Source organism: Pseudomonas sp. PLMAX (assembly GCF_046042685.1).
Classification (GTDB): domain Bacteria; phylum Pseudomonadota; class Gammaproteobacteria; order Pseudomonadales; family Pseudomonadaceae; genus Aquipseudomonas; species Aquipseudomonas putida_AE.
The window spans coordinates 6,581,423-6,625,000 of sequence record NZ_CP064949.1; the positions used below are offsets into that span (position 1 = coordinate 6,581,423).

General features: G+C 56.2%; 50 protein-coding genes, 4 tRNA genes and 2 rRNA genes (2 of these 56 only partly in view). 2 read left to right on the plus strand and 54 right to left on the minus strand.

What is annotated here, in order from left to right:
* Positions 1 to 307, minus strand: partial view of a GlxA family transcriptional regulator gene (locus tag DKB71_RS30005; RefSeq protein WP_274074394.1) — the 5' end (the start) only. The gene continues 686 nt to the left of window position 1, outside the view; the window shows 307 of its 993 coding nt (coding positions 1-307); it begins with the start codon at positions 305 to 307; the stop codon falls past the left edge of the window.
* A gap of 102 nt (positions 308 to 409) precedes the next feature.
* Between DKB71_RS30005 and DKB71_RS30010 the strand changes: the two genes are divergently transcribed.
* Positions 410 to 958 carry a cysteine hydrolase family protein gene (locus DKB71_RS30010; RefSeq protein WP_274074393.1) on the plus strand — a complete coding sequence of 183 codons (549 nt, stop codon included), beginning with the start codon at positions 410 to 412 and terminating at the stop codon, positions 956 to 958.
* Positions 959 to 1,062: 104 nt separating this feature from the next.
* On the opposite strand, the gene DKB71_RS30015 is transcribed toward DKB71_RS30010, so the two are convergent.
* Both DKB71_RS30015 and DKB71_RS30020 read right to left on the minus strand, forming a co-directional pair.
* Positions 1,063 to 1,584, minus strand: coding sequence for a single-stranded DNA-binding protein (locus DKB71_RS30015; RefSeq protein WP_020799826.1), 522 nt, complete (start codon positions 1,582 to 1,584; stop codon positions 1,063 to 1,065).
* A 9-nt stretch (positions 1,585 to 1,593) separates the two neighbouring features.
* Positions 1,594 to 2,991: an MFS transporter gene (locus DKB71_RS30020; RefSeq protein WP_323607759.1), complete on the minus strand. Its 1,398-nt coding sequence runs from the start codon at positions 2,989 to 2,991 to the stop codon at positions 1,594 to 1,596.
* Between the two features lie 191 nt (positions 2,992 to 3,182).
* Between DKB71_RS30020 and uvrA the strand changes: the two genes are divergently transcribed.
* On the plus strand, positions 3,183 to 6,017 hold the full coding sequence (gene uvrA, locus DKB71_RS30025) for an excinuclease ABC subunit UvrA (protein WP_323607757.1): 2,835 nt from the start codon (positions 3,183 to 3,185) through the stop codon (positions 6,015 to 6,017).
* 65 nt (positions 6,018 to 6,082) lie between these two features.
* On the opposite strand, the gene bfr is transcribed toward uvrA, so the two are convergent.
* The 51 genes from bfr to DKB71_RS30280 all read right to left on the minus strand — a co-directional run.
* On the minus strand, positions 6,083 to 6,547 hold the full coding sequence (gene bfr, locus DKB71_RS30030; protein WP_008053867.1) for a bacterioferritin: 465 nt from the start codon (positions 6,545 to 6,547) through the stop codon (positions 6,083 to 6,085).
* Positions 6,548 to 6,696: 149 nt separating this feature from the next.
* Positions 6,697 to 8,151, minus strand: coding sequence for a catalase (locus DKB71_RS30035; protein ID WP_408599132.1), 1,455 nt, complete (start codon positions 8,149 to 8,151; stop codon positions 6,697 to 6,699).
* A gap of 184 nt (positions 8,152 to 8,335) precedes the next feature.
* A complete protein-coding gene (rplQ, locus tag DKB71_RS30040) occupies positions 8,336 to 8,722 on the minus strand; it encodes a 50S ribosomal protein L17 (protein WP_007970429.1) in 387 nt (128 codons plus the stop codon).
* Positions 8,723 to 8,764: 42 nt separating this feature from the next.
* Positions 8,765 to 9,766, minus strand: a complete 1,002-nt coding sequence (locus DKB71_RS30045; protein ID WP_007970428.1) for a DNA-directed RNA polymerase subunit alpha — start codon at positions 9,764 to 9,766, stop codon at positions 8,765 to 8,767.
* 22 nt (positions 9,767 to 9,788) lie between these two features.
* Entirely contained in the window at positions 9,789 to 10,409 is a 621-nt protein-coding gene (rpsD, locus tag DKB71_RS30050) for a 30S ribosomal protein S4 (protein ID WP_003176404.1), read from the minus strand.
* A gap of 18 nt (positions 10,410 to 10,427) precedes the next feature.
* Positions 10,428 to 10,817 carry a 30S ribosomal protein S11 gene (gene rpsK / locus DKB71_RS30055; protein ID WP_002555466.1) on the minus strand — a complete coding sequence of 130 codons (390 nt, stop codon included), beginning with the start codon at positions 10,815 to 10,817 and terminating at the stop codon, positions 10,428 to 10,430.
* Between the two features lie 30 nt (positions 10,818 to 10,847).
* Complete coding sequence (gene rpsM, locus DKB71_RS30060) at positions 10,848 to 11,204, minus strand: 30S ribosomal protein S13 (RefSeq protein ID WP_009045849.1); 357 nt, start codon at positions 11,202 to 11,204, stop codon at positions 10,848 to 10,850.
* 130 nt (positions 11,205 to 11,334) lie between these two features.
* Positions 11,335 to 11,451: a 50S ribosomal protein L36 gene (gene rpmJ, locus DKB71_RS30065; protein ID WP_002555468.1), complete on the minus strand. Its 117-nt coding sequence runs from the start codon at positions 11,449 to 11,451 to the stop codon at positions 11,335 to 11,337.
* 24 nt (positions 11,452 to 11,475) lie between these two features.
* On the minus strand, positions 11,476 to 12,804 hold the full coding sequence (gene secY / locus DKB71_RS30070; protein WP_274074389.1) for a preprotein translocase subunit SecY: 1,329 nt from the start codon (positions 12,802 to 12,804) through the stop codon (positions 11,476 to 11,478).
* Positions 12,805 to 13,242: a 50S ribosomal protein L15 gene (rplO, locus tag DKB71_RS30075; RefSeq protein ID WP_003228720.1), complete on the minus strand. Its 438-nt coding sequence runs from the start codon at positions 13,240 to 13,242 to the stop codon at positions 12,805 to 12,807. It lies immediately after the preceding gene.
* Positions 13,243 to 13,245: 3 nt separating this feature from the next.
* Entirely contained in the window at positions 13,246 to 13,422 is a 177-nt protein-coding gene (gene rpmD / locus DKB71_RS30080) for a 50S ribosomal protein L30 (RefSeq protein ID WP_003176408.1), read from the minus strand.
* Positions 13,423 to 13,424: 2 nt separating this feature from the next.
* Positions 13,425 to 13,925: a 30S ribosomal protein S5 gene (gene rpsE / locus DKB71_RS30085; protein WP_003186035.1), complete on the minus strand. Its 501-nt coding sequence runs from the start codon at positions 13,923 to 13,925 to the stop codon at positions 13,425 to 13,427.
* A 3-nt stretch (positions 13,926 to 13,928) separates the two neighbouring features.
* Complete coding sequence (gene rplR, locus DKB71_RS30090; protein WP_003186037.1) at positions 13,929 to 14,279, minus strand: 50S ribosomal protein L18; 351 nt, start codon at positions 14,277 to 14,279, stop codon at positions 13,929 to 13,931.
* A gap of 10 nt (positions 14,280 to 14,289) precedes the next feature.
* Positions 14,290 to 14,823: a 50S ribosomal protein L6 gene (rplF, locus tag DKB71_RS30095; RefSeq protein WP_003176412.1), complete on the minus strand. Its 534-nt coding sequence runs from the start codon at positions 14,821 to 14,823 to the stop codon at positions 14,290 to 14,292.
* A gap of 12 nt (positions 14,824 to 14,835) precedes the next feature.
* Complete coding sequence (gene rpsH / locus DKB71_RS30100; RefSeq protein WP_008065722.1) at positions 14,836 to 15,228, minus strand: 30S ribosomal protein S8; 393 nt, start codon at positions 15,226 to 15,228, stop codon at positions 14,836 to 14,838.
* A 208-nt stretch (positions 15,229 to 15,436) separates the two neighbouring features.
* Positions 15,437 to 15,742 (minus strand): 30S ribosomal protein S14, encoded by a 306-nt coding sequence (rpsN, locus tag DKB71_RS30105; RefSeq protein WP_003176414.1) that lies wholly within the window; start codon positions 15,740 to 15,742, stop codon positions 15,437 to 15,439.
* A 13-nt stretch (positions 15,743 to 15,755) separates the two neighbouring features.
* The gene (gene rplE / locus DKB71_RS30110) at positions 15,756 to 16,295 is read right to left on the minus strand and encodes a 50S ribosomal protein L5 (protein ID WP_003210069.1); all 540 of its coding nucleotides are present in this window, start codon (positions 16,293 to 16,295) and stop codon (positions 15,756 to 15,758) included.
* A 20-nt stretch (positions 16,296 to 16,315) separates the two neighbouring features.
* Positions 16,316 to 16,630 (minus strand): 50S ribosomal protein L24, encoded by a 315-nt coding sequence (gene rplX / locus DKB71_RS30115; protein ID WP_003186046.1) that lies wholly within the window; start codon positions 16,628 to 16,630, stop codon positions 16,316 to 16,318.
* 11 nt (positions 16,631 to 16,641) lie between these two features.
* Positions 16,642 to 17,010: a 50S ribosomal protein L14 gene (rplN, locus tag DKB71_RS30120; RefSeq protein WP_002555479.1), complete on the minus strand. Its 369-nt coding sequence runs from the start codon at positions 17,008 to 17,010 to the stop codon at positions 16,642 to 16,644.
* 23 nt (positions 17,011 to 17,033) lie between these two features.
* Positions 17,034 to 17,300: a 30S ribosomal protein S17 gene (rpsQ, locus tag DKB71_RS30125; RefSeq protein WP_003176419.1), complete on the minus strand. Its 267-nt coding sequence runs from the start codon at positions 17,298 to 17,300 to the stop codon at positions 17,034 to 17,036.
* A gap of 2 nt (positions 17,301 to 17,302) precedes the next feature.
* Positions 17,303 to 17,494 carry a 50S ribosomal protein L29 gene (rpmC, locus tag DKB71_RS30130; protein ID WP_002555481.1) on the minus strand — a complete coding sequence of 64 codons (192 nt, stop codon included), beginning with the start codon at positions 17,492 to 17,494 and terminating at the stop codon, positions 17,303 to 17,305.
* The gene (gene rplP, locus DKB71_RS30135) at positions 17,494 to 17,907 is read right to left on the minus strand and encodes a 50S ribosomal protein L16 (RefSeq protein ID WP_003228729.1); all 414 of its coding nucleotides are present in this window, start codon (positions 17,905 to 17,907) and stop codon (positions 17,494 to 17,496) included. Before rplP ends, rpmC begins: the two co-directional genes overlap by 1 nt.
* Positions 17,908 to 17,919: 12 nt before the next feature.
* Positions 17,920 to 18,606, minus strand: a complete 687-nt coding sequence (gene rpsC, locus DKB71_RS30140; protein ID WP_008065719.1) for a 30S ribosomal protein S3 — start codon at positions 18,604 to 18,606, stop codon at positions 17,920 to 17,922.
* A gap of 13 nt (positions 18,607 to 18,619) precedes the next feature.
* Positions 18,620 to 18,952, minus strand: coding sequence for a 50S ribosomal protein L22 (rplV, locus tag DKB71_RS30145; protein ID WP_003103908.1), 333 nt, complete (start codon positions 18,950 to 18,952; stop codon positions 18,620 to 18,622).
* A gap of 11 nt (positions 18,953 to 18,963) precedes the next feature.
* On the minus strand, positions 18,964 to 19,239 hold the full coding sequence (gene rpsS, locus DKB71_RS30150) for a 30S ribosomal protein S19 (RefSeq protein WP_002555486.1): 276 nt from the start codon (positions 19,237 to 19,239) through the stop codon (positions 18,964 to 18,966).
* A 16-nt stretch (positions 19,240 to 19,255) separates the two neighbouring features.
* Positions 19,256 to 20,080, minus strand: coding sequence for a 50S ribosomal protein L2 (gene rplB, locus DKB71_RS30155; RefSeq protein ID WP_003186055.1), 825 nt, complete (start codon positions 20,078 to 20,080; stop codon positions 19,256 to 19,258).
* Between the two features lie 14 nt (positions 20,081 to 20,094).
* Positions 20,095 to 20,394 (minus strand): 50S ribosomal protein L23, encoded by a 300-nt coding sequence (gene rplW / locus DKB71_RS30160; protein ID WP_002555488.1) that lies wholly within the window; start codon positions 20,392 to 20,394, stop codon positions 20,095 to 20,097.
* On the minus strand, positions 20,391 to 20,993 hold the full coding sequence (gene rplD, locus DKB71_RS30165; RefSeq protein WP_003228735.1) for a 50S ribosomal protein L4: 603 nt from the start codon (positions 20,991 to 20,993) through the stop codon (positions 20,391 to 20,393). Before rplD ends, rplW begins: the two co-directional genes overlap by 4 nt.
* A 12-nt stretch (positions 20,994 to 21,005) precedes the next feature.
* Positions 21,006 to 21,641, minus strand: a complete 636-nt coding sequence (gene rplC / locus DKB71_RS30170) for a 50S ribosomal protein L3 (RefSeq protein ID WP_003186059.1) — start codon at positions 21,639 to 21,641, stop codon at positions 21,006 to 21,008.
* 80 nt (positions 21,642 to 21,721) lie between these two features.
* Complete coding sequence (gene rpsJ / locus DKB71_RS30175) at positions 21,722 to 22,033, minus strand: 30S ribosomal protein S10 (protein ID WP_003186070.1); 312 nt, start codon at positions 22,031 to 22,033, stop codon at positions 21,722 to 21,724.
* A gap of 158 nt (positions 22,034 to 22,191) precedes the next feature.
* Positions 22,192 to 23,385, minus strand: coding sequence for an elongation factor Tu (gene tuf, locus DKB71_RS30180; RefSeq protein WP_008065716.1), 1,194 nt, complete (start codon positions 23,383 to 23,385; stop codon positions 22,192 to 22,194).
* Between the two features lie 30 nt (positions 23,386 to 23,415).
* The gene (fusA, locus tag DKB71_RS30185) at positions 23,416 to 25,521 is read right to left on the minus strand and encodes an elongation factor G (RefSeq protein ID WP_034148075.1); all 2,106 of its coding nucleotides are present in this window, start codon (positions 25,519 to 25,521) and stop codon (positions 23,416 to 23,418) included.
* A gap of 30 nt (positions 25,522 to 25,551) precedes the next feature.
* Positions 25,552 to 26,022 carry a 30S ribosomal protein S7 gene (gene rpsG / locus DKB71_RS30190; RefSeq protein WP_002555493.1) on the minus strand — a complete coding sequence of 157 codons (471 nt, stop codon included), beginning with the start codon at positions 26,020 to 26,022 and terminating at the stop codon, positions 25,552 to 25,554.
* 119 nt (positions 26,023 to 26,141) lie between these two features.
* Positions 26,142 to 26,513: a 30S ribosomal protein S12 gene (gene rpsL, locus DKB71_RS30195; protein WP_003186084.1), complete on the minus strand. Its 372-nt coding sequence runs from the start codon at positions 26,511 to 26,513 to the stop codon at positions 26,142 to 26,144.
* 215 nt (positions 26,514 to 26,728) lie between these two features.
* Entirely contained in the window at positions 26,729 to 30,928 is a 4,200-nt protein-coding gene (gene rpoC, locus DKB71_RS30200; RefSeq protein WP_008065703.1) for a DNA-directed RNA polymerase subunit beta', read from the minus strand.
* 64 nt (positions 30,929 to 30,992) lie between these two features.
* The gene (gene rpoB / locus DKB71_RS30205) at positions 30,993 to 35,066 is read right to left on the minus strand and encodes a DNA-directed RNA polymerase subunit beta (protein WP_408599133.1); all 4,074 of its coding nucleotides are present in this window, start codon (positions 35,064 to 35,066) and stop codon (positions 30,993 to 30,995) included.
* A gap of 220 nt (positions 35,067 to 35,286) precedes the next feature.
* Entirely contained in the window at positions 35,287 to 35,652 is a 366-nt protein-coding gene (gene rplL / locus DKB71_RS30210) for a 50S ribosomal protein L7/L12 (protein ID WP_034148078.1), read from the minus strand.
* Between the two features lie 75 nt (positions 35,653 to 35,727).
* The gene (gene rplJ / locus DKB71_RS30215; protein WP_007970413.1) at positions 35,728 to 36,228 is read right to left on the minus strand and encodes a 50S ribosomal protein L10; all 501 of its coding nucleotides are present in this window, start codon (positions 36,226 to 36,228) and stop codon (positions 35,728 to 35,730) included.
* Between the two features lie 198 nt (positions 36,229 to 36,426).
* Positions 36,427 to 37,122, minus strand: coding sequence for a 50S ribosomal protein L1 (gene rplA, locus DKB71_RS30220; protein ID WP_003186095.1), 696 nt, complete (start codon positions 37,120 to 37,122; stop codon positions 36,427 to 36,429).
* Complete coding sequence (rplK, locus tag DKB71_RS30225) at positions 37,122 to 37,553, minus strand: 50S ribosomal protein L11 (RefSeq protein WP_007933726.1); 432 nt, start codon at positions 37,551 to 37,553, stop codon at positions 37,122 to 37,124. The genes rplA and rplK overlap by 1 nt, the downstream gene beginning before the upstream one ends.
* 117 nt (positions 37,554 to 37,670) lie before the next feature.
* Positions 37,671 to 38,204, minus strand: a complete 534-nt coding sequence (gene nusG / locus DKB71_RS30230; RefSeq protein WP_007933727.1) for a transcription termination/antitermination protein NusG — start codon at positions 38,202 to 38,204, stop codon at positions 37,671 to 37,673.
* Positions 38,205 to 38,213: 9 nt separating this feature from the next.
* Entirely contained in the window at positions 38,214 to 38,582 is a 369-nt protein-coding gene (secE, locus tag DKB71_RS30235) for a preprotein translocase subunit SecE (RefSeq protein WP_274074388.1), read from the minus strand.
* A 45-nt stretch (positions 38,583 to 38,627) separates the two neighbouring features.
* A tRNA-Trp gene (locus DKB71_RS30240) sits at positions 38,628 to 38,703 on the minus strand.
* Positions 38,704 to 38,872: 169 nt separating this feature from the next.
* Positions 38,873 to 38,948: transfer RNA gene (locus DKB71_RS30245), tRNA-Thr, on the minus strand.
* Between the two features lie 26 nt (positions 38,949 to 38,974).
* Positions 38,975 to 39,048 (minus strand) — tRNA-Gly (locus DKB71_RS30250).
* A 24-nt stretch (positions 39,049 to 39,072) separates the two neighbouring features.
* Positions 39,073 to 39,157 (minus strand) — tRNA-Tyr (locus DKB71_RS30255).
* A 143-nt stretch (positions 39,158 to 39,300) separates the two neighbouring features.
* Complete coding sequence (locus DKB71_RS30260) at positions 39,301 to 39,741, minus strand: hypothetical protein (RefSeq protein WP_274074387.1); 441 nt, start codon at positions 39,739 to 39,741, stop codon at positions 39,301 to 39,303.
* Positions 39,742 to 39,748: 7 nt separating this feature from the next.
* On the minus strand, positions 39,749 to 40,498 hold the full coding sequence (locus DKB71_RS30265; protein ID WP_408599134.1) for a pantothenate kinase: 750 nt from the start codon (positions 40,496 to 40,498) through the stop codon (positions 39,749 to 39,751).
* Positions 40,488 to 41,447 carry a bifunctional biotin--[acetyl-CoA-carboxylase] ligase/biotin operon repressor BirA gene (gene birA / locus DKB71_RS30270; RefSeq protein WP_408599135.1) on the minus strand — a complete coding sequence of 320 codons (960 nt, stop codon included), beginning with the start codon at positions 41,445 to 41,447 and terminating at the stop codon, positions 40,488 to 40,490. Before birA ends, DKB71_RS30265 begins: the two co-directional genes overlap by 11 nt.
* A gap of 137 nt (positions 41,448 to 41,584) precedes the next feature.
* Positions 41,585 to 41,700: ribosomal RNA gene (gene rrf / locus DKB71_RS30275) — 5S ribosomal RNA — on the minus strand.
* 154 nt (positions 41,701 to 41,854) lie between these two features.
* Positions 41,855 to 43,578: ribosomal RNA gene (locus DKB71_RS30280) — 23S ribosomal RNA — on the minus strand; it runs 1,170 nt beyond the window's last position.

Genomic DNA, 43,578 nt, shown 5'->3' on the forward strand with positions numbered 1-43,578 from the left:
GTTGGCGCAGCCAGCGCAGCAACGGCTGCGGCGCCTGGCCTTCGGTGAACCCGGCAATCGACGGTGGAATCAATACCGCCACCAATGCGTCGTCTGTCGCGGGATGACTGTCATAGACGCGCGACGGTGCCTGCTGGCCATCGACCTGCCAATGGCTCACGCGCAGCAAGGGCAAGCGCGCCTCTTGATGCTCGGCGGCGATCCGGTTGGCCACCCCGAACAGGTCCGTCAAGCCATGCACCGCCGCCATCTGCGCGCCGGGATAGATCAACACGCCCAGCTCGGCGATCGCCCTTTGTGCATCCATTGTCAGTTTTCCCCCTTCTATTGTCGGTGCGGCCAATCCCCGGACGCTCGGCCAGGGCCAATACTCCATTCCACACCCAAACCGCACTTCGAGGAAACAGTCATGGCCAAGCAAGCACTCATCGTAGTCGATATCCAAAAAGACTACTTCCCAGAAGGCAAGTGGCCGCTGGCCGGCGCCGATGCAGCGGCAGACAACGCCGTCCGTCTGCTCAAGGCCTTTCGTGATGCCGGGGATTCGGTGGTGCACATCCGCCACGAATTCACTTCCGAAGACGCACCGTTTTTCACCCCGGGCTCCGACGGCGCCAAGCTGCACCCTAAAGTGCTCAACCAGGACAATGAGCCAGTGGTGCTCAAACACTTCGTCAACTCGTTCCGCGAAACCGAACTGCAGTCCATTCTCGACGAGCAAGGCATCAAGGAACTGGTGGTGGTCGGCAGCATGAGCCACATGTGTGTCGACGGCATCACTCGCGCTGCCAACGACCTCGGCTACAGCGTCACGGTGATCCACGATGCCTGTGCCTCCCGTGACCTGGAGTTCAACGGCGTGACCGTTCCGGCGGCTCATGTCCATGCAGCCTTCATGTCGGCCCTGGGCTTTGCCTACGCCAACGTGGTGTCCACGGACGAATTCCTCGCGAACTGAAACTTCTTTTAAGGAATTTCACCGCAAAAAAAACCCGCACTTCAGATCGAAGTGCGGGTTTTGTTTTTCAGCTCGCCGCTTGTAGCTCGGGGCTTACCGCTGTTTTAGAACGGAATATCGTCATCGAAGCTGTCGAAGTCCGGAGCCGGCTGCGGAGCCGCCTGCTGAGGAGCCGGGCGCGACTGTTGCGGGGCCGACTGCTGTGGACGCGGAGCCTGCTGGCGTGGCGCGGATTGCTGGTAGTTGTTACCACCGCCCTGGCCTTGCTGGTCACCCTGCTGTGGACGACCGCCCAGCAGTTGCATGGTGCCTTGCATGTCGACCACGATTTCAGTGGTGTAACGCTTGATACCGTCTTTTTCCCACTCGCGGGTCTGCAGCTTGCCTTCGATGTAGACCTGCGAACCTTTACGCAGGTATTCGCCGGCGATCTCTGCGACCTTGCCGAACATCGACACACGGTGCCATTCGGTTTTTTCGACTTTCTGACCGGTTTGCTTGTCGGTCCACTGTTCGCTGGTTGCCAGACTCAGGTTGGTCACGGCGTTGCCATTCGGCAGGTAACGAACTTCAGGATCCTGGCCGCAAGTGCCGACCAATATGACTTTGTTAACCCCACGGGCCATTACGTTCTCCTAGGCTACGCACGCTGCCCCGGCCGGGTTGTTCACCAGGCTTTCAAGGGTGGTGCGATCCAATAGTTCGGTGTCCAATTTGATGTAAATGGCCGCCTCATCAGCGACTATCACTGCATCTGTTACCCCTACGACGGCCTTCAGGCGCTCAACCAGCCCCGCTTCGCGGATCGCCTCGGGCGACAATGGCAAGCGCAGGCTTGTCACGTAGGGAGGTTCACGCATGGTAACAGCAAAGGCCAGCCAGAGGGCAGCCAGACCGGCGCATCCAAGGAACACAACCGACAGACCGCCATGCTGGAACAGCCAGCCGCCGAGTATGCCGCCCAGTGCCGAACCGAGGAACTGACTGGTGGAGTAGACCCCCATCGCCGTGCCCTTGCCGCCCGCCGGTGAAACCTTGCTGATCAGCGACGGCAACGAAGCTTCCAGCAGATTGAAGGCCGTGAAAAACACCACGGTTCCAATCACCAGAGCTCGCAAGCTGTCGCCGAACTGCCAGAAGAATAGCTCAGTGAGCATCAGCGTCACGACGGCGCCGAGCAAAACTCGTTTCATTTTGCGTCGCTTCTCGCCGTAGATGATGAACGGAATCATGGCGAAGAAGGAAATCAGCAGCGCGGTCAGGTACACCCACCAATGCTGCTCCTTGGGCAGCCCGGCTTTCTCGACCAGCGCCAGGGGCAAGGCAACGAAACTCGACATCAGCATCGCATGCAACACGAAGATACCAAGATCCAGGCGCAGCAGGTCCGGGTGCTTGAGCGTCGGTATCAACGCCTGGCGGGCGACGCCGGATTCACGGTGCTGCAACGGCCCCGTGGAGCGCGGCACCATGAACATCACGATGACAATGCCGAACAGCGCCATGCCACCGGTGGCCAGGAACAATCCGGACAGGCCGAAAGCACGGGTCAGCAACGGCCCCACCACCATGGCAACCGCAAACGACAGGCCGATCGTCATGCCGATCATGGCCATGGCTTTTGTCCTATGCTGTTCGCGGGTCAGGTCTGACAGCAAGGCCATCACCGCCGCGGAAATCGCCCCGGCACCTTGCAGGATGCGCCCGGCGATCACGCCCCAGATCGAGTCGGCGTTAGCCGCCAAAACGCTGCCGAGGGCGAAGACGATCAGCCCCAGGTAAATCACCGGGCGGCGCCCGATGCGGTCGGAAATGAAACCGAAGGGAATCTGGAAAATCGCCTGGGTCAGGCCGTAAGCGCCAATCGCCAGCCCGATGAGGGCCGGGGTCGCTCCCGCCAGGTCCATGCCATAGGTCGCCAATACCGGCAACACCATGAACATGCCAAGCATACGGAAGGCGAACACCAGGGCCAGACCGCTTGCTGCGCGGGTCTCACTGCCACTCATGCGTTCGCTGTGGGGATCGTGCATGGAAAAACCTCATGTGAACCGGCGGCGATTCTACCAGTCCCATCGATTGACAGGGTATATCGCGACGCTTTGCCACGTGTAGATGAAAGAGCTTTCATGTAAGGCGACAAAACCAGTATTCGATAGTGTGCATCCATCCAGTATTTGGCCGTATACTCCTACGTTTTCGACGCCCGCCGAGCGAGGCCACTTTGGACAAGATCCTGATTCGTGGGGCCCGAACCCACAACCTGAAGAACATCGACCTGACCCTGCCAAGGGACAAGCTGATCGTCATCACCGGCCTGTCCGGCTCCGGCAAGTCCTCCCTGGCTTTCGACACGCTGTACGCCGAAGGCCAGCGTCGTTATGTCGAGTCGCTGTCGGCCTACGCCCGGCAGTTCCTGTCGATGATGGAAAAACCTGACGTCGACACCATCGAAGGCCTGTCGCCGGCGATCTCCATCGAACAGAAGTCGACCTCGCACAACCCGCGTTCGACCGTCGGCACCATCACCGAAATCTACGACTACCTGCGCCTGCTGTATGCACGCGTCGGCATTCCGCGCTGCCCGGACCACGACATTCCCCTGGAAGCGCAGACCGTCAGCCAGATGGTCGACCTGGTCCTCGCCGAACCGGAGGGCAGCAAGCTGATGCTGCTGGCCCCGGTCATTCGCGAGCGCAAAGGTGAACACCTTTCGGTCTTCGAAGAGCTGCGCGCCCAAGGGTTCGTCCGTGCGCGGATCAACGGCAAGCTTTACGAGCTGGACGAAGCCCCCAAGCTCGACAAGCAGAAAAAACACACCATCGATGTCGTGGTCGACCGTTTCAAGGTTCGCGCCGACCTGCAACAGCGCCTGGCCGAATCCTTCGAGACCGCGCTGAAACTGGCAGACGGCATCGCCCTGGTGGCGCCGATGGACGACGAGCCGGGCGAAGAGATGATCTTCTCCGCGCGTTTCGCCTGCCCGATCTGCGGGCATGCCATCAGCGAACTCGAGCCGAAGCTGTTTTCCTTCAACAACCCGGCTGGCGCCTGCCCGACCTGTGATGGCCTGGGGGTCAAGCAGTTCTTCGACATCAAGCGCCTGGTCAACGGTGAACTGACCCTGGCAGAAGGCGCGATTCGCGGCTGGGACCGGCGCAACGTCTATTATTTCCAGATGCTCGGCTCGCTGGCCTCCCACTACAAGTTCAGCCTGGAAGTGCCGTTCAACGAACTGCCGGCCGATCAGCAGAAGAGCATCCTGCACGGCAGCGGTTCGCAAAACGTCGATTTCAAATACCTGAATGACCGCGGCGATATCGTCAAGCGCTCGCACCCGTTCGAAGGCATCGTGCCCAACCTGGAGCGTCGTTATCGCGAAACCGAGTCGGCCTCGGTACGCGAAGAACTGGCCAAGTTCCTCAGCACCCAGTCCTGCCCTGATTGCCGCGGCACCCGCCTGCGTCGCGAAGCGCGGCATGTGTGGGTCGGCGAAAAAACCCTGCCGGCGGTGACCAACCTGCCCATCGGCGATGCCTGCGATTATTTCGGTGGGTTGAAGCTGACTGGCCGTCGTGGCGAGATTGCCGACAAGATCCTCAAGGAAATTCGCGAACGCCTGCAGTTCCTGGTCAACGTCGGCCTCGATTATCTGTCGCTGGATCGCAGCGCGGACACCCTGTCCGGTGGCGAGGCCCAGCGTATTCGCCTGGCCAGCCAGATCGGCGCCGGCCTGGTCGGCGTCCTGTACATCCTCGACGAACCTTCGATCGGCCTGCACCAGCGCGATAACGACCGGTTGCTCGGCACCCTGAAACACCTGCGAGACATCGGCAACACGGTGATCGTGGTCGAGCACGATGAAGACGCGATTCGCTTGGCCGACTATGTCGTGGATATCGGCCCGGGCGCGGGGGTTCACGGTGGGCACATCGTCGCCGAAGGTACGCCGGCCGAGGTAATGGCGCATCCCGACTCCCTGACCGGCAAGTACCTGTCGGGCCGGGTGAAGATCGCGGTGCCGGCCAAACGTACGCCGCGCAACAAGAAGTTGTCGCTGACACTCAAGGGTGCCCGTGGCAACAACCTGCGCAATGTCGACCTGGAGATCCCGATCGGCCTGCTGACCTGCGTGACCGGCGTGTCCGGCTCAGGCAAGTCGACGCTGATCAACAACACGCTGTTTCCGCTGAGCGCCACGGCACTCAACGGTGCAACCACCCTCGAAGCGGCCGCTCACGACAGCATCAAGGGCCTGGAGCACCTGGACAAGGTCGTCGACATCGACCAGAGCCCCATCGGCCGCACGCCGCGCTCCAACCCGGCCACCTACACCGGCCTGTTCACACCGATTCGCGAGCTGTTTGCCGGCGTGCCGGAATCCCGCTCCCGCGGTTATGGCCCCGGGCGTTTCTCCTTCAACGTGAAAGGCGGACGCTGCGAGGCCTGCCAGGGTGATGGCCTGATCAAGGTGGAAATGCACTTCCTGCCGGACATCTACGTGCCCTGCGATGTCTGCAAGAGCAAGCGCTACAACCGTGAAACCCTCGAGATCAAGTACAAGGGCAAGAGCATCCATGAAACCCTCGAGATGACCATCGAGGAGGCCCGGGAGTTCTTCGATGCGGTACCGGCCCTGGCGCGCAAGCTGCAAACGCTGATGGACGTCGGCCTCTCGTACATCAAGCTGGGGCAATCGGCGACCACGCTGTCCGGCGGTGAAGCCCAGCGGGTGAAACTCTCCCGCGAGCTGTCCAAGCGTGACACCGGCAAGACCCTGTACATCCTCGACGAACCCACCACCGGGCTGCACTTCGCGGACATCCAGCAACTGCTGGACGTGTTGCATCGCCTGCGTGACCACGGCAACACCGTGGTGGTGATCGAGCACAACCTGGACGTCATCAAGACCGCCGACTGGCTGGTGGACCTGGGGCCGGAAGGAGGTTCGAAGGGCGGGCAGATCATTGCCGTCGGCACGCCTGAGGAAGTATCCGAGATGAAGCAGTCCCACACCGGTTACTACCTCAAGCCTTTGCTGGAGCGCGACCGGGCTTGATCGAGCCCCATGAAAAAGCCCCTGTCACTTCATCAGTGATAGGGGCTTTTTTGTATCCGCCGCAATCAGGTGTGGGATTGCAGGTAATTCTCGAGACCGATCAACTTGATCAGGCCCAACTGCTTCTCGAGCCAGTAGGTGTGATCTTCTTCGGTGTCATGCAACTGGACCCGTAGCATTTCGCGACTGACATAGTCCTTGTGCTGCTCGCAGAGCTTGATGCCCTTGCACAGCGCAGCCCGTACCTTGTATTCCAGGCGCAGGTCCGCTTCGAGCATCTCCGTCACTGTGGTGCCGACATCCAGATCGTCCGGACGCATGCGCGGCGTGCCTTCGAGCATCAGGATCCGGCGCATCAGTGCATCAGCGTGCCCTGCTTCCTCTTCCATCTCGTGGTTGATTCGTTCGTAGAGCTTGGTGAAACCCCAGTCCTCATACATCCGCGAGTGGACGAAATATTGATCACGCGCGGCCAGTTCGCCGGTCAGCAACGTGTTGAGGTAATCGATAACGTCTGGGTGGCCTTGCATCGCCCTACATCTCCCTGCTTGAAAGTCTGTAGTTTGAACCAACCCGGCCCTAACGTCACTCGGAAGACGCAATAAAAGCGAAGATATTCTGAGAAAAGCAGCTTAAATAACGCAAAAACCGCCCAATTAAGGGCGGTTCTGCTTCTCATTTAGACTTCGTTAAGCTGTACGTTGAGCAGCGTTGCGATTGCTTCTCCATACGCCGGATCCGCCTTGTAGAAATGCTGCAATTGACGATCAACCACGTCGGTTGAAACACCCGCCATGGCGCTGGCGATGTTACTGACCAACAGCGCTTTTTGCTCGTCACTCATCAGGCGGAACAGCGCACCGGCATGACTGTAATAGTCGGTGTCTTCGCGATGATCGTAGCGATCGGCCGCACCACTCAAGGCCAGCGCAGGCTCAGCATAACGAGGCGCCTGTTTTGGCGACTCGATGTAGCTATTGGGCTCGTAGTTCGGTGCCGCACCGCCATTGCTGCCAAAAGCCATGGAGCCATCGCGCTGGTAGGTGTTCACCGGGCTGCGCGGGGCGTTTACCGGCAACTGCTGGTGATTGGTGCCAACACGGTAGCGATGGGCATCAGCGTAAGCGAACACACGACCTTGCAGCATGCGGTCTGGCGAAAGACCGACGCCTGGCACCATGTTGCTGGGGCCGAACGCGGCTTGCTCGACTTCGGCAAAGTAGTTCAGCGGGTTTCGATTGAGCTCCAACTCACCGACTTCGATCAACGGGAACTCCTTCTGCGACCAGGTCTTGGTCACGTCGAACGGGTTCTCGTAGTGTGCTGCGGCCTGGGCCTCGGTCATGAGCTGGATGCACACACGCCATTTCGGAAAGTCACCGCGCTCGATGGCTTCGAACAGGTCGCGCTGAGCGTAATCCGGATCGGTGCCTGCCAGGCGCGCCGCCTCTGCAGGGGCGAGATTCTTGATCCCTTGTTGGGTCTTGTAGTGCCACTTGACCCAATGACGCTCGCCATTGGCGCTGATCAGGCTGTAAGTGTGGCTGCCGAAGCCGTGCATGTGACGGTAGCCATCAGGAATACCCCGGTCGGAGAACAGAATGGTGACCTGGTGCAGCGCCTCCGGAGAGTGCGACCAGAAGTCCCACATGGCCTGTGCGCTTTTCAGATTGCTTTGCGGCAGGCGCTTCTGGGTATGAATAAAGTCCGGGAATTTCAGCGGATCACGGATGAAGAACACCGGCGTATTGTTGCCGACAATGTCCCAGTTGCCTTCCTCGGTGTAGAACTTCAACGCGAAGCCACGGGGATCGCGCTCGGTGTCCGCCGAACCGCGCTCACCACCGACAGTGGAGAATCGCAGAAAGGTTGGCGTTTGCTTGCCGACCGCCTCAAAGAGCTTGGCGCTGGTGTATTGGGTGATATCCCGCGTAACAGTAAAGGTACCGTAGGCGCCTGAGCCTTTGGCGTGCACACGGCGTTCCGGGATGTTTTCGCGGTTGAAGTGGGCCAGCTTTTCGATCAGGTGGAAGTCGTCGAGCAGCAGTGGGCCGCGAGGGCCGGCGGAGCGGGAATTCTGGTTGTCAGCGACAGGAGCGCCACTGGCTGTGGTTAGCGTTTTGCTTTGGCTCATGGGATCTCATCCTTTGTCAGTCTCAAACGGCCGGCTAATCGGCTGACAGGGAGTATTGACGATCTAGATGACAGGTTCCAATTCATTAACCCACGTCAATCGATAGATAATGCCTAATAGATGTTTTTTGAACGCGCACAAAAAACCGGGCACTAGGCCCGGTTTTTTGTTTCAGACTGACGTCTTACTCGGCAGAAACAGCTTCGCCGGCAGTAGCACGATCAACCAACTCGACGTACGCCATAGGCGCGTTGTCGCCAGCGCGGAAACCGCACTTGAGGATGCGCAGGTAGCCACCCTCACGGGTAGCGTAACGCTTGCCCAGGTCGTTGAAGAGCTTACCAACGATAGCTTTCGAACGAGTACGGTCGAAAGCCAGACGACGGTTAGCAACGCTATCTGTCTTGGCCAAAGTGATCAGCGGCTCGGCAACGCGGCGCAGTTCTTTAGCTTTTGGCAGAGTCGTTTTGATCAGCTCGTGCTCGAACAGCGACACCGCCATGTTTTGGAACATGGCCTTGCGGTGCGAGCTGGTGCGGCTCAGGTGACGACCACTTTTACGATGACGCATGGTTCATTCCTTACCAAACACTACGTTCGGTGATTACGACGATCAGGCAGTCGCCTTGTCGTCCTTCTTAAGACTTGCAGGCGGCCAGTTGTCGAGGCGCATGCCGAGGGACAGACCGCGGGAGGCCAGAACGTCCTTGATTTCAGTCAAGGATTTCTTGCCCAGGTTCGGAGTCTTCAACAGCTCTACTTCGGTACGCTGAATCAGGTCGCCGATGTAGTAGATGTTTTCCGCCTTAAGGCAGTTAGCCGAACGTACAGTCAGTTCCAGATCGTCAACCGGGCGAAGCAGGATCGGATCGATCTCGTCTTCCTGCTCGACAACCACTGGCTCACTGTCACCTTTGAGGTCGACGAACGCAGCCAACTGCTGTTGCAGAATGGTTGCAGCACGGCGGATAGCCTCTTCAGGATCCAGAGTACCGTTGGTTTCCAGATCAATAACCAGCTTGTCCAGGTTAGTACGCTGTTCGACACGGGCGTTTTCCACCACGTATGCGATACGGCGAACCGGGCTGAACGAAGAGTCAAGCTGCAAGCGACCGATGCTGCGGCTTTCGTCTTCATCGCTCTGACGCGAGTCTGCCGGTTCATAACCACGACCACGAGCTACTACGAGCTTCATGTTCAGGGCGCCGTTAGACGCCAGGTTAGCGATTACGTGATCGGGATTAACGATCTCGACATCATGATCCAGCTGAATATCGGCAGCGGTAACCACCCCCGAACCCTTCTTCGACAAGGTCAGCGTAACTTCGTCACGGCCGTGCAGCTTGATAGCCAGACCTTTAAGGTTCAACAGGATTTCAATTACGTCTTCCTGTACACCTTCGATGGCGCTGTACTCGTGGAGCACACCGTCAATCTCGGCCTCGACTACTGCACAGCCGGGCATTGAGGACAACAGGATGCGGCGCAGCGCGTTGCCCAGGGTGTGGCCAAAGCCACGCTCGAGAGGCTCGAGCGTGATCTTGGCGCGGGTTGGACTGACAACTTGCACATCAATGTGGCGAGGTGTCAGGAACTCATTTACCGAAATCTGCATGGATGCACCTATTTTCTAGCCCTTACTTGGAGTAGAGCTCGACAATCAGGCTTTCGTTGATGTCGGCGGACAGATCACTGCGAGCTGGAACGTTCTTGAAAACGCCCGACTTCTTCTCAGTGTCTACTTCTACCCATTCTACGCGGCCACGTTGGGCACACAGATCGAGAGCTTGGACAATGCGAAGTTGGTTTTTTGCTTTCTCGCGAACAGCGACCACGTCACCAGCACGAACCTGGTAGGACGGAACGTTAACGGTCTGACCGTTTACGCTGATCGACTTGTGCGATACCAGCTGACGGGATTCGGCACGAGTCGAACCAAAGCCCATACGGTATACAACGTTGTCCAGACGGCATTCGAGCAGTTGCAGCAGGTTTTCACCGGTTGCACCTTTCTTGCCAGCAGCTTCTTTGTAGTAGCCGCTGAATTGACGCTCGAGAACGCCGTAGATACGACGGACCTTCTGCTTTTCACGCAGTTGGGTGCCGTAGTCGGACTGGCGACCGCGGCGTTGGCCGTGGATACCAGGTGCTGCTTCAATGTTGCACTTCGATTCGATCGCGCGCACGCCGCTCTTCAGAAAGAGATCGGTGCCTTCGCGACGAGCGAGTTTGCATTTTGGACCAATGTAACGAGCCATTCTTTACAATCTCCTGGATTACACGCGGCGCTTCTTCGGCGGACGGCACCCGTTGTGCGGGATTGGCGTCACGTCGGTGATGCTGGCGATCTTGTAGCCACAGCCGTTCAAAGCGCGGACTGCGGATTCACGACCTGGACCTGGACCTTTGACGTTTACGTCGAGGTTTTTCAGGCCGTATTCCAGCGCAGCTTGACCAGCACGTTCAGCAGCTACTTGAGCAGCAAACGGGGTGGACTTGCGGGAACCGCGGAAACCCGAACCACCGGAGGTAGCCCAGGAAAGAGCGTTACCTTGACGGTCGGTAATGGTCACGATGGTGTTGTTAAAAGATGCATGGATGTGGGCGATGCCATCAACCACTGTCTTTTTAACTTTTTTACGAGGACGAGCAGCAGGTTTTGCCATGATAATTTTCCTGTCGATTCGCTGGGGCGATTACTTGCGGATCGGCTTACGCGGACCTTTACGGGTACGCGCGTTGGTCTTGGTACGCTGACCGCGTACTGGCAGACCACGACGATGACGCAGACCGCGATAGCAACCGAGGTCCATCAAGCGCTTGATTTTCATGTTGATTTCGCGACGCAGGTCACCTTCAGTGGTGAACTTCGCCACTTCGCCACGCAGCTGTTCAATCTGCTCGTCGCTCAGATCTTTGATCTTTGCTGCTGGGTTTACCCCAGTCTCTGCACAAATTTTCTGTGCAGTAGTGCGACCAACACCATAGATGTAGGTCAGCGAGATAACAGTATGCTTGTTATCTGGAATGTTAACGCCTGCAATACGGGCCATTCAGTGGGACTCCAATTGACAGCTACCTACGCCCCGGAAGCCAAGAAATAGGGCGCGAGATAATATCGCTGTAATAACAAATAATCAACCCGGCAGCGCACTAGCTGCCGGGCTTGAAGCACAATCACACTCAGCCTTGGCGCTGTTTGTGACGCGGTTCCGCGCTGCAAATTACTCGAACAACACCTTCGCGGCGAATAATCTTGCAGTTACGGCACAGCTTTTTCACCGATGCACGAACTTTCATCACCAACTCCTCGAACCTTATGGGTCAGCGCAGCATGCCGCTGCCGTAACCCTTCAGGTTGGCTTTCTTCATCAGGGATTCGTACTGGTGCGAAACGAGGTGCGATTGTACTTGGGACATGAAGTCCATCACAACCACGACGACGATCAGCAACGAGGTCCCGCCAAGGTAGAACGGAACGTTGGCTGCAACCACCAGGAACTGGGGCAACAGGCACACGGCCGTCATGTAAAGAGCACCGAACAGGGTCAAACGAGTCAGAACGCCATCAATGTAGCGCGCAGACTGCTCACCTGGACGGATGCCCGGAATAAAGGCACCGGACTTCTTCAGGTTTTCCGCTACGTCTTTCGGATTGAACATCAACGCCGTATAGAAGAAGCAGAAGAAAATAATCCCTGCACTAAACAGCAGAATATTCAACGGCTGACCAGGAGCGATCGACTGCGAGATGTCCTGCAACCAGCCCATACCTTCAGACTGACCGAACCAGGCACCCAGCGAAGCCGGGAACAGCAAAATGCTGCTCGCGAAAATGGCCGGAATAACACCGGCCATGTTCACTTTCAGCGGCAAGTGGCTAGTCTGCGCAGCGAAGACCTTGCGGCCCTGCTGACGCTTGGCGTAGTGAACAGCGATACGACGCTGACCACGCTCAATGAACACCACGAAACCGATGATCGCTACTGCCAGCAAACCGATGGCAACCAGGGCGAAGATGTTGATATCACCCTGACGTGCAGACTCGAAAGACTGCCCGATCGCTCTCGGAAGACCGGCGACGATACCCGAAAAAATCAACATCGAGATACCGTTGCCAACACCACGCTCAGTAATCTGCTCACCCAGCCACATCATGAACATCGCACCAGCCACAAAAGTGGTTACCGCGACGAAATGGAAGCTAAAGTCACCAGTGAACGAAACGCCCTGCCCCGCCAGACCAATGGACATGCCAATGGCCTGGACAAGAGCGAGGACGACAGTGAGGTAGCGGGTGTACTGGCTGATCTTGCGACGGCCAGCTTCACCTTCCTTCTTCAACTGCTCCAGCTGCGGGCTGACGGCTGACATCAGTTGCATGATAATCGATGCCGAAATGTACGGCATGATCCCCAGTGCAAAGATGCTCATCCGCTCCAGCGCGCCGCCGGAAAACATGTTGAACAAGCTAAGAATGGTCCCCTCATTCTGTCGAAACAGGTCCGCGAGTCGGTCCGGGTTGATACCTGGAACCGGGATGTGTGCGCCTATTCGGTAGACGATAATCGCCAGGAACAGAAAACGCAGACGAGCCCAGAGTTCAGACATACCGCCTTTGCCGAGCGCAGAGAGAGCACCTTGCTTAGCCATTTATTCCTCGAACTTGCCGCCAGCTGCTTCGATAGCCGCACGCGCACCTTTGGTGGCGCCGATTCCCTTGCCGATAGTGACAGCGCGAGTCACTTCACCGGACAGCATGATTTTCACACGCTGTACGTTGACGTTGATCACGTTGGCATCTTTCAGGGACTGCACGGTGACGATGTCGCCTTCCACTTTGGCCAGCTCGGACAGACGCACTTCTGCGCGGTCCATGGCTTTCAGGGAAACGAAACCGAACTTCGGCAGGCGACGATGCAGCGGCTGTTGACCGCCTTCAAAGCCTGGAGCAATGGTGCCACCGGAGCGGGAAGTCTGACCTTTGTGACCACGGCCACCAGTCTTACCCAAACCACTACCGATACCACGGCCCGGACGATGCTTTTCGCGACGGGAACCCGGCGCTGGACTCAGATCATTGAGTTTCATCGATTAACCCTCGACACGCAGCATGTAGTAAGCCTTGTTGATCATCCCGCGATTCTCGGGAGTATCCTGGACTTCTACAGTGTGACCGATGCGACGCAGACCCAGACCCTTAACGCACAGTTTGTGGTTAGGGATGCGGCCGGTCATGCTTTTGATCAGCGTAACTTTAACGGTAGCCATGATCAGAAGATCTCCTTGACGCTTTTGCCACGCTTGGCGGCAATGGATTCAGGAGACTGCATAGCCTTCAGACCCTTGAAAGTGGCGTGAACCACGTTTACAGGGTTAGTCGAGCCGTAGCACTTGGCCAGAACGTTCTGAACGCCAGCAACTTCGAGAACGGCACGCATAGCGCCGCCAGCGATGATACCGGTACCTTCAGAAGCAGGCTGCATGTACACCTTCGAAGCGCCATGGGCGGACTTCATTGCGTACTGCAGGGTGGTGCCGTTCAGATCAACCTGGATCATGTTGCGGCGAGCAGCTTCCATCGCCTTCTGGATCGCAGCAGGCACTTCACGCGACTTGCCACGGCCGAAGCCAACACGCCCTTTACCATCACCAACCACGGTCAACGCGGTGAAAGTGAAGATACGGCCGCCTTTAACGGTTTTGGCTACGCGGTTAACTTGAACCAGCTTCTCGATGTAGCCTTCGTCGCGCTTTTGGTCGTTATTTGACATAACTTAGAACTCCAGCCCAGCTTCACGAGCAGCATCAGCCAGCGCTTTAACGCGGCCGTGGTACTTGAAGCCAGAGCGGTCGAAAGCCACCTGCGAGACGCCAGCGGCCTTAGCACGCGTAGCGACCAGCTGGCCAACCTTAGTGGCCGCGTCGATGTTGCCAGTGGCGCCATCACGCAGTTCTTTATCCAAAGTCGAGGCGCTTGCCAGGACTTTGTTGCCGTCGGCCGAAATGACCTGGGCGTAGATGTGCTGCGAAGAGCGGAACACGCAGAGACGCACGACTTCGAGTTCGTGCATTTTCAGGCGTGCTTTGCGAGCGCGACGCAGTCGAGTAACTTTTTTGTCGGTCATTTGCTATGCCCTACTTCTTCTTGGCTTCTTTACGACGGACGACTTCGTCCGCGTAGCGCACACCTTTGCCTTTGTACGGCTCTGGTGGACGGAAGTCGCGGATCTCGGCGGCCACTTGACCTACCAGCTGCTTGTCGATGCCCTTGATCAGGATATCGGTCTGGCTAGGAGTCTCAGCGGTGATGCCTTCCGGCAGTTCGTAATCCACTGGATGCGAGAAGCCAAGAGCCAGGTTCAGCACTGTGCCTTTTGCTTGCGCTTTGTAACCAACACCGACCAGCTGGAGCTTGCGCTCGAAGCCTTGGCTTACGCCTTGGACCATGTTGTTTACCAACGCACGAGTGGTACCAGCCATTGCGCGAGTTTGTTGATCGCCATTGCGAGCAGCGAAACGCAGCTCACCAGCTTCTTCAACGATCTCAACGGACGAATGGATGTTCAGTTCGAGAGTGCCCTTGGCACCCTTCACCGAAAGCTGTTGGCCTGCGAATTTTACTTCGACGCCGGCTGGCAGCTTAACGGGGTTCTTAGCGACGCGAGACATGCTTATCCCCCCTTAGAACACAGTGCAAAGAACTTCGCCGCCGACACCGGCAGCGCGCGCAGCACGATCAGTCATCACACCCTTGTTGGTGGAGACGATAGACACACCGAGACCGCCACGAACTTTTGGCAGATCATCGACGGACTTGTACTGACGCAGGCCTGGACGGCTAACGCGCTTCACTTCTTCGATAACCGGACGGCCTTCGAAGTATTTCAGCTCGATAGACAGCAGTGGTTTGGTTTCGCTGCTGATCTGATAACCCGCGATGTAACCTTCGTCCTTCAGGACTTTGGCAACAGCTACCTTCAACGTGGAAGATGGCATGCTTACGACGGACTTTTCAGCCATCTGGGCATTACGGATTCGAGTTAGCATGTCCGCTAACGGGTCCTGCATACTCATGGGCTAGACGCTCCTAATACAGAAAAATTAGCCTTGCGGCTACTACGTGTCGCCGAGAATCTCCGGGTAAAAAAACACGGGCTCAGGCGAGCCGGGTATTCTAGACACACTCCGGAAATGAAACAAGCCCCAAAAGGGGCTTGTTCCAGATTCAAGGCCACCGGTGGTCAGGTTCTTGCGAACCTTCGCACCGAGACTTTGACAGTACTTACCAGCTGGCTTTAACCAGACCTGGTACGTCACCACGCATTGCCGCTTCACGCAGTTTGTTACGGCCGAGGCCGAACTTGCGGTAAACGCCGTGTGGACGACCGGTCAGGCGGCAGCGGTTACGCATGCGCGAAGCGCTTGCGTCACGTGGCTGCTTCTGCAGGGCTACTGTAGCTTCCCAACGCGCTTCTGGACTTGCGTTCAGATCAACGATGATAGCTTTCAGTGCTGCACGCTTCTTGGCGTACTTGGCAACCGTGAGCTGACGCTTCAGCTCGCGGTTTTTCATGCTCATCTTGGCCATGGTCCTACTCCAATCAGTTGCGGAACGGGAATTTGAACGCACGCAGCAGAGCGCGGCCTTCATCATCGTTCTTGGCAGTGGTGGTCAGGGTGATGTCCAGACCGCGGAGAGCATCGATCTTGTCGTAGTCGATTTCCGGGAAGATGATCTGCTCTTTCACGCCCATGCTGTAGTTACCACGACCATCGAAGGACTTGGCATTCAGGCCGCGGAAGTCGCGAACCCGAGGCAGGGAGATCGACAGCAGACGATCCAGGAACTCGTACATACGCTCACGGCGCAGGGTCACTTTGACGCCGATCGGCCAACCTTCACGGACTTTAAAGCCAGCGATGGATTTGCGAGCGTAGGTCACAACGACTTTCTGGCCGGTGATCTTTTCCAGGTCAGCAACAGCGTGCTCGATGACTTTTTTGTCGCCGATCGCTTCGCCCAGACCCATGTTCAGGGTGATTTTGGTAACGCGCGGAACTTCCATCACGTTCGAAAGCTTAAGTTCTTCCTTAAGTTTCGGAGCGATTTCCTTCCGGTAAATCTCTTTTAGTCGTGCCATGGTCTTCTACCTAGCAGTGTTCAAGCATCAACCGCTTTTTGGGTCGACTTGAAGACACGAATTTTCTTACCGTCTTCTACTTTGAAACCAACGCGGTCAGCCTTGTTGGTTTCGCCGTTGAAGATGGCTACGTTAGAAGCGTGCAGTGGCGCTTCTTTCTCGACGATACCGCCTTGTACGCCCGACATCGGGTTAGGCTTGGTATGACGCTTGACCAGGTTCAGACCACCAACAACCAGACGGTTGTCAGCAAGAACCTTCAGCACCTTACCGCGCTTACCTTTGTCTTTGCCGGCGATCACGATGATCTCGTCGTCACGACGAATCTTTTGCATGTCGGATCTCCTTACAGCACTTCTGGGGCGAGCGAGACGATCTTCATGAACTTCTCAGTACGAAGTTCACGGGTCACTGGCCCAAAGATACGGGTGCCGATCGGCTCTTGCTTGTTGTTCAGAAGAACAGCAGCGTTGCCATCAAAGCGGATAATGGAGCCATCAGCACGACGTACGCCGTGACGAGTGCGGACTACAACAGCAGTCATCACTTGGCCTTTTTTCACTTTACCGCGAGGAATTGCTTCCTTAACGGTAACCTTGATGATGTCACCGATACCAGCGTAACGACGATGGGAGCCACCCAGCACCTTGATGCACATAACGCGGCGAGCGCCGCTGTTATCGGCCACATCGAGCATGGATTGAGTCTGAATCATATAATTTCTCCGACCCCTAGTCCTTAGACTTCCACAGCGCGTTCGAGAACATCAACCAGCGCCCAAGACTTGGTCTTGGCCAAAGGACGAGTTTCACGAATAGTGACTTTGTCGCCGATGTGGCACTGATTGGTTTCGTCGTGCGCGTGCAGCTTAGTCGAACGCTTAACGTATTTACCGTAGATCGGGTGCTTAACGCGACGCTCGATCAGAACGGTGATGGTTTTGTCCATCTTGTCGCTGACAACACGGCCAGTCAGCGTACGGACAGTTTTTTCGGCTTCAGCCATGATTACTTACCTGCCTGCTGGTTGAGCACAGTCTTCACGCGAGCGATGTCACGCTTAACTTGCGAGAGCAGATGAGACTGCCCCAACTGGCCAGTTGCTTTCTGCATACGCAGATTGAACTGGTCGCGCAGCAGGCCGAGCAGTTGCTCGTTCAGCTGCTGTGCGGATTTTTCACGAAGTTCATTCGCTTTCATCACATCACCGTCCGTTTAACAAAGGAGGTGGCGAGCGGCAGCTTTGCAGCAGCCAGGGCGAAAGCCTCACGCGCCAGCTCTTCAGAAACACCCTCGATTTCATACAGGACTTTGCCTGGCTGAATCTGGGCAACCCAGTATTCCACGTTACCCTTACCTTTACCCATCCGAACCTCGAGAGGCTTTTTGGAGATCGGCTTGTCCGGGAATACACGGATCCAGATCTTGCCGCCACGTTTTACGTGACGGGTCAGAGCACGACGTGCTGACTCGATCTGACGAGCGGTGAGACGACCACGAGCTACAGACTTCAGCGCGAACTCGCCGAAGCTGACTTTGCTACCGCGCAATGCCAGGCCACGGTTGTGACCAGTCATTTGCTTGCGGAACTTCGTACGCTTTGGTTGCAACATTTGGCGTACCCCTTACTTAGCAGCTTTTTTACGAGGCGCTGGTGCTTGTGGTTTCAGTTCTTCTTGGCGACCACCAATTACTTCGCCTTTGAAGATCCAAACCTTTACACCGATCACACCGTAGGTGGTGTGAGCTTCGTAGTTGGCATAGTCGATGTCGGCACGCAGGGTGTGCAGTGGCACACGACCTTCGCGATACCATTCAGTACGTGCGATTTCAGCACCGCCGAGACGACCGCTCACTTGGATTTTGATGCCTTTGGCACCAATGCGCATGGCGTTCTGTACAGCGCGCTTCATAGCGCGACGGAACATTACGCGACGCTCCAGCTGCTGAGCTACGCTCTGCGCAACCAGCATACCGTCGAGTTCCGGCTTGCGGATCTCTTCGATATTGATGTGCACAGGCACACCCATTTGCTTGGTCAGGTCCTGGCGCAGTTTCTCAACATCTTCACCTTTCTTCCCGATAACGATACCTGGACGAGCGGTGTGGATGGTGATACGTGCAGTTTGGGCCGGACGATGGATATCGATACGGCTTACGGACGCGCTTTTTAGTTTGTCTTGGAGATACTCACGCACCTTCAGATCTGCGAGCAAATAGTCCGCATAAGTCCGACCGTCTGCGTACCAGACGGAGGTGTGCTCCTTGACGATTCCCAGGCGAATGCCAATGGGATGTACTTTCTGACCCATCTCTTCGACTCCGTTACTTGTCAGCAACCTTGACAGTGATATGGCAAGACCGCTTGACGATGCGATCAGCACGGCCTTTGGCACGTGGCATGATGCGCTTCAGCGAACGCCCTTCGTTGACGAAAACGGTGCTGACCTTCAGGTCATCAACGTCTGCGCCTTCGTTATGCTCGGCGTTGGCTACGGCCGACTCCAGCACTTTCTTCATGATCTCGGCGGCTTTCTTACTGCTGAAAGCCAACAGGTTGAGCGCTTCGCCCACCTTCTTCCCGCGGATCTGGTCGGCGACCAAGCGGGCTTTCTGGGCGGAGATTCGAGCGCCCGACAACTTAGCGGCTACTTCCATTTCCTAACCCCTTAACGCTTGGCTTTCTTGTCTGCCACGTGCCCACGATAAGTGCGGGTACCGGCGAACTCGCCCAGTTTGTGGCCGACCATGTCTTCGTTAACGAGAACTGGGACGTGTTGACGACCGTTGTGTACTGCGATGGTCAGACCGACCATTTGTGGCAGGATCATCGAACGACGCGACCAGGTTTTCACCGGTTTGCGATCGTTCTTTTCCGCCGCCACTTCGATCTTCTTCAGTAGGTGAAGATCGATAAAAGGACCTTTTTTCAGAGAACGTGGCACTGTCGTATCCCTCTATTTACTTGCGACGACGGACGATCATTTTGTCGGTACGCTTATTACCACGAGTCTTCGCGCCCTTAGTCGGGAAGCCCCATGGCGATACCGGATGACGACCACCAGAGGTACGACCTTCACCACCACCATGTGGGTGGTCAACCGGGTTCATGGCAACACCACGAACGGTTGGGCGAACGCCACGCCAGCGTTTGGCACCAGCTTTACCCAGCGAACGCAGGCTGTGCTCGGAGTTCGAGACTTCGCCCAGGGTCGCGCGGCATTCAGCCAGCACTTTACGCATCTCACCAGAACGCAGACGCAGGGTCACGTAAACGCCTTCACGAGCGATCAACTGAGCCGAAGCACCAGCGGAACGAGCGATCTGAGCGCCTTTACCTGGCTTCAATTCGATGCCGTGTACGGTGCTACCAACTGGAATGTTACGCAGTTGCAGAGCGTTACCTGGCTTGATTGGAGCCAGTGCGCCTGCGATCAGCTGGTCGCCAGCACTCACGCCTTTAGGGGCGATGATGTAGCGACGCTCGCCATCTGCGTACAGCAGCAGAGCGATGTGAGCAGTACGGTTTGGATCGTATTCGATACGCTCGACAGTGGCAGCGATGCCATCTTTGTCGTTGCGACGGAAGTCGACCAGACGATAATGCTGCTTATGACCACCACCGATGTGACGAGTGGTAATACGGCCATTGTTGTTACGACCACCAGACTTCGACTTCTTCTCGAGCAGCGGTGCGTGAGGAGCGCCTTTATGCAGCTCCTGGTTGACCACCTTGACCACAAAACGGCGGCCAGGGGAAGTCGGTTTGCATTTAACGATTGCCATGATGCACCCCTTCCTTACTCAGCACTGCTGCTGAAATCGAGATCTTGGCCTGGCTGAAGGGAGATAACTGCCTTCTTCCAGTCATTACGCTTGCCCAGACCGCGAGCAGTGCGCTTGCTCTTACCCAGAACATTCAGGGTAGTAACACGCTCTACTTTCACGCTGAACAGGCTTTCGACGGCCTTCTTGATTTCCAGCTTGGTTGCGTCAGTAGCAACCTTGAAAACGAACTGGCCTTTCTTGTCTGCCAGAACCGTAGCCTTCTCGGAAACGTGCGGGCCAAGCAGAACTTTAAATACGCGTTCCTGGTTCATCCCAGCAGCTCCTCGAATTTCTTCACGGCCGACACGGTGATCAACACCTTGTCGTATGCGATCAGACTAACTGGATCGGAACCTTGCACGTCACGTACATCTACGTGTGGCAGGTTACGAGCAGCCAGGTACAGGTTCTGATCAACAGCGTCCGACACGATCAGAACGTCGGTCAGGCTCATGTTGTTCAGTTTGCCCAGCAGGTCTTTGGTTTTCGGCGTTTCAACGGCGAAATCCTGAACCACGACCAGACGATCAGTACGCACCAGCTCAGCAAGGATGGAACGCATTGCTGCGCGATACATCTTCTTGTTCAGCTTCTGGGAGTGATCCTGAGGACGAGCTGCGAAAGTGGTACCGCCGCCACGCCAGATTGGGCTACGGATAGTACCGGCACGAGCACGGCCAGTACCTTTCTGACGCCATGGGCGCTTACCGCCACCACGAACGTCGGAACGGGTCTTTTGCTGCTTGGAACCCTGACGACCGCCAGCCATGTAGGCTACGACTGCTTGGTGAACCAGCGTCTCGTTGAATTCCCCGCCAAATGTCAGTTCGGAAACTTCGATCGCTTGAGCGTCATTTACATTTAATTGCATGTCAGCTTCCCCTTAACCGCGAGCCTTGGCTGCTGGACGTACAACCAAGTTGCCGCCAGTAGCGCCAGGAACAGCGCCCTTGACCAACAACAGATTGCGTTCAGCGTCCACGCGCACTACTTCGAGGGACTGCACGGTCACGCGCTCAGCGCCCATATGACCGGACATTTTTTTGCCCTTGAATACACGACCAGGAGTCTGGCACTGGCCGATAGAGCCTGGAACGCGGTGGGATACGGAGTTACCGTGGGTGTTATCTTGCCCGCGGAAATTCCAACGCTTGATCGTACCCTGGAAGCCTTTACCCTTGGACTGACCGGTTACATCAACCAGTTGACCAGCGGCGAAGATTTCAGCGTTGATCAGATCGCCGGCCTGGTACTCGCCTTCTTCAAGGCGGAATTCCATTACGGTACGACCAGCGGCAACGTTCGCTTTAGCGAAGTGGCCAGCCTGAGCTGCTGTTACACGCGAAGCACGACGCTCGCCGACAGTGACTTGCACTGCACGATAGCCATCGGTCTCTTCAGTTTTGAACTGGGTGACGCGATTCGGTTCGATCTCAATGACCGTGACCGGAATGGAGACACCTTCTTCGGTGAAAATACGGGTCATACCGCATTTACGACCGACTACACCAATAGTCATGTTGTAAACCTCATGAGTGTACGGGGCTTTCACCCGCTATGGCCGCCCATTTCAGAGCGTTACACGACTAAGACCGAGTCTTAGCCGAGGCTGATCTGCACTTCCACACCGGCCGCAAGATCAAGCTTCATAAGTGCATCAACGGTTTTATCCGTTGGCTGGACGATGTCCAGAACGCGCTTATGAGTACGGATCTCGTACTGGTCACGCGCGTCTTTGTTGACGTGCGGGGAGACCAGAACGGTGAACCGCTCTTTACGGGTAGGCAGTGGAATTGGACCACGCACTTGAGCACCAGTACGTTTCGCGGTTTCCACGATTTCCTGGGTGGATTGGTCGATCAGGCGATGATCAAAAGCCTTCAACCTGATACGGATTTGCTGATTTTGCATTGGATTTCAGACTCCGGCTGCTATTCCCACCGGGCGCAATACGCCCGTTAAAAGGAGGCGCAATTCTATAGACGCCCCAGATAGGTGTCAACCCAATAAAAAAGGCCCCCGCTGAGCGGGGGCCTTTTCAAAACATCAAAGCTGTCTCGGTGAGGAGATTACTCGATGATTTTAGCTACAACGCCAGCACCAACGGTACGGCCGCCTTCACGGATTGCGAAGCGCAGACCGTCTTCCATTGCGATGGTTTTGATCAGGGTAACAGTCATCTGAATGTTGTCACCTGGCATTACCATTTCAACGCCTTCTGGCAGCTCGCAGTTACCGGTCACGTCAGTAGTACGGAAGTAGAACTGTGGACGGTAGCCTTTGAAGAACGGAGTGTGACGGCCGCCTTCTTCCTTGCTCAGAACGTAAACTTCTGCGGTGAACTTGGTGTGCGGCTTAACCGAACCTGGCTTAACCAGAACCTGACCACGCTCAACGTCGTCACGCTTGGTGCCACGCAGCAGAACGCCGCAGTTCTCGCCAGCACGACCTTCGTCGAGCAGCTTGCGGAACATCTCAACACCGGTGCAGGTGGTGGTGGTGGTGTCACGCAGACCAACGATTTCCAGTGCATCTTGAACGCGAACGATACCGCGCTCGATACGACCAGTCACAACAGTACCACGACCCGAGATCGAGAATACGTCTTCGATTGGCATCAGGAATGGCTTGTCGATAGCACGCTCTGGCTCTGGGATGTAGGTATCCAGAGTTTCAACCAGCTTACGAACGGCAGTGGTGCCCATTTCGTTGTCGTCTTTGCCTTCCAGCGCCATACGAGCAGAACCGATGATGATCGGAGTGTCGTCGCCTGGGAAGTCATAGGTGGACAGCAGGTCGCGAACTTCCATCTCAACCAGTTCCAGCAGCTCAGCGTCGTCTACCAGGTCAGCCTTGTTCAGGAAAACCACGATGTACGGAACGCCTACCTGACGGGACAGCAGGATGTGCTCACGGGTTTGTGGCATCGGACCATCAGCGGCCGAGCAAACCAGGATCGCGCCGTCCATCTGGGCAGCACCGGTGATCATGTTCTTCACGTAGTCAGCGTGACCTGGGCAGTCAACGTGAGCGTAGTGACGAATGTTCGAGTTGTACTCGACGTGCGCGGTGTTGATGGTGATACCACGAGCTTTTTCTTCTGGAGCGCTGTCGATCTTGTCGAATTCAACTACGGCCGAACCGAAAACTTCGGAGCAGACGCGAGTCAGAGCAGCGGTCAGAGTGGTTTTACCGTGGTCAACGTGGCCGATGGTGCCAACGTTTACGTGCGGTAGGGAACGATCAAATTTTTCTTTAGCCACGACAATTAACTCCTTGCCTAAAGGACTGAATCAGCCTTGTTTTTTGGTAACGGTTTCGACGATGTGCGACGGAGCCGTATTGTATTTTTTGAATTCCATAGAGTAGCTTGCGCGACCCTGGGACATCGAACGAACGTCGGTCGCATAACCGAACATCTCGCCCAACGGAACTTCAGCACGGATAACCTTACCGGAAACCGTATCTTCCATACCCAGAATCATGCCGCGACGACGGTTCAGGTCGCCCATCACGTCACCCATATAGTCTTCAGGCGTAACAACCTCTACCGCCATGATCGGCTCGAGCAACTCACCACCGCCCTTCTGGGCCAGTTGCTTGGTCGCCATGGAAGCAGCCACCTTAAACGCCATCTCGTTCGAGTCGACGTCGTGGTAAGAACCATCAAACACGGTAGCCTTCAGGCCGATCAGCGGATAGCCGGCAACTACGCCGTTCTTCATCTGCTCTTCGATACCCTTCTGGATAGCCGGGATGTATTCCTTAGGAACCACACCACCCACTACTTCGTTCACGAATTGCAGACCTTCCTGACCTTCGTCAGCAGGAGCAAAACGGATCCAGCAGTGACCGAACTGGCCACGACCGCCGGACTGACGAACGAACTTGCCTTCGATTTCGCAATTCTTCGTGATGCGCTCACGATACGAAACTTGAGGCTTACCGATGTTGGCTTCGACGTTGAACTCACGGCGCATCCGGTCAACCAGGATGTCCAGGTGCAACTCGCCCATGCCGGAGATGATCGTTTGACCAGTCTCTTCATCAGTTTTGACGCGGAAAGACGGGTCTTCCTGAGCAAGTTTGCCCAGAGCGATACCCATTTTTTCCTGGTCATCCTTGGTCTTAGGCTCTACGGCAACCGAAATAACCGGCTCCGGGAAGTCCATGCGAACCAGGATGATTGGCTTGTCAGCGTTGCAGAGGGTTTCACCAGTGGTGACGTCCTTCATGCCGATCAGGGCCGCGATGTCGCCAGCGCGTACTTCCTTGATCTCTTCACGGGCGTTTGCGTGCATTTGCACCATACGACCCACGCGCTCTTTCTTGCCTTTAACCGAGTTGATCACGCCGTCGCCGGAGGCCAACACGCCCGAGTAAACGCGGACGAAGGTCAAGGTACCCACGAATGGGTCGGTAGCGATCTTGAACGCCAGAGCCGAGAACGGCTCGTTGTCGTCTGCATGACGCTCCATCATTTCTTCCTCGTTATCAGGGTTGGAACCCTTGATAGCAGGAATGTCGACTGGAGCCGGCAGGTAGTCGATAACGGCGTCGAGAACCAGGGGAACACCCTTGTTCTTGAACGAAGAACCGCAAACAGCCAGGACGATTTCGCCAGCGATAGTACGCTGACGCAGAGCGGCCTTGATTTCCTCGATGGTGAGCTCTTCACCTTCCAGGTACTTGTTCATCAGCTCTTCGCTGGCTTCGGCCGCGGCCTCTACCATGTTGCTGCGCCACTCTTCAGCCAGTTCCTGCAGTTCAGCAGGGATGGCTTCGCGACGTGGAGTCATGCCCTTGTCAGCATCGTTCCAGTAAACCGCTTCCATGGTCATCAGATCGATCTGACCCTGGAAGTTGTCTTCGGAACCGATAGCCAACTGGATCGGCACCGGAGTGTGACCCAGACGCTGCTTGATCTGAGCGATCACGCGCAGGAAGTTCGCGCCGGCACGGTCCATCTTGTTCACGTAAACGATACGTGGAACACCGTACTTGTTGGCTTGACGCCATACGGTTTCGGACTGCGGCTCAACGCCGGAAGTACCACAGAACACAACGACAGCGCCGTCGAGTACGCGCAGGGAACGTTCAACTTCAATGGTGAAGTCTACGTGGCCCGGGGTATCGATAACGTTGAAGCGGTATTGGTCTTTGTGCTGCTTCGCAGAACCCTGCCAGAAGGCGGTAATAGCAGCAGAAGTAATGGTAATACCACGCTCCTGCTCCTGAACCATCCAGTCAGTGGTCGCAGCGCCGTCATGCACTTCGCCCATCTTGTGGCTTTTGCCAGTGTAAAAAAGGACGCGCTCGGTGGTGGTGGTTTTACCAGCATCCACGTGAGCAACGATACCAATGTTACGGTAGCGGTTAATCGGTGTAGTACGAGCCATAAAGCCCTCGCAAAATGAGTGACGCTAAAATTAGAAGCGGTAGTGCGAGAAAGCTTTGTTAGCTTCAGCCATACGGTGCACGTCTTCACGCTTCTTAACTGCAGCACCTTTACCTTCGGCAGCGTCCAACAGTTCGCCAGCCAAACGCAGAGCCATAGACTTCTCGCCGCGCTTACGGGCGAAGTCTACCAACCAGCGCATTGCCAGAGCGTTACGACGGGACGGACGAACTTCAACCGGAACCTGGTAAGTAGCACCGCCTACACGGCGCGACTTTACTTCGACCAGCGGAGCGATGGCGTCGAGAGCTTTCTCGAAGATTTCCAGGGGGTCGCTGTTCTTGCGTTCTTTAACCTTTTCCAGCGCGCCATAAACGATACGCTCGGCAACGGCTTTCTTGCCGCTTTCCATCACGTGGTTCATGAACTTGGCCAGGATTTGGCTTCCGTATTTTGGATCGTCAAGCACTTCGCGCTTGGCTGCTACGCGTCTTCTTGGCATGGATAAGCCCTCAAACGGTCTTCAGGTTCGCTCGGAATCGGTGCCCGTTACGGGACGCCTCCGACCTTACTCTTATCGACTCAGAAAAATAGAAATCAGTTTTTTGCAGCAAGCGACCATTACTTCGGACGCTTGGTACCGTACTTCGAACGACCCTGGTTACGACCTTTAACGCCGGAAGTATCCAACGAACCGCGAACGGTGTGGTAACGAACACCTGGCAAGTCTTTTACACGACCGCCGCGGATCAGTACCACGCTGTGCTCTTGCAGGTTGTGGCCTTCACCGCCGATGTACGAGGAAACCTCGAAACCGTTGGTCAGGCGCACACGGCATACTTTACGCAGTGCCGAGTTAGGTTTTTTCGGCGTGGTGGTGTACACACGGGTGCACACGCCACGACGTTGCGGGCAGTTCTGCAGCGCAGGCACGTCGGATTTCTCGACGATACGCTTACGCGGCTGACGTACCAGCTGGTTGATAGTTGCCATCTACTAGCTCCACTGTTGTCTTGCGACGCTATTGTCTTGCAAGAAAAGCAAAATGGCAGGAACGAATTCCCGCCAAATTTAGGGGTACAAGAGTCTAAAGAGGATCTTGTCCCCAGTCAAGGCAAGGCCCCGACCTCCCCGCCTATCAAACCTCGACAAATTGTCTCGATTCGATGAACGGAGTGACCAGGGCCTCAGCTCATTTACCGCAGAACTCAGTTACCGCTCGAGTTCAGCGCTTCGGTCAGTGCAGCTTCCACTTCACTGGCGCTCACGCGCAACGGCTTGTCTGCATCACGGCGACGCTTACGCTCGCTGTGATAAGCCAGACCGGTACCAGCCGGGATCAGACGACCCACGACCACGTTTTCTTTCAGGCCGCGCAGGTAATCGCGCTTGCCGGTTACCGCCGCTTCGGTCAGTACGCGAGTGGTTTCCTGGAAGGAAGCCGCCGAGATGAACGATTCGGTGGACAACGACGCCTTGGTGATACCCAGCAGAACGCGAGTGAACTTGGAGACAAACTTGTCTTCGCCGCTCAAACGCTCGTTCTCTACCAGAACGTGAGTCAATTCCATCTGGTCGCCCTTGATGAAACTGGAATCGCCGGATTCAGCGATTTCAACTTTACGCAGCATCTGACGCAGGATGGTCTCGATGTGCTTGTCGTTGATCTTCACGCCTTGCAGACGGTAAACGTCCTGGATCTCGTTGACGATGTACTTGGCCAGCGCACTCACACCCAGCAGACGCAGGATGTCGTGTGGATCGCTCGGGCCGTCGGAGATAACTTCGCCGCGGTTTACCTGTTCGCCTTCGAACACGTTCAGGTGACGCCACTTCGGAATCAGCTCTTCATACGGATCGCTACCGTCGTTCGGGGTGATAACCAGACGGCGCTTGCCCTTGGTCTCTTTACCGAACGCGATGGTGCCGCTGACTTCAGCCAGGATCGACGCTTCTTTCGGACGACGAGCTTCGAACAAGTCGGCAACACGCGGCAGACCACCGGTGATGTCACGGGTCTTCGAAGTTTCTTGCGGGATACGAGCGATAACATCACCGATCGCGATCTTCGCACCGTCCGCCACACCGACCAGGGCGTTGGCTGGCAGGAAGTACTGAGCGATAACGTCAGTGCCTGGCAGCAACAGATCCTTGCCGTTGTCATCGACCATCTTCACAGCAGGACGGATATCCTTACCGGCAGCTGGACGGTCTTTGGCGTCGAGTACTTCAATGTTGGTCATACCGGTCAATTCGTCAGTCTGACGCTTGATCGTGATGCCTTCTTCCATGCCCACGTAGGTCACGGTACCTTTCATTTCGGTAACGATCGGGTGAGTGTGCGGATCCCACTTGGCCACGATTGCGCCAGCGTCGACCTTGTCACCTTCTTTAACCGAAATCACGGCGCCGTACGGCAGCTTGTAACGCTCGCGCTCACGACCGAAGTCATCAGCGATAGCCAGCTCACCGGAACGGGACACAGCAACCAGGTGACCATCCACTCGCTCAACGTGTTTCAGGTTGTGCAGACGGACGGTACCGCCATTCTTCACCTGAACGCTGTCGGCTGCGGAGGTCCGGCTTGCCGCACCACCGATGTGGAACGTACGCATCGTCAGCTGGGTACCCGGCTCACCGATGGACTGGGCAGCGATAACGCCGACCGCTTCACCGATGTTCACCTGGTGACCACGAGCCAGGTCGCGACCGTAGCACTTGGCGCAGATACCGAAACGGGTTTCGCAGCTGATCGGCGAACGTACGATCACTTCGTCGATGCTGTTGAGTTCGATGAACTCGACCCACTTCTCGTCGACCAGGGTGCCGGCAGGAACGATAACGTCCTCGGTACCTGGCTTGAATACGTCACGGGCGATAACACGACCCAATACGCGCTCACCCAACGGCTCTACTACGTCACCGCCTTCAATGTGCGGAGTCATCAGCAGACCGTGTTCGGTGCCGCAATCGATCTCGGTTACAACCAGGTCTTGCGCCACGTCTACCAGACGACGGGTCAGGTAACCCGAGTTCGCCGTTTTCAACGCGGTATCCGCCAGACCTTTACGAGCACCGTGAGTGGAGATGAAGTACTGGAGTACGCTCAAACCTTCACGGAAGTTCGCAGTAATCGGCGTTTCGATGATGGAACCGTCCGGCTTGGCCATCAGGCCACGCATACCGGCCAGCTGACGAATCTGTGCTGCGGAACCCCGCGCACCCGAGTCGGCCATCATGTACATCGAGTTGAAGGACTCCTGGTCGACTTCGACGCCATGACGGTCGATGACTTTCTCTTTCGAGAGGTTGGCCATCATCGCCTTGGAAACTTCGTCGTTCGCCTTGGACCAAAGGTCGATCACTTTGTTGTACTTCTCGCCCTGGGTTACCAGGCCGGAGGCGTACTGACTTTCGATCTCTTTCACTTCGTCGGTGGCAGCACCGATGATGCGGGCTTTTTCATCCGGGATAACGAAGTCGTTAACGCCGATGGAAACGCCGGAAATGGTCGAATAGGCAAAACCGGTGTACATCAACTGGTCAGCGAAGATCACGGTCTCTTTCAGACCAACCACGCGGTAGCACTGGTTGATGAGCTTGGAGATCGCCTTTTTCTTCATCGGCAGGTTGACGACGTCGTACGACAGACCTTTTGGCACAACCTGGAACAACAGCGCACGGCCGACTGTGGTGTCGACGATACGGGTGTTGGTCACGCTGCCGCCATCACGGTCGTTGACGGTTTCGTTGATCCGCACTTTGACCTTGGCGTGCAGTGCGGCTTCGCCGGCACGGAACACACGGTCAACTTCCTGCAGATCCGCGAACACACGACCTTCGCCCTTGGCGTTGATCGCTTCACGCGTCATGTAGTACAGACCCAATACAACGTCCTGCGACGGAACGATGATTGGCTCACCGTTGGCTGGCGACAGAATGTTGTTGGTCGACATCATCAACGCACGCGCTTCGAGCTGGGCTTCCAGCGTCAGCGGTACGTGCACGGCCATTTGGTCGCCGTCGAAGTCGGCGTTGTACGCGGCGCAGACCAGCGGGTGCAGCTGGATAGCCTTACCTTCGATCAGTACCGGTTCAAACGCCTGGATACCCAGACGGTGAAGGGTCGGTGCACGGTTGAGAAGAACCGGGTGTTCGCGAATCACTTCAGCGAGAACGTCCCAAACCTCTGGCAGTTCGCGCTCGACCATCTTCTTGGCAGCCTTGATGGTGGTCGCCAGACCACGCATTTCCAGCTTGCCGAAAATGAACGGCTTGAACAGCTCGAGAGCCATCTTCTTCGGCAGACCGCACTGGTGCAGACGCAGGGTCGGGCCTACGGTAATTACCGAACGACCGGAGTAGTCAACACGCTTACCGAGCAAGTTCTGACGGAAACGACCCTGCTTACCCTTGATCATGTCAGCCAGGGATTTCAGAGGACGCTTGTTGGAACCGGTGATAGCGCGGCCACGACGACCGTTGTCGAGCAGTGCATCGACAGCTTCCTGCAACATACGCTTTTCGTTGCGCACGATGATGTCCGGAGCGGACAGATCCAGCAGGCGCTTCAAACGGTTGTTACGGTTGATCACTCGACGATACAGATCGTTGAGGTCGGAAGTCGCGAAGCGACCGCCATCCAGCGGGACCAGTGGACGCAGGTCTGGCGGCAGAACCGGCAGAACGGTCAGCACCATCCACTCTGGCAGGTTGCCGGAACCCTGGAAGGCTTCCATCAACTTCAGACGCTTGGACAGCTTCTTGATCTTGGTTTCGGAGTTGGTTTGCGGAATTTCTTCACGCAGACGGCCAATCTCGTGTTCCAGGTCGATAGCGTGCAGCAGTTCGCGGACAGCTTCGGCACCCATGCGGGCATCGAAATCGTCGCCGAACTCTTCCAGCGCTTCGAAGTACTGCTCGTCGTTGAGCAGCTGACCTTTTTCAAGGGTGGTCATGCCTGGATCGATAACGACGTAGCTCTCGAAGTAGAGAACGCGTTCGATATCACGCAGGGTCATGTCCATCAGCAAGCCGATACGCGACGGCAGCGATTTCAGGAACCAGATGTGGGCAACTGGCGAGGCCAGTTCGATGTGCGCCATGCGCTCACGACGAACTTTTGCCAGCGCGACTTCAACGCCGCACTTCTCGCAGATCACACCACGGTGCTTCAAGCGCTTGTACTTACCGCACAGGCACTCGTAATCCTTTACCGGGCCAAAGATCTTGGCGCAGAACAGGCCGTCACGCTCGGGTTTGAACGTACGGTAGTTGATGGTTTCCGGCTTTTTAACTTCACCGAACGACCACGAACGGATCATCTCAGGCGATGCCAATCCGATACGGATGGCGTCGAACTCTTCGACTTGACCCTGGTTTTTCAGCAAATTCAGTAGGTCTTTCAAGGCCTTTCCTCCTGGCGGAGCAGAGAGCGGGCAGTGCTGCCCCGCTCTCGATTCGCGTCACGTGTTATTCGGTTTCCAGATCGATATCGATGCCGAGGGAACGAATTTCCTTGATCAACACGTTGAAGGACTCGGGCATGCCCGGCTCCATACGGTGATCGCCATCCACGATGTTCTTGTACATCTTGGTACGGCCGTTCACATCGTCCGACTTCACTGTGAGCATTTCTTGCAGAGTGTAAGCGGCACCGTATGCTTCCAGTGCCCAGACCTCCATCTCCCCGAAACGCTGACCACCGAACTGCGCCTTACCACCCAGCGGCTGCTGGGTAACCAGGCTGTACGAACCGGTAGAACGCGCGTGCATCTTGTCGTCTACCAAGTGGTTCAGCTTCAGCATGTACATGTAGCCAACGGTAACCGGGCGCTCGAACTTGTTGCCGGTACGGCCGTCGGTCAGCTGCATCTGGCCGCTTTCTGGCAGGTCTGCCAGTTTCAGCATGGCCTTGATTTCGCTTTCCTTGGCGCCGTCGAACACTGGAGTGGCCATTGGAACGCCGCCACGCAGGTTTTGAGCCAGGTCCAGGATTTCCTGGTCCGAGAAGTCATCGAGGCTTTCCTGACGACCGCCGATCTCGTTGTAGATCTCGTGCAGGAACTTGCGCAGCTCGGCAACTTTACGCTGCTCTTCAACCATGCGGTTGATCTTCTCGCCCAGACCTTTGGCCGCGAGGCCCAGGTGGGTTTCAAGGATCTGACCGACGTTCATACGCGAAGGTACGCCCAACGGGTTGAGGACGACGTCGACCGGGGTGCCATTGGCATCGTGCGGCATGTCTTCAACCGGCATGATCACGGAGACCACACCCTTGTTACCGTGACGACCGGCCATCTTGTCGCCCGGCTGGATGCGACGACGGATTGCCAGGTAGACCTTGACGATTTTCAGCACGCCTGGAGCCAGGTCATCGCCCTGCTGCAGTTTGCGCTTCTTGTCTTCGAACTTGTCGTCCAGCAGACGGCGACGATCAACGATGTAGGCCTGGGCCTTCTCGAGCTGCTCGTTCAGAGCATCTTCAGCCATGCGCAGTTTGAACCACTGGCCGTGCTCAAGACCGTCGAGAACTTCGTCGGTGATGTCCTGGCCTTTCTTCAAGCCGGCGCCGCCTTCGGCTTTGTGGCCGACCAGAGCGGAACGCAGACGTTCGAAAGTAGCGCCTTCGACGATACGGAACTCTTCGTTGAGGTCCTTGCGGATCTCGTCCAGCTGGGACTTCTCGATCGACAGGGCACGAGCATCACGCTCAACGCCGTCGCGGGTGAAGACCTGTACGTCGATGACAGTACCTTTGGTACCGGTAGGTACGCGCAGGGAGGTGTCTTTAACGTCGCTGGCTTTTTCACCGAAGATCGCACGCAGCAGTTTTTCTTCCGGAGTCAGTTGGGTCTCGCCTTTCGGAGTGACCTTACCGACCAGGATGTCGCCTGCGCCAACTTCAGCACCTACGTAAACGATACCGGCTTCGTCCAGCTTGTTCAGTGCAGCTTCACCCACGTTCGGGATGTCCGCAGTGATTTCCTCTGGGCCAAGCTTGGTGTCACGGGCCACACAGGTCAGTTCCTGGATGTGGATCGTGGTGAAACGGTCTTCCTGAACAACGCGCTCGGACAGGCAGATGGAGTCTTCGAAGTTGAAGCCGTTCCATGCCATGAAGGCGATGCGCATGTTCTGACCCAGTGCCAGTTCACCCATGTCGGTGGACGGACCGTCGGCCATGATGTCGCTACGCTGAACCCGATCACCTTTACGCACCAGCGGACGCTGGTTGATGCAGGTGTTCTGGTTGGAGCGGGTGTACTTGGTCAGGTTGTAGATGTCGACACCGGCTTCACCGGTTTCAACTTCGTCATCGGCAACACGTACCACGATACGGCTGGCGTCGACGGAGTCGATCACGCCGCCACGACGAGCCACGACGCAAACGCCGGAGTCACGGGCTACGTTACGCTCCATGCCGGTACCTACCAGCGGCTTGTCAGCGCGCAGGGTCGGTACAGCTTGACGCTGCATGTTCGAACCCATCAACGCACGGTTGGCGTCGTCGTGCTCGAGGAACGGGATCAGCGACGCTGCAACAGAAACTACCTGCTTGGGCGATACGTCCATCAAGGTGACGTCTTCCGGCGCCTTGACGGTGAACTCGTTCAGGTGACGAACAGCTACCAGCTCGTCGATCAGGACTTTCTTGTCGTTCATCGTGGCCGAAGCCTGGGCGATCACGTGATCGGCTTCTTCGATGGCGGACAGGAACACGATCTCGTCGGTGACCAGAGCGTCTTTCACCACACGGTACGGGCTCTCGAGGAAGCCGTACTGGTTGGTGCGCGCATAGGCGGCCAGGGAGTTGATCAGACCGATGTTCGGACCTTCCGGCGTTTCGATCGGGCAAACACGACCGTAGTGCGTCGGGTGTACGTCACGAACTTCAAAGCCGGCACGCTCACGCGTCAGACCGCCAGGGCCGAGTGCAGAAACACGACGCTTGTGGGTGATCTCGGACAGCGGGTTGTTCTGGTCCATGAACTGGGACAGCTGGCTGGAACCGAAGAACTCTTTCACCGCCGCTGCCACTGGCTTGGCGTTGATCAGGTCTTGCGGCATCAGGCCTTCGCTTTCAGCCATCGACAGACGCTCTTTGACCGCACGCTCAACACGTACCAGGCCAACGCGGAACTGGTTCTCGGCCATTTCGCCTACGCAGCGAACACGACGGTTACCCAGGTGGTCGATGTCATCGACGATGCCTTTACCGTTACGGATGTCGACCAGGGTCTTCAGTACCGCGACGATGTCTTCCTTGCACAGCACGCCCGAACCTTCGATCTCGGTACGACCGATACGACGGTTGAACTTCATCCGGCCGACCGCAGACAGGTCGTAGCGCTCAGGGCTGAAGAACAGGTTGTTGAACAGAGTCTCGGCAGCGTCTTTGGTTGGCGGCTCGCCAGGACGCATCATGCGATAGATCTCGACCAGCGCTTCCAGTTGGTTGCTGGTGGAGTCGATCTTCAGCGTGTCGGAGACGAACGGACCGCAGTCGATATCGTTGGTGTACAGAGTTTCGATGCGAACAACGCCGGCCTTGGCGATTTTCGCCAGGATCTCGGTGTTCAGCTCGGTGTTGCACTCTGCCAGGATTTCGCCGGTTGCCGGATGCACGATGACCTTGGCGGTTGTGCGACCCAGGACGTAGTCCATAGGCACATCCAGCTCTTTGATCCCGGCTTTTTCCAGCTGGTTGATGTGGCGAGCAGTGATACGACGACCTTGCTCGACAATAACCTTGCCTTTGTCGTCCTGGATATCGAGGACAGCGATTTCACCGCGCAGGCGCTGAGGCACCAGCTCCAGGCTGAGGGTCTCGCCCTTAACGTGGAATACGTTGGTGGTGTAGAACGCGTCCAGCACTTCTTCAGTGGTATAGCCGAGCGCGCGCAGCAGTACCGATGCAGGCAGCTTGCGACGACGGTCGATACGCACGAACACGCAGTCTTTCGGGTCGAACTCGAAGTCCAGCCACGAACCGCGGTAAGGAATGATGCGCGCGGAGTACAGCAGTTTACCGGAGCTGTGCGTCTTGCCACGGTCGTGGTCGAAGAACACGCCAGGGGAACGGTGCAGCTGGGAAACGATTACACGCTCGGTACCGTTGATTACGAAGGTACCGTTCTCAGTCATCAGGGGGATTTCACCCATGTAGACTTCTTGCTCTTTGATGTCCTTGATCGCTTTGTTCGACGATTCTTTGTCGAAAATGATCAGGCGCACTTTTACCCGCAAAGGTACGGCGTAAGTTACACCGCGCAATACGCATTCTTTGACATCAAATGCCGGTTCGCCCAGGCGATAACCGACGTACTCCAGCGCAGCATTGCCGGAGTAGCTGATGATCGGGAAAACGGATTTGAAGGCCGCATGCAGGCCCACGTCGCGGAACTGATCTTTAGTCGCTCCCGCTTGCAAGAATTCACGATACGAATCCAGCTGGATGGCCAGGAGGTACGGCACATCCATGACGTCCGGCAACTTGCTAAAGTCCTTGCGGATACGTTTTTTCTCAGTATATGAGTAAGCCATCAGCGTTCCCCAGCTTGGTCACCTGCTTGTTTGGCCCCTCCCGACGGGAGCAGCCAGAAAATCGTGCAAACCCCATGGTTTGCGCCACCGCATCGGGTGGTTACAGCTCGTCACCGGCACCGACCCAGTCGGCTGCCAATAACGGAAAAAGGCCGGTGGCAAGAGCCACCAGCCATCAGCCTGTCGCTTAACGCTCGGGCTGGAGACGCAAAGTCGATGCTTACTTCAGCTCGACTTTAGCGCCTGCTTCTTCCAGAGTTGCTTTGGCTTTGTCAGCTGCGTCTTTGGCAACAGCTTCCAGAACCATGGCAGGAGCGCCGTCAACTACAGCCTTGGCTTCTTTCAGGCCCAGACCGGTCAGTTCACGTACTGCCTTGATCACGTTAACTTTCTTCTCGCCAGCTTCGGTCAGCATGACGTTGAATTCAGTTTGCTCTTCAACAACGGCAGCAGCAGCAGCTGGACCAGCCGATGCAGCAGCAGCGGTAACACCGAATTTTTCTTCGAAAGCTTTGATCAGCTCAACAACTTCCATTACGGACATGTTGCCAACTGCTTCAAGGATATCGTTCTGAGAGATAGACATGAATCTAATTCCTGATATTGGGGACGGCCTACGCGACCATCGAAAAAAACAAAAAACGCGAGAAGTTGACGAGCCTTAGGCTGCAGCAGCTTCTTTCTGGTCGCGAATTGCCGCCAGAGTACGAGCCAATTTGCTGGTAGCGCCTTGAATCACGCTCATCAGCTGAGAAATTGCTTCGTCACGGGTCGGCAGAGTTGCCAGTACGTCGATTTGGTTAGCTGCGAGGAACTTGCCCTCGAACGCAGCTGCCTTGATCTCGAACTTGTCCTGACCCTTTGCGAACTCTTTGAAGATCCGGGCAGCAGCGCCTGGATGTTCCTTGGAGAAGGCAATCAGGGTAGGGCCAGTGAACACGTCGTTGAGGACACTGAATTCAGTGTCAGCAACAGCGCGCTTGAGCAGGGTGTTACGTACAACACGTACGTAAACGCCAGCTTCACGAGCCTCTTTACGGAGTCCGGTCATCGCGCCTACTGTTACGCCACGGGCATCAGCCACGACAGCGGACAGAGCGACTTTGGCAGCCTCGTTGACTTCAGCGACGATGGCCTTCTTGTCTTCGAGTTTAATTGCCACGGGTTTAACTCCTGCTTGTTACCGTTTCATCTGGTCGAAACCGGATGTCGTTTTGGTGTCTGATTCGGTAAGGAACCGGGAGCACCATCTGCGTAGGCTTGTGGTTTAAGACTTGCGTCGCCTACGGTCTTGGATAGCCCCCGCCAGGCAGGGACCCCAATTTTTCAATTGGCGCGATCACTCGCGCCAATCTGTGTCTTACGCGTCCAGCGAGCTCTGGTCGATAACCAGACCTGGGCCCATAGTGGTGCTCAGGGTAACGCGCTTGACGTAGATGCCTTTCGAGGAAGCTGGCTTGATACGCTTCAGATCAGCGATCAGGGCTTCAACGTTTTCCTTCAGCTTGACGGCGTCGAAGCCGATCTTGCCAACGGAAGTGTGGATGATGCCGTTTTTGTCGGTGCGATAACGAACCTGACCAGCCTTGGCGTTTTTAACCGCGGTAGCTACGTCTGGAGTTACGGTGCCGACTTTCGGGTTAGGCATCAGACCACGTGGACCGAGGATCTGACCCAGTTGACCTACAACGCGCATGGCATCCGGGGATGCGATCACTACGTCATAGTTCAGGTCGCCGCCTTTCATTTCGGCAGCCAGGTCGTCCATGCCTACACGGTCAGCGCCGGCAGCCAGAGCAGCTTCAGCAGCTGGACCCTGGGTGAACACAGCAACGCGAACGGTCTTGCCAGTGCCGTGTGGCAGCACAGTAGCGCTACGAACGACCTGGTCGGATTTACGCGGGTCAACACCCAGGTTTACAGCAACGTCGAACGACTCGCTGAACTTGACAGTCGACAGCTCAGCCAGCAGAGCAGCGGCGTCTACAAAGTTGTAGGCCTTGCCTGCTTCGATTTTGCCGGCGATAGCCTTTTGACGCTTGGTCAGCTTAGCCATTACACACCCTCCACGTTAAGGCCCATGCTACGAGCAGAACCGGCGATAGTACGCACGGCTGCTTCCATATCAGCTGCAGTCAGATCCGCGTTTTTGGTTTTCGCGATTTCTTCCAGCTGAGCACGGGTTACAGTGCCAACCTTAACGGTGTTCGGACGAGCGGAACCGCTGGTCAGACCGGCCGCCTTCTTCAGCAGAACCGAAGCAGGGGTGGATTTGGTTTCGAACGTGAAGCTACGGTCGCTGTAGACAGTGATGATCACTGGAGTCGGCAGACCTGGCTCAAGACCCTGAGTACGGGCGTTGAAAGCCTTGCAGAATTCCATGATGTTCACGCCGTGCTGACCCAGAGCAGGACCAACAGGTGGGCTTGGGTTAGCCTGAGCGGCCTTCACTTGCAGCTTGATGTAAGCGGTAATCTTCTTGGCCATGAGGCACTCCAATTACGGGTTCAAACGCCTCGAAAGGCTCCCCGGTTACTTGCGCGTTTATCCCAGTGACGACAAAACCCCACAGCCTAAGGCTGCGGGGTTGGGATGCTTGTTCAGTTAGACCTTTTCGACCTGACTGAACTCCAACTCTACCGGGGTAGAGCGTCCGAAAATGAGCACCGCGACCTGGATCCGGCTCTTTTCGTAGTTGACCTCTTCGACCGTGCCGGTGAAATCGGCAAACGGACCGTCATTGACGCGCACCGACTCGCCCGGCTCGAACAACGTCTTCGGCTTAGGCTTGTCGCTACCATCGGCGACGCGACGCAGAATCGCTTCTGCCTCTTTATCCGTGATCGGTGCCGGCTTATCGGCAGTACCGCCGATGAAGCCCATCACACGAGGAGTATCCTTGACCAAGTGCCAAGTACCCTCGTTCATATCCATCTGGACCAGCACATAGCCAGGGAAGAACTTACGCTCGCTCTTGCGCTTCTGGCCATTACGCATTTCAACCACTTCTTCAGTGGGAACCAGAATTTCGCCGAAGCCATCTTCCATGCCAGCCAGCTTCACGCGCTCGATCAGCGAGCGCATAACATGCTTCTCGTAACCGGAGTAAGCATGCACAACGTACCAACGCTTAGCCACGGGACACCCTTAGCCGACAATCAAGGAAACAAGCCAGCCGAGCAGGGAATCAAGCCCCCACAACAGCAACGCCATAACCAGGACAACAGCCACAACGATCAACGTGGTCTGCGTGGTTTCTTGGCGAGTTGGCCATACGACTTTACGAATCTCGGTGCGCGCTTCCTTAACCAGTACAAAGAAAGACTTGCCCTTGACCGTCTGCAGGCCTACAAAGGCAGCTACAGCAGCGATCACAAGCAAAGCGAGCACGCGGTACAGGATTGGCGAAGCAGAGTAATACTGATTGCCAACAACGCCAACAGCCACCAAAGCGACTACTACTAGCCACTTGAGCAGATCTAAGCGCGAGCCTTGAGCTTCAGCTTTAGGAGTCATCTATGAAGATCCTGTGAAAAGAAAGCCAGACACACCGAGTGAATCTGGCAGGTCAGGAGGGAATCGAACCCCCAACCTACGGTTTTGGAGACCGTCGCTCTGCCAATTGAGCTACTGACCTAAAACAAAATCAGGCCGACCATTATGCAGGCCCGAAAAAGACTTTACAACACTTACTCAATGACCTTTGCACTCCACCAGCACCTGGGACTCAAACCGCCCTCAAGCACAACGAAACACAACCAGGCCATTAAAACAAAGGCAGATATTTTCATATCTGCCTTGTTATATGGAGCTCTTGAGCGGATTTGAACCGCTGACCTCACCCTTACCAAGGGTGTGCTCTACCAACTGAGCTACAAGAGCGTAACACTGTGCAAAACCTGCAAACGTGGAGCGGGTAGCGGGAATCGAACCCGCATCATCAGCTTGGAAGGCTGAGGTTCTACCACTAAACTATACCCGCGAGGCTTGCAGCTCTCGCTAAAAATGGTGGAGGGGGAAGGATTCGAACCTTCGAAGTCGTAGACGTCAGATTTACAGTCTGATCCCTTTGGCCGCTCGGGAACCCCTCCTAAGCGAGCCGGCATTCTACATCATGCCAGCCTTCTGTCAAGCATTTTTCTCATTAAAATCCTGAGCTTATCTGCGTTGACCTCGCTTCACCTCGTTGACCGCTTTAGGTCTTCGCTGTGGAGCGGGCGCCATTCTATGCAAACTATTCGGTGGGTGCAACCCCCCCACACAGCATTATTTTATGTTTTAACTCATTGAATTCTCTAGAAAGGTTTATCAGCTGCAGGTCATCCAGCCAGCGCTTGCTTTCAGGGGCCACTCGGACCCAGTACGCAGGGGGTTCAGCGGCACTGGGCGGCAGCGACTGATACTTCACGCCCATGCCGGTCAACCTGCGTTCAAGCGCTTGCTCGACCTCCTGGCGAGTAAAACCACCCAGATATAGGCACTCCGCCTCTGCCTGCGCCACCTGCCCTTTATCCTTGGCCTTGTCCGTCGCCTCGCTCAAGAGACGAATGTCCTGCTGGGAGCCGCGATACAAGCTCAGGGGCGTCACATCCTTGGCTCGCAGGGGGGCCTCCTGTTGATGCCAGACGTAATAGAACACATTGAGAACGAGCAGCAGCAGAAACAACCAACGCATAAAGACCTCAGGACAAAGGGCATGCCATCGCCAAGCCGACGAACACCAGGTCGGGAACCACCCGGGCCTCAGGCACGATCTCGCTGACCAGCGCCGCATCGCCACCAGTGAGGAATACCGTAAAACTCTCCCCCCAATAACCACGCGCCATCTCCAGCTGCGTCAGAACGAACCCCCGAAGCATCAGCAGGCAGCCGCGCTCAACCGCCTCGACCGTTGTACGACCTGGAACAAGCCGCTCCAAGGCGCGCTCAGCCGCCAGATCTCCATAACGAATCTTGCGGGTGTGGGTGCGCAGCTGGTTTCGCATCAATGGCATCCCAGGGCATATGAACCCTCCGAGATGCTCTCCATTCCCGGAAACAAAGTCCGCAGTCACCGCCGTACCAAAATCAAGTACAAGGCAGGCGCCAGACGCCAGATGAAAACCTCCCAGCAGCGCCAGCCAGCGATCAAGGCCAAGTCGTTCGAATTCCTCATAGCCGTTGCGAACACCGGCCATTGCCTCTGTGGGGGCTGCACAGACCACTGAAATGTCGAAGGTCGCCTTCAGCCGGGCAATCAATTCGCCGGTTTCTTCGGCCGTCCTGACACTCACCAGGCGACAGAACTTCAGGGCAAGGCCTTGAATCTCTTTTACACCCTCAAGCAATGCCAGGTCGGAATCGACGACACCCTCTCCCACGACCTGACGGGCATTCGCCTCGAGGACGCGCCACTTGATGAAACTGTTTCCGCAGTCGAGCTCAAGAATCATGACGCAACCTCAGACTTAGCTCACCGCCACTGAAGATTTTTTCCACATCACCCACCTTCAAGCGCAGCGCACCCTGACCATCGATGCCCAGCACTTCGCCATCTATTTGGTTTGCACCCGCAATCAACGACACCGCACGCCCCTGCCACAGGTGATGCTGCTCCCACTCAGCCTGGATTGCCGAAAAGCCATCCGCCTGATGGCGAGCCAGGTACTTCTGCAGCATTTCCCCCAGCTGCGCGACCAGGCGATTGCGATCAAACGCCCTGCCCGACTCCAGGCGCATGGACGTCCATTGCTGGTCGACTTCATCGGTCATCTGCATGTTCACATTAATCCCGACACCCAGCACCACGTGACAGACGTCGGCAGGGTCCCCCACCAACTCAAGCAGGATGCCGGCGATCTTCTTCTGCCCCACCAGCACATCGTTGGGCCATTTCAAGCCCACACCGGGAATACCGAGCTCGCGCAAGGCCTGCATGACGGCGAGCCCCACGACAAGGCTCAAGCCCTCCAGCTGGCGCATGCCCCCCTCGATCCGCAAGACCAGGCTGTAATAGATATTCTCTGCGAATGGACTGACCCATTTTCGCCCTCGCCGCCCGCGGCCCGCAGTCTGCCGCTCGGCAAGCACAACAAAAGGCGCAACCTGGTGCCGCTCGATGGCGCGCAAGGCTTCGGCATTGGTGGAATCAAGAGAGTCGAAGACCAGAACTGGCCATTTGCAAGAGGGAGCCAGTCGCTCTACCTCCACGGGATCAAGCAGAGTCAACGGCGCAGCCAGTTGATAGCCGCGTCCTCGAACCTTATGAATGGACAACCCCAGCTCAGCCTCAAGATGCTGAAGCTGCTTCCACACAGCACTGCGACTGATACCCAGGGCAGCGCCCAGCGCCTCGCCCGAATGGAATCGGCCATCTTTAAGAAGCTCTAACAACGTCAGCATGCAGGTCTCGCCTCACAATGAGGCCCGCATGATAGCCACGCCCTGAGCCCTTGCATAGAAACCCGGGGTGACAGATTTTCCTGCGGACAAAAACAAAACCCCTACCTGCATACGCAGATAGGGGTTTCGGAATTTAATCTTGACGATGACCTACTCTCACATGGGGAAACCCCACACTACCATCGGCGATGCATCGTTTCACTTCTGAGTTCGGGATGGGATCAGGTGGTTCCAACGCTCTATGGTCGTCAAGAAATTCGGGTACTGAGTCGTGGCCGGTTGGCCTCGCTTCAGCAAATTGGGTATGTGACAGCTGGTGTTTTGTGAGTATCTCGAACTTTCGGTTCTTTCGTCTTCACACACCGCAATCTGGCCTCTCTCGAGTTCGCAAATTGCTTGGGTGTTATATGGTCAAGCCTCACGGGCAATTAGTATTGGTTAGCTCAACGCCTCACAGCGCTTACACACCCAACCTATCAACGTCGTAGTCTTCGACGGCCCTTCAGGGGACTCAAGGTCCCAGTGAGATCTCATCTTGAGGCTAGTTTCCCGCTTAGATGCTTTCAGCGGTTATCTATTCCGAACATAGCTACCCGGCAATGCCACTGGCGTGACAACCGGAACACCAGAGGTTCGTCCACTCCGGTCCTCTCGTACTAGGAGCAGCCCCTCTCAAATCTCAAACGTCCACGGCAGATAGGGACCGAACTGTCTCACGACGTTCTAAACCCAGCTCGCGTACCACTTTAAATGGCGAACAGCCATACCCTTGGGACCGGCTTCAGCCCCAGGATGTGATGAGCCGACATCGAGGTGCCAAACACCGCCGTCGATATGAACTCTTGGGCGGTATCAGCCTGTTATCCCCGGAGTACCTTTTATCCGTTGAGCGATGGCCCTTCCATACAGAACCACCGGATCACTAAGACCTACTTTCGTACCTGCTCGACGTGTCTGTCTCGCAGTCAAGCGCGCTTTTGCCTTTATACTCTACGACCGATTTCCGACCGGTCTGAGCGCACCTTCGTACTCCTCCGTTACTCTTTAGGAGGAGACCGCCCCAGTCAAACTACCCACCATACACTGTCCTCGATCCGGATAACGGACCTGAGTTAGAACCTCAAAGTTGCCAGGGTGGTATTTCAAGGATGGCTCCACGCGAACTGGCGTCCACGCTTCAAAGCCTCCCACCTATCCTACACAAGCAAATTCAAAGTCCAGTGCAAAGCTATAGTAAAGGTTCACGGGGTCTTTCCGTCTAGCCGCGGATACACTGCATCTTCACAGCGATTTCAATTTCACTGAGTCTCGGGTGGAGACAGCGCCGCCATCGTTACGCCATTCGTGCAGGTCGGAACTTACCCGACAAGGAATTTCGCTACCTTAGGACCGTTATAGTTACGGCCGCCGTTTACCGGGGCTTCGATCAAGAGCTTCGCGTTAGCTAACCCCATCAATTAACCTTCCGGCACCGGGCAGGCGTCACACCCTATACGTCCACTTTCGTGTTTGCAGAGTGCTGTGTTTTTAATAAACAGTCGCAGCGGCCTGGTATCTTCGACCGGCGTGGGCTTACGCAGCAAGTGCTTCACCCTCACCGGCGCACCTTCTCCCGAAGTTACGGTGCCATTTTGCCTAGTTCCTTCACCCGAGTTCTCTCAAGCGCCTTGGTATTCTCTACCCAACCACCTGTGTCGGTTTGGGGTACGGTTCCTGGTTACCTGAAGCTTAGAAGCTTTTCTTGGAAGCATGGCATCAACCACTTCGTGTTCTAAAAGAACACTCGTCATCAGCTCTCGGCCTTGAAATCCCGGATTTACCTAAGATTCCAGCCTACCACCTTAAACTTGGACAACCAACGCCAAGCTGGCCTAGCCTTCTCCGTCCCTCCATCGCAATAACCAGAAGTACAGGAATATTAACCTGTTTTCCATCGACTACGCTTTTCAGCCTCGCCTTAGGGACCGACTAACCCTGCGTCGATTAACGTTGCGCAGGAAACCTTGGTCTTTCGGCGTGGGTGTTTTTCACACCCATTGTCGTTACTCATGTCAGCATTCGCACTTCTGATACCTCCAGCAAGCTTCTCAACTCACCTTCACAGGCTTACAGAACGCTCCTCTACCGCATC

Bases quoted from the DNA above. Each gene is read 5' to 3' on its own strand.
- DKB71_RS30010 (WP_274074393.1), top strand. From the start codon at position 410: ATGGCCAAGCAAGCACTCATCGTAGTCGATATCCAAAAAGACTACTTC.
- DKB71_RS30015 (WP_020799826.1), bottom strand. From the start codon at position 1,584: ATGGCCCGTGGGGTTAACAAAGTCATATTGGTCGGCACTTGCGGCCAG.
- DKB71_RS30020 (WP_323607759.1), bottom strand. From the start codon at position 2,991: ATGCACGATCCCCACAGCGAACGCATGAGTGGCAGTGAGACCCGCGCA.
- bfr (WP_008053867.1), bottom strand. From the start codon at position 6,547: ATGCAAGGCCACCCAGACGTTATCGATTACCTCAACACGTTGCTGACC.
- DKB71_RS30035 (WP_408599132.1), bottom strand. From the start codon at position 8,151: ATGAGCCAAAGCAAAACGCTAACCACAGCCAGTGGCGCTCCTGTCGCT.
- rplQ (WP_007970429.1), bottom strand. From the start codon at position 8,722: ATGCGTCATCGTAAAAGTGGTCGTCACCTGAGCCGCACCAGCTCGCAC.
- DKB71_RS30045 (WP_007970428.1), bottom strand. From the start codon at position 9,766: ATGCAGATTTCGGTAAATGAGTTCCTGACACCTCGCCACATTGATGTG.
- rpsD (WP_003176404.1), bottom strand. From the start codon at position 10,409: ATGGCTCGTTACATTGGTCCAAAATGCAAACTCGCTCGTCGCGAAGGC.
- rpsK (WP_002555466.1), bottom strand. From the start codon at position 10,817: ATGGCAAAACCTGCTGCTCGTCCTCGTAAAAAAGTTAAAAAGACAGTG.
- rpsM (WP_009045849.1), bottom strand. From the start codon at position 11,204: ATGGCCCGTATTGCAGGCGTTAACATTCCAGATAACAAGCATACTGTT.
- rpmJ (WP_002555468.1), bottom strand. From the start codon at position 11,451: ATGAAAGTTCGTGCATCGGTGAAAAAGCTGTGCCGTAACTGCAAGATT.
- secY (WP_274074389.1), bottom strand. From the start codon at position 12,804: ATGGCTAAGCAAGGTGCTCTCTCTGCGCTCGGCAAAGGCGGTATGTCT.
- rplO (WP_003228720.1), bottom strand. From the start codon at position 13,242: ATGAAACTCAATGATCTGAGTCCAGCGCCGGGTTCCCGTCGCGAAAAG.
- rpmD (WP_003176408.1), bottom strand. From the start codon at position 13,422: ATGGCTACCGTTAAAGTTACGCTGATCAAAAGCATGACCGGCCGCATC.
- rpsE (WP_003186035.1), bottom strand. From the start codon at position 13,925: ATGTCAAATAACGACCAAAAGCGCGACGAAGGCTACATCGAGAAGCTG.
- rplR (WP_003186037.1), bottom strand. From the start codon at position 14,279: ATGACCGACAAAAAAGTTACTCGACTGCGTCGCGCTCGCAAAGCACGC.
- rplF (WP_003176412.1), bottom strand. From the start codon at position 14,823: ATGTCTCGCGTCGCTAAGAACCCCGTTAAGCTGCCAGCCGGCGTCGAA.
- rpsH (WP_008065722.1), bottom strand. From the start codon at position 15,228: ATGAGTATGCAGGACCCGTTAGCGGACATGCTAACTCGAATCCGTAAT.
- rpsN (WP_003176414.1), bottom strand. From the start codon at position 15,742: ATGGCCAAGATGAGCATGAAAAACCGCGAGCTGAAGCGTCAGCTCACG.
- rplE (WP_003210069.1), bottom strand. From the start codon at position 16,295: ATGGCACGACTAAAAGAGATTTACCGGAAGGAAATCGCTCCGAAACTT.
- rplX (WP_003186046.1), bottom strand. From the start codon at position 16,630: ATGCAAAAGATTCGTCGTGACGACGAGATCATCGTGATCGCCGGCAAA.
- rplN (WP_002555479.1), bottom strand. From the start codon at position 17,010: ATGATTCAGACTCAATCCATGCTCGATGTGGCCGATAACAGCGGCGCT.
- rpsQ (WP_003176419.1), bottom strand. From the start codon at position 17,300: ATGGCTGAAGCCGAAAAAACTGTCCGTACGCTGACTGGCCGTGTTGTC.
- rpmC (WP_002555481.1), bottom strand. From the start codon at position 17,494: ATGAAAGCGAATGAACTTCGTGAAAAATCCGCACAGCAGCTGAACGAG.
- rplP (WP_003228729.1), bottom strand. From the start codon at position 17,907: ATGTTGCAACCAAAGCGTACGAAGTTCCGCAAGCAAATGACTGGTCAC.
- rpsC (WP_008065719.1), bottom strand. From the start codon at position 18,606: ATGGGTCAGAAAGTACATCCCATTGGCATTCGCCTGGGAATCGTCAAG.
- rplV (WP_003103908.1), bottom strand. From the start codon at position 18,952: ATGGAAGTAGCCGCTAAGTTGTCGGGCGCTCGAATCTCCGCCCAGAAA.
- rplB (WP_003186055.1), bottom strand. From the start codon at position 20,080: ATGGCAATCGTTAAATGCAAACCGACTTCCCCTGGCCGCCGTTTTGTG.
- rplW (WP_002555488.1), bottom strand. From the start codon at position 20,394: ATGAACCAGGAACGCGTATTTAAAGTTCTGCTTGGCCCGCACGTTTCC.
- rplD (WP_003228735.1), bottom strand. From the start codon at position 20,993: ATGCAATTAAATGTAAATGACGCTCAAGCGATCGAAGTTTCCGAACTG.
- rplC (WP_003186059.1), bottom strand. From the start codon at position 21,641: ATGACTATTGGTGTAGTCGGTCGTAAATGCGGTATGACCCGTATTTTC.
- rpsJ (WP_003186070.1), bottom strand. From the start codon at position 22,033: ATGCAAAATCAGCAAATCCGTATCAGGTTGAAGGCTTTTGATCATCGC.
- fusA (WP_034148075.1), bottom strand. From the start codon at position 25,521: ATGGCTCGTACTACACCGATTAACCGCTACCGTAACATTGGTATCGTT.
- rpsG (WP_002555493.1), bottom strand. From the start codon at position 26,022: ATGCCAAGAAGACGCGTAGCAGCCAAGCGCGAAGTGCTTGACGATCCA.
- rpsL (WP_003186084.1), bottom strand. From the start codon at position 26,513: ATGGCAACTATCAACCAGCTGGTACGTCAGCCGCGTAAGCGTATCGTC.
- rpoB (WP_408599133.1), bottom strand. From the start codon at position 35,066: ATGGCTTACTCATATACTGAGAAAAAACGTATCCGCAAGGACTTTAGC.
- rplL (WP_034148078.1), bottom strand. From the start codon at position 35,652: ATGTCTATCTCTCAGAACGATATCCTTGAAGCAGTTGGCAACATGTCC.
- rplA (WP_003186095.1), bottom strand. From the start codon at position 37,122: ATGGCTAAGCTGACCAAGCGTCAAAAGGCTATCGCCGGCAAAATCGAA.
- rplK (WP_007933726.1), bottom strand. From the start codon at position 37,553: ATGGCCAAGAAGATTACCGCTTACATCAAGCTGCAAGTGAAGGCCGCT.
- secE (WP_274074388.1), bottom strand. From the start codon at position 38,582: ATGACTCCTAAAGCTGAAGCTCAAGGCTCGCGCTTAGATCTGCTCAAG.
- DKB71_RS30260 (WP_274074387.1), bottom strand. From the start codon at position 39,741: ATGCGTTGGTTGTTTCTGCTGCTGCTCGTTCTCAATGTGTTCTATTAC.
- DKB71_RS30265 (WP_408599134.1), bottom strand. From the start codon at position 40,498: ATGATTCTTGAGCTCGACTGCGGAAACAGTTTCATCAAGTGGCGCGTC.
- birA (WP_408599135.1), bottom strand. From the start codon at position 41,447: ATGCTGACGTTGTTAGAGCTTCTTAAAGATGGCCGATTCCATTCGGGC.